We start from the raw sequence: 54,021 nt of genomic DNA, 5'->3' as shown, positions 1-54,021 counted from the left end.
CCGCGAGCGCCGCCTCGGTGGCGGCGGCGGCCAGCGGCCCGTGCCCCAGCCCGTCGCTGACCAGCACCTGGTGCCGGCCGTCGGCGATCCGGACGGCGTACCCGTCGCCGCTGACCGTCTCGCCGGTAAGGGGCCGGGTGAGGGCACCGGCCCAGGACGGGTGGGCCGGTTCGGCCGGCCAGACCTGCACGGCGAGGACGGTGCCCCGGCCGGGCAGGGAGTACCCGTCGAACCAGCTCGCCTGCCGGACGATGGCGCCCAGGCCGATGCCGAGCGTGCCGGTGGTGGAGTGCCCGTCGCGGGACGAGACGGCGAGGTCGGCCATGCCGGGCCCGGAGTCGATGGCCACCAGCTCCACGCCGGCCTGCCCGGCGCGGCGGACCGGCCGGAGCAGCAGGACACCGTTGTCGGCGTGCTTGACGAGGTTGCTGGTCAACTCGGCGGCGACGATGGCCAGGTCGGCGATGCGCGCCGCACCCATCTCGATCTGCTCGCCGAGGCGTTCCGCGGCCCGTCGTACGGCGCTGGCGGTGCTGCCGGCCTCCACCCGGAACCAGATGCCGCTGTCGGTGACCGGGTCCCCGTTCACCGCGACCACTTGGTCACCGTGATGCGCGTGCCGGCCTCCGCCGACGTCTCGATCTCGAACTCGTCGACCAGTCGCCGGGACCCACTGAGCCCGAGGCCGAGGCCGCCGCCGGTGGTGTAGCCGTCGGTCAGGGCCAGGTTGAGGTCGGCGATGCCGGGGCCGGAGTCGGCGAAGATGATCCGGACGCCCTTGCGACGACCGTTGTCCACGATCGTCACCTCCACGGTGCCGCCGCCGCCGTACACCAGGGTGTTGCGGGCCAGCTCGCTCGCCGCGGTGACCACCTTGGTCTGGTCGACGAGCGACAGCTTGACGGCGACCGCCACCGTGCGGACCAGTTGCCGGACGCGGACCACGTCCTCATCGCTGCGGACCGACTGCGCCTGCGGCTGGCCCAGGTCGACGCCCGCGGTCACGGCGTGGCCGTCTCGGCGTCCGGATCGTCGTCGAGCTGCAGGTCGAGCTCGTCGGCGCGGGCCGCCGCGATCAGCTCCATGCCGCGCTCGACGTTCAGCGCGGTACGGATGCCGTTCAGCGACAGCCCCAGTTCGACAAGGGTGATGGCGACGGCGGGTCGCATACCGACCACCACCGTCTCGGCGTCGAGCACCTTGGAGATCGACGCGATGGTGGAGAGCATCCGCCCGACGAACGAGTCGACGATGTCCAGCGCCGTGATGTCGATGATGACGCCGTGGCAGCCGGTGGCCACGATCCGCTCGGCGAGGTCGTCCTGGAGCTGGACCGCCGTCTGGTCGGACATGTCCAGCTGGATCGAGACGAGCAGGATGTCACCGATCTTGAGGATCGGCACGCGCTCCATCAGACGCCCCGGCGTGGCTGGCGACGGGCGGTCTCCACCCCGTTGAGCCGCAGCACGTGCCGCAGCGCGTCGGCCAGGCTCGCCTTGGTGGCGATGTCGCCGAACTCGATGCCGAGCGCCACGATGGTCTGCGCGATCTGCGGACGGATGCCGGAGATGATGCAGTCGGCGCCCATCAGCCGGGCGGCCACCACGGTCTTCAGGATGTGCTGGGCGACCTGGGTGTCCACGGCCGGGACGCCGGTGATGTCGATGATCGCGTACGGGGAGCCGGTGTCGACCAGGGTCTGCAGCAGGCGCTCCATGACCACCTGGGCGCGGGCCGAGTCCAGGGTGCCGACCAGCGGGACGGCGACCACGCCCTCCCAGAGCTTGACCACCGGGGTGGAGAGTTCGAGCAGCTGCTCGGCCTGGTCGGCGATCAGGCTCTCGCGGGTGCGCACGAAGCTCTCGAAGGTGAACAGGCCCAGCTCGTCGACCAGCTTGGAGAAGGCGACGTAGTCGTGCAGCGCGTTGGCGCCGCCGGACTCCTGCACCAGGTCGGCCAGCACGTCCTTGAGCGCGAAGACGCTGATCGTCGTCTCGGTGGCGGAGAAGCCCTGCCGGGCCCTGCCCCGGGACAGCTCGGACAGCGTGGCGCGCAGTTCCGCGGCGTGCTCGGCGGACAGGTCGATCGTGCCCTGCTCACCGGTGCCGACGATGGCACGGTGCAGGTCCTCGACCTGCCGGCGCAGCTCGGCGTGACTCAGCCGACCCCGCAGCGAGCTGGCAACGATGTCGGTCCACCGCTGCGTGACCTGCTCGGCATGCCCGCCCAGCAGCGCGGCGAGCCGACCACTTTCCTCGGCGTTCAACGCCATCGTGAAAACCCCCCTCGACCTGGACCGGCCGGACTCTATCACCGGGGTCCGCGCAACTACTTGCTCCGTAGCAATGGAATGATGATGGCCACCGGATGCCGGCTCCCGTCCTGCGTCGGATCACGGTCGTGGGATACCGTTCCCCCGATAACAGGAGGTCTGGCGAATGTCCCTGACGGTGCACACGGAACAACGCGGCGACGTGGTCGTCGTGTCAGTCGCGGGCGAGCTGGACATGGCAACCGCACCGCAGTTGCAGGATCAGATCACCGACCTGCTCGACAAGGGCCGTAACCGGCTGGTGTTCGACCTGGCGGACGTCTCGTTCTGCGACTCGACCGGTCTGTCGGTGTTCGTTCGCGCCAAGAACAGCTGTGACGAGGCCGGCGGTGTGGTGCGGTTGGCCGCTCCGCAGCGCGGGGTGCTGCGCATCCTCGAGGTGAGCGGGCTCGTCGAGGTGCTGCACACCTACCCGACGGTGGATGAGGCCGTCGCCGGCGAACCCACCCCGGCGTCCTCCTGATCGCTGTCGCGACCTACTCGTCCTCGACGTACCGGGGACGAGCGATCGCCATGCCCGCAGTCGTCTGCACGGCGAGTGCGACCAGCAGGAACCCGATCGGCGCGGTCCAGCCGCCGGTGGCCTCGTAGAGGATGCCGACCAGCAGCGGGCCGAGGGCGGCGATCACGTACCCGGTGCTCTGCGCGAACCCGGAGAGCGCGACGGTCCCCTCGGCGGTGCGGGCGCGTAGACCGATGGCGGTCAGGATCATCGGGAACGCGCCCTGGCCGATCGCCAGGAGGGCGACCCAGAGCAGCGCGGCGCCGTGCGGTGCGAGCGCCAACCCCAGGTAGGCCAGCGCGGAAGCGGTGGTCAACCCGAGCACCAGCGGACGCAGGCTGCCCAGCCGACCGGCCAGGGTGGGCATCAGCAACGCGATCGGTACGCCGAGCGCGGTCACCCCGGCGAGCAGCAGCCCGGCCGACTCCGGATGGTAACCGGCGTCGCGGAAGAGTTGGGCCAGCCAGCCCATGATCGCGTACCCGCTGAGCGACTGCGCCCCGAAGTAGACGGCCATCGCCCAACCGAGCCGGGTCCGCGCCGGCCGGACCCGCGCCGGCGTGGCGACGGCCGCCGTCAGGGTCGCCCGCCGCGCGCCCGCCCGGGTCCGCAGCGCCAGCGGCACCCACGGGAGTACGGCCACCGCGGCCATCGCGGCCCAGACGCCGAGCCCGGCCCGCCAGGACCCGAAGGCGTGCGCGATCGGCACCGCGGAGGCGGCGGCCACCGTGGTGCCCACCGTCAACGTCATGGTGTACGCCCCGGTGACCAGGCCGGTGCGGTGCGGGAAGTGCTGCTTGACCAGCATCGGCAGCAGGATGTTGGCGACCGCGATGCCGGACAGCGCCAGCGCGCTGGTGAGCACGAAGATCAAGGCCGAGTCGGTGGCGACCCGCAGCACCTGGCCAACGGCGAGGGCGAGCATGGCGACCACCAGCACCCGGGCCGGTGCCACCCGGCGGACCAGCCACGGGGTGAGCGCGCCCAGGCCGGCGAACGCGATGGTCGGCAGGGTGGTGACCAGACCGGCCATGGTGCCGGAGAGACCCAGCCCGTCGCGGACCTCGTCGAGCAGGGCGCCGAGGCTGGTGACCACGGCACGCAGGTTCAGCGCGACCAGCAGCATCCCGACCAGCACGAGCGCGCCACCGGTCGCCGGGTGCGTCCGCCGGCCCCCGGGGTCGCGCGTCGGGCGGATGTCGACGGCGGCGGGAGCGGGCGGGGCCGGAGCGGCGGTGGGTGGCGGGGTCATGACCTCTAACCTACAATCATGGGATGAATTTAGGGCCGGTGATGTAACCAGTGCCACCGTCGGTCGATTCCCCCACCGCGCCGCCAGCGCCGCCCCGCGGCCAGCCCGCCGTGCCGCCCCGCGGGCACCGCGTCCGGCAGACCATCGAGCAGCTCCGGGCCCGGATCCTGGGCGGCGAGTGGCCGATCGGCGGGCGCATCCCCACCGAGCCACAGCTGGTCGCCGCGCTGGGTGTCGGGCGCAACACGGTCCGCGAGGCCGTCCGCGCCCTGGTGCACGCCGGGGTGCTGGAGTGCCGGCAGGGCTCCGGCACGTACGTGGTGTCCACCGACGAGCTGGCGCCGGTGGTGGCCCGCCGACTCGGCGACGACCGGATGACCGAGGTCATCGAGGTCCGGCGCGCGTTCGAGGTGGAGGCCGCCCGGCTCGCCGCGCTGAGGCGTACACCGGAGGACCTGGCGGCCCTCGACGGCGCGCTCGCCGAGCGCGAGGCGGCCTGGCGCGGCGGCCGGGTCGACGCGTTCGTCGAGGCCGACGCGGCCCTGCACGTCGCGGTGGTCGCCGCCGCGCACAACACCATGCTCGCCGAGCTGTACGCCTCGGTCGGCGCGGCCCTGCGCAGCACCGTCGCCCAGGCGATGGGAGGCGCGCTCACGCCCGAGCGCTACGTCGACCACACCCGGCTGGTCGAGGCGATCCGGGCCGGCGACGCGGGCCGGGCGGCGATCGAAGCCGGCGCTTTTCTGGAGCCCGCCCCCGGGGCATAGGTTGTGCCGGACGGAAAACCGGACACCTCGGGAGTACGGATGCTCAAGGGCTTCAAAGATTTCATCATGCGCGGCAACGTCGTCGACCTGGCGGTCGGTGTCGTCATCGGCGCCGCGTTCACGGGCGTGGTCACCCAACTCACCAAATCGTTCCTCGAACCGCTGATCAAGGCGATCGGCGGGGGCACTGGCCTGTCGGCCGGGACGTGGAAGCTCAACGGCCAGGTCTTCGACTGGGCCGCGTTCATCAACGCCCTGATCACGTTCCTGCTCACCGCGGCGGTGCTCTACTTCTTCGTGGTCTACCCGATGAACAAGCTGGCTGAGCGGCGCAAGCGGGGCGAGGAGCCGCCGCCCTCCGCGCCCAGCGAGGAGGTCAAGCTGCTCACCGAGATCCGGGACGCGCTGGTCTCCGCCGGCCACACGACCCCCGGCCAGCAGCGCGGGGCGCTGGACGACGTGCTGGGCCGCCGCACCGAGCCGCCGACGCAGCGCTGATCCGAGCGGATGCACATCGGCCCCTGTGGGATTCCCGCAGGGGCCGCACCTTCTCGTACGTGTGTTCGATAGAGTCCCGCCATGGAGCAGCGAAAGCACTGGTGGAACGGGAAGTGGGGGCGACTGGCCCGGCGGGACGTCTTCCTGCGGGTGGACGCCGACCGGTGGCACGTCGAGCAGCGGGCCGGCGGCGCGGAGGGCATCTCCCGTTTCTACGAGTACGGCAGCGCGGACGAGGCCGAGGAGACCGTCCGGGCGCTGCTCGACGGCCCGGACACCTGGCGGGAACTGTCCCCGCGCCCACCGGGCAGCTGGACGCTCCCGAACAGCTGAATGGGCGGGCTGTGCGCGGTGCGCGGGTGGCGCAGGTGCGCGGTGGAGCGCTCGTATCCCGGTCTGTCGCCCGCCATCGTCGCAGAGCCTTGGAGGCGGTATTGCCTTCGACGGTTATGACTCTGAGGTATGAATATTCCTCTGAGGTATACCGCTCTCCGGACCTCTCGCCTCCGCGCCGGCCACCAGCAGGCCGACGGCGTTTAGCCGCGCACGACCCCGGGAACCGCTGAGGGATGGACCAGCAGGACGAGCAGCAGGCGACCATCTCGCGGATCACCACCGGGATGTCGGTGATCGACTCCGCCGGCACCGAGGTCGGGACCGTGGACCTCGTCCAGCGGGGCGACCCCAACGCGGTGACCGTGCAGACACCGACCGCCGACCCGGGCAGCAGCCTGGACGAGCTGATCGAGGCGACGGCTGTCGACGAGCCGGACGTTCCGGCCGACCTGGCGGCGCGGCTGCTGCACACCGGCTACCTGAAGGTCTCCACCGACTCGGCCGTCGGTGCCGTCTACGTGCCGGCCGACCGGATCGCCGCCGTCGCGCAGGGCCGGGTACGCCTCACGGTCGGCGTGGCCGACCTGCCGCCCGAGGAGTGACCCCGTCGCCCTGATCGACTCGGGTTCAAGCAAACCGCGGCATCACCGCAGCCCGGACACCCCGCCTTTCATGAACCCGAGTGGATCAAGGCGGGTGGACGTGGTCAGACGAGAGACGCGTACCGTCGCGGGATGTCACTGGTGTCACGGCAGCCGGATCTGACCGACGGCGTCGTCCGGCTCCGGTCGTGGGCGCTGGACGACCTCGACTGCGTCCGGCAGGCAGCGGCGGACCGGCGGATCACCGAGGCCACGACCGTGCCGGTCCGGTTCACCGAGGAGGCCGGCCACGCGTTCGTGCGGCGGCAGTGGAGTCGGGCCACCGACAGGGCTGGCATCTCGCTGGTGGTCACCGAAGCGGACACGGACCTCGCGGTCGGTTCAGTCACGCTGCTGTTCCGACCGCAGCGGGGTGTGGCCGATCTCGGCTACTGGCTGATACCCGCCGCGCGCGGTCGCGGAATGGCCAGCCCGGCGGCGCGACTGCTCACGGAGTGGGCGCTGGGGACCGCCGGCCTCGCCCGGGTGGAGGCGTGGGTCGAGCCTGACAACCTGGCGTCCCGACGGGTGCTCGCCGCCGCCGGCTTCGTCGAGGAGGGCGTCCTGCGGAGCTTTCTCGCCTTCCCGCGGCGACGCGCGGACGCCGTGGTACTGGCCCGGGTCGCCGAGAGCGAGCAGCGGAGTTCTATGCGGGATCAGTGATGTTGCGGTGTCCGGTCGGCGGGGATGGCCTCACTTCGCTGATCCGGTGTTGACCTCTGCGGGGAGGGCGAGACGGGTGCCGGTTGGCGGCGGTGGAAGAGCAGCAGCATCAGGCAGCCGGCGACCAGCCCCCAGAACGCGCCGCCCACGCCGATCAGCGTCACACCGGAGGCGGTCACCACGAAGGTGACCACGGCGGCCTCCCTGGTCGCCGGGTCGGTCACCGCCGCGGCGAGCGCGGTGGCGAGCGCACCCAGCAGGGCCAGACCGGCGACCGCCTCGATGAGGATCGGCGGCGCGACCGCGACCAGGGCCGTGGCCACGCCGGCGCCCAGCCCGAGCAGGGCCAGCCCGAGCCCGGCGGTGACCGAGGCGACCCACCGGCGCTCCGGGTCCGGGTGGGCGTCGGGGCCGGCGGCCAGCGCGGCGGTGATCGCCGCGAGGTTCACCGCGTGCCCGCCGGCCGGGGCGGCCAGCAGGCTGGCCAGACCCGTGGCCCGCAGCGCCGCCCCGAACGGCGGCCGGTAGCCGTAGCCGACCAGCACCGCCATGCCTGGCACGTTCTGCGCCGCCATCGTGACCAGAAACAGCGGGAGGGCGAGCCCGACCAGCGCGGACGCGTTCCAGGCGGGCACGGTCAGGGCGAGCGACGGGGTCAGCGTGGCACCGCTCAGCCCGGCCGGCGGCGCGGTCAGCGCGATCGCCACCACCGCCACCAGCAGCGCGCCGGGCACGGCCCAGCGGCGGGCGAACCGGTGCAGCAGCAGCCAGCCGAGCACCACCGGGCCGGCCACCCGGGGCAGCTCGACGAGCGCGCGGACCGGGGCGGTGCACAGGGGCAGCAGCACACCGGCGAGCATCGCGCCGGCCACCGGCTTGGGGATCGCGGCGACCGCCCGGCCCAGCGGCGGGAAGAGCCCGGCCGCGACGATCAGCGCCCCGGAGACGAGGAAGGCGCCCACCGCCACCGGCCAACCGCCGGTCGGCGGCCCGGTCGCCACCAGCAGCGCCGCGCCCGGCGTCGACCAGGCCACACTCATCGGGATCCGGTGCCGCCAGCCCAGCCAGGCGGCGGCGAGCCCGCACGCCACGCAGAGAGCCAGCAGGCCGGAGGCCGCCTGCGCGTCCGACGCGCCCGCCGCGCGGAGCCCGGCCAGCACGACGGTGAACGAGCTGGCGAAGCCCACCAGCGCGGTCACGACGCCGGCCAGCACCGGTTGCGCCCGTCCCGCCATCCCGACCTCCCCAAGCGTTCCGTTTACGGAACGACAGCGTGTAGCACGATAGCCGGGTGTCGCACCCACCACCAGCGCGCCGTCCGGGCCTCGACGTGGATCCCGCCGTCGTCGGCCGGCGGGTCCGTGCCCTGCGGGAGGAGCGGGGGATCTCGCTGTCCACACTGGCGCGGCTCGCCGGTGTCGGAAAGGCCACCCTCTCCGGCCTGGAGAACGGCACCCGCAACCCGACACTGGAGACGCTCTGGGGGGTCACCGCACAGCTCGGCGTGCCGCTCACCGCGCTGCTTGCCGAGCCGGCCGCCGAGCCCACCGTGCACGGCGCCGCGGTCACCGCCACCCTGCTGGAGGTGTTCGACGACACCGACGCGACCTACGAGCTGTACCGGATGCGCGTCGCACCCGGCGTCGTGCAGATCTCCCCCGCCCATCAACCGGGCGTCACCGAACACGTCACCGTCTTCGCCGGCGTACTGCGGGCCGGCCCGGCCGACGCGCCGCTGACCGCCCCGGCCGGCGGTCACCTGCGCTGGGTCTCCGACGTGCCGCACAGCTACGCGGCGGTGGGCGACGACGAGGTCGCCGCGAGCCTGCTGTTGCGCTACCCGCGCCGCTGAACCCGACTCAGTCCACCGGGGCGGGCACCGGCAGCCGGTGCCGGACCGCCCAGAGCGCCACCTCGGTACGCGACACCGAGCCGGTCTTGCGCAGCAGGTTCGACACGTGCACGGTGACCGTCCGCACCGAGATGCCGAGCGCCTTCGCCACCTGCTTGTTGGACATCCCGGCGACCAGGCAGCCCAGCACCTCGACCTCGCGGGCGGTCAACTCCGGGTCGAGCGGCACGTCGACGACCGCATCGGCCGCCGACGCCGGAGCGCGCGGCGCGGTCGGCTGACGTGGCGGACGCGGGCCGGGCAGCCGCCGCAGCAACGCCTCCGGTCCCTCCGACGCGTGTGCGGCCAGCAGTTCGGTAAGCGCGTATGGGTTGCCGCCGGTGCAGCGCCAGAGGGAGGTGACCAGCCGGCCGGACGGGGTGCTGCCCGCGTACACCTGGGTCAGCACCTCGGCGACCTCGGCCGGGCGCAGCGGGCCAAGATGTTGGCGGACGGCGCCGCGCACGCCGCTGAGCCGGGCCAGCGCGCGGCGGGTGAGGTCCGGCGCCACCGCGTCGGCCGGCGGTCGGCTGGCCACCACGAGCAGGGCGGGCAGGTCGGCGACGGTGGCCAACTCCCCGACCAGGTTGACGCTGGCCGGGTCGAGCGCGTGCAGGTCGTCCACGACCAGCACGGCCGGGCCGGCGCCGACCAGCAGCTGGACGGTCCGCACGGCGAGGCGGAGCAGAGTGCCCGGCGCGTACCGCTCGCGAGGTGCGGTGGGCTGCTGGGCCAACCAGGCCAGCGCGTCCGACGGCAGGCCGAGCCGGCTGGTGTCCCGACCGGTGAGCACCGCCGCCAGCCAGTCGTACGGGGCCGGGCCGTGCACCCGGGCGGCACCGGAGAGAACCAGCGCGGGACGCGGCGCGAAGGCGTCCACAGCGGCCGCGACCAGCAGACTCTTGCCCACCCCCGCCGCTCCGGTGAGCACCGCGACGGCAGGCGCCGAGCGGCGTACGGCCGCCACGGCGGACCATGCCCGGTCGAGCTCGGCGAGCTCGCCGGCGCGTCCGACCATGGACACCGGCATCATTTCTCAACCCTACGCAGTAGTGCGTAGAGACGAAGGCAGGGTGTTCTTGGCAAGCTGACACCATGACGCTGATCCTCCGCTCGGTCATCCTCAACGACATCGGCCTGGTCCGCACCAACAACGAGGACTCCGCCCTCGCCGGTGACCGCCTGATCGCCGTCGCCGACGGCATGGGCGGGCTGCCCGCGGGCGAGGTGGCGAGCGAGATCGTGATCCGGATCCTGGACGAGCTGGCCCCGCCCACCGACCCGGACGGGGCCGCCGACGCCCTCCGTGCCGTGGTCAGCACCGCCAACCAGCGCATCCACGCCGCGATCACCGTCGACCCGGCCCGCGAGGGGATGGGCACCACGCTCACCGCCGCGCTGCTGGCCGGGGAGACGCTGGTGCTGGCCCAGGTCGGGGACTCCCGCTGCTACCTGCTGCGCGACGGGGAGCTGACCCAGCTCACCCGGGACGACACGTTCGTGCAGGCGCTTGTCGACCAGGGCACGCTCTCCCCCGAGCAGGCCCGGCACCACCCGCAGCGGTCCCTGGTGACCCGGGCCGTGCAGGGCGCCGACACCCCGCCGGCCGTCGGCGTGCTCACTGTGGTCCCCGGCGACCGGTTGCTGCTGTGCAGCGACGGGCTCTCCGACTACGTCGAGGACGAGGCCATCGCGACGACGCTGGGCATGTACGCCGACCGGCAGCAGTGCGGTGAGCAGTTGGTGAAGCTCGCCCACCACGCCGGCGCCCCGGACAACGTCACAGTCGTCGTCTCCGACGTCACGACCCGCTGACCCGCGCGTGGCCTGCCGGTGGCCCGCGAGGATCGGGCCAATCCAGTTGCTGCGACCTGCGCGGCGGGTTGAGATGGGCGGATGACCATCCGACGGGTGACCGCCGACGAACGTCTCACGACGAGTTTCCCGCTGGCCGCGTACGCCTTCGAGGCATCGCCGCTCAGTGCCGCCCGGGTGGAGGAGTTCCGCGACTACCTGCCCTACAACGAGGGCAACCGGACGCTGATCGTCGAGGAGGACGGCGCCACCCTGGCCGCCGTCTCGGCCATCGGCATGCGGCAGAACCTGCGCGGCGTGGTACTGCCGATGGCCGGTGTCGCCGGGGTGGCCACCCATCCGCTGGCCCGCCGGCAGGGGCACGTCCGCAGGCTGCTGCACCAGCTCCTCGACGAGATGCGCGACGAGGGGCACGTGCTCAGCGCGCTCTACCCGTTCCGGCCCAGCTTCTACGCCCGGTTCGGCTACGTCGGGCTGCCCAAGCCGCGTACGGTCGCCTTCTCCCCGGCCGACCTGGGCCCACTCGTCCGCGCCGAGCTGCCCGGCGAGGTGGGCTGGGAGCGGATCGCCGCCGGTTATCCCGCCTGGCGGGCGTTCACCGAGCGCTGCCTGCAGACCCGGCACGGGTTCTCGGTGTTCCCGGACCACCGGGCGGCCGGCCTGCGTGACCGGGACGAGTACTGGCTGGTCACCGCCCGGGTGGCCGGTGAGGTCACCGGCGCTGTCACGTACCGGATCGACGACCACGGCGGCACGCTGATCGGCAACGAGCTGCTGGTCGCCGACCCCCTCGCCCGTACGCTGCTGCTGCAGTTCTTCGCCCGGCACGTCGACCAGGTCGAGCGCGTCACCGTCCAGGTCCCGCCCGACGAGTTGCCGGAGCTGTGGCTGACCGACCTGGACGTGCACGTCGAGGCGCGGGTGGGCCGGCCGGGCTCGTCCGCCCCGATGGCCCGGCTGCTGTCGCTGGACGCGCTGCACGGGCTGCCCTCCGGCCCGGGCCGGGTCCGGATCGAACTGACCGGGGACCGGTGGCTGGCCGGCACCCATCTGCTCGACGGTACGACCGGCGCGCTGGAACTGGTCTCCGGCGACAGCGGCCGCACGCCGACGGCCACGCTGACCGCGGCCGGGCTGTCCGCCCTGGCGTACGGGGTGCTGGACCCGGCCGAGCTGCCGTTGCGAGGGCTGGGCGACGTGCCGGCAGACGCCGCCACCGAGCTGCGCGACATCTTCGGGCGCCGGGTGCCGTACCTCTTCGCCGACTTCTGAGCGCGGTTTGCCGACCTCGGTCCAGCGGGTACGGTCCCCGGAATGCCGGAGTGGTTGCAGGCGGGTGGATGGGGATTGCTGGCCGGGTCGGCCCTGCTGATCGGGGCGGCGGTCGGCTTCTTCGTCCGGGTGCCGCAGCGGATCACCGCGTCGATCATGGCGTTCGGCGCGGGGGTGCTGCTCTCCGCCGTCTCGTACGAGCTGATCCAGGTGGCCCACGAGCAGGGCGGGATGCTGCCCACCGTGCTCGGCGCGGCCGGTGGCGCGATCGTCTACACCCTGGCGAATGTGGGCCTCGCCCGACACGGCGCGCGGAACCGGAAGCGCTCGGGCGACCAGCAGCCCTCCGAGGGTGAGCAGCCCGGTTCGGGGTCGGCGATCGCGGTCGGGGCGCTGCTGGACGGCGTACCGGAATCGGTCGTGATCGGCGCCAGCCTGCTCGCCGGCGGCGCGGTCAGCCTGGTCACCGTGGCGGCGGTGTTCCTCAGCAACGTCCCGGAGGGGCTGTCCAGCGCGGCCGGCATGCGCCAGGCGGGCCGCACCCGGCGGTACGTCTTCCTGCTGTGGACCGGGATCGCGCTGATCAGCGGTGTGGCGGCGCTGCTCGGCAACACCCTGCTGGGCGGCGCACCGCCGGAGGTGCTGGCCGCCATCACCGCGCTGGCCGGCGGGGCGATCCTCGCCATGATCACCGACACGATGGTCCCGGAGGCGTTCGAGAACGCCCACCTGCTGGTCGGCCTCATCACGGTCGCCGGCTTCCTGACGGCCTTCGCGCTCTCCCACGCGTGAGCGCGAAGGGCTGCGTGAGTCGACCGCCGGCGAGCGGCATTGCTTAGCGGCGCATTAAACCGGCACGGCGGATTCGTCGTGACGCCGTCGGGGCTCCTAGCATCAGCGGGGTGCGCATGACGTCGCTTGCCGCTCTGCTCGTCCTCGGTGTCGCCACCGCGACCCTGCCCGCCTGCGGGTCCACCGATCCGGCTCCGGCCGGCGCGTCGGCCACCCCGCAGGCCACGCCGGAAGCCCTCTCGACGGGCGACCAGGGTGTCGCACCGGCGGGCCGGGACGGTCTCGGTGGCCCCGGGGCCAGCGCGAGCCCGAAGCCGACCACCCCGGCCGCCAAGGCGCTCGCGGCCGGCAACCCGAACGGCCACGCCACAGTGCCGACCGAGGCGCGCGCGGTGGACACGTCGAAGCCGACCCGCACCATCGGCACCGGCACCCCGGCGAGCTGCACCTCGGCGGCGGTGGTGAAGGCCGTGGCGGCCGGCGGCGTCATCACGTTCAACTGTGGACCGGCCCCGGTGACGATCAAGATGGCCGCCACCGCGAAGATCCGCAACGCCAACGGGCCGAAGATCGTGCTCGACGGTGGCGGCAGGGTGACGCTGAGCGGCCAGGGGCAGCGCCGCATCCTCTACATGAACACCTGCGACGAGGCCCAGGGCTTCACCACCTCGCACTGCCAGAACCAGGACCACCCGCAGCTCACCGTGCAGAACCTGACCTTCGCCGACGGCAACTCCACCGGCGACAAGACGGAGGGCGGCGGCGGGGGCGCGATCTTCGTCCGCGGCGGGCGGCTCAAGGTGGTCAACTCGCGCTTCGTCCACAACCGCTGCGACCGTACCGGCCCGGACCTGGGGGGTGCGGCCGTCCGGGTGCTGAGCCAGTACGAGAACAAGCCGGTGTACGTCGTGAGCAGCACCTTCGACGGCGGCTCCTGCTCCAACGGAGGGGCGCTGAGCAGCATCGGCGTGTCGTGGGTGGTGCTCAACAGCCTGCTCAGGAACAACGAGGCGATCGGCAGCGGCGCCAACCCGGCCAAGTCCGGCACGCCCGGCGGCGGCAGCGGCGGCGCGATCTACTGCGACGGCAACGAGTTCACCGTACGGATCGCCGGCACCGTCATCGAGAACAACAAGGCCAACGAGGGCGGCGGCGCGATCTTCTTCGTCAGCAACAACCGCACCGGCACGATGAAGATCGAAAACTCCCCGCTGCGCCGCAACCCGAGCGGCAAGTTCGAGACCCCCGGCTACCGCGGCATCTTCTTCCTGGGCGCCCGCAACCCCGAGGTCATCGGCCCCAAGCCCGCCTGACCGCCCGCCCTCTGACCGCCCGCCCCTGGCCGCCTGGCGGCCTGCCGCAGGTGATCAAGAGGTTCGGGTCACCGAGGCCGGGTTTTCTGACGCAAAGCTCTTGATCACCGCGTCAGTAGGGGTTCTTCTCGCCTGGCGGGTGGGCGTGCAGGAGGCCGGCGGGGCGGCCGGGCAGGGTGCGCGCCGCGGAGAGCGGCGGGCTGGCCGTGTGGTCGCCGCCGGCCATGCCGACGAACAGCTCCTTGAGCGCGGTCAAAGCGTCGATCTTGGGTACCCAACCCAGCTCGGTCTCGGCCCGCTCGCTGGACATCAGTGGCGCGTTCAGGCCCAACTCGACCCAGCCCGCGTCGACCGGCTGCAACCGCGCCCGCCAGGTCAGCGCCGCCGCCACCCGCAGCACCGGAGCGGCGACCGGCACCGTCCAGCCGTGGAAGTGCCGAGCCACCAGCTCCGGGGTCAGCACCGGGTCCGCGGCGACGTTGAACGCGCCGCGCGCATCACCCAGAACCGCCCTGGCGTACGCGTCAGCCACATCGTCGGCGTGGACCGCCTGCATCCGCAGCCGCCGGTTGGTCGGCACCAGCGGTATCCGGCCGAAGCGCAGCAGTCGTACCGGCGCCAACGGGCCGAGAAAATAGCGGGTGATCTCCGTACCGGCGTCCCGCTGGAAGATCAGACCGGGCCGCAGGCGAACCACCCGCAGCGTCGGGTGCTCCCGCTCCAGTCCGTCCAGCAGCGCCTCGACCTCGGCCTTGTGCTCGCTGTACGACGAGCCGGACACTCCGGTGGCCGGCCACCGCTCGCTGATCGGGTGGTCCTTCGGGCCGGGCGCGTACGTGCCGACCGACGAGGCGTACACCAGAGCGGGCACCCCGGCCCGCGCCACCGCCTCGAACACCGCCCGACTGCCGTCGACGTTCGTCCGGCGCAGCACCCGCCGGTCGTGACTGGGTTGGATCTGCCAGGCCAGGTGCACCACCGCGTCCGCTCCCGCGAACACCTCGGCGAGCTGGCCCACCGCGCCCGGCGCACCGATGTCGCAGGAGTGCCACTCCACCTGCTCGTACGGCGTACCGGCATCCGGGCCGGGCAACCGCCGGACCACCCCGGCCAGCTCCACGCCGCGCTCCCGGCGCAGCCGCCGCAGCACCGCCGTACCGACGTTGCCACTCGCCCCCACCACCACGATCCGCATGCCCGACCCCGTACCCGTCCAGCAGCCGGTCAACCGCCGCCGCGCGCCGCGCCCGTGGACTCGGCTTCCTGCATCTCGGGGTAACGGCGGGGGCGGGACAGCCCGACTTCCCTGAATCCGAGTCGATCAAGGGCGCGGCGAGTCGCGGACCCAGCCGTGCTTCTCCTTGCCCCGGCGACCGAGGGTGGCCGCCAGGCAACGCGGGCAGATCCAGCCCACCGCGTCCGCCTCGGTGAGCACGTCGGTACCCAGGTAGTCGAAGCGCACGTGCGGAAAGCGGCGCAGCCGAGTGCGGCTGAGCGCCAGACCGCAGACGGTCTGGTTCTGGCCGGGCAGCCACGCGTGCACCTCCCCGCCCGGCTGACGTACGCCGTCCGACCCGATCTCCTCCCCGGAAGCCGCCACCGCCGGGCTGCCGCTCGCGCTCATGCCCGTCCCCATTCCCCAGCCGTCCCCCGCCACACACGGTGGCGAGAGGTCGGCTTGATCCACTCCACCTCCCCGACGTGGCGGTATCCACCGCCCCGGACACCGCCACCTCGCCGACCTGGTGTTGATCACCTGAGCTCGCCAGGCATCGACGGCCGGCTGGAAGCCGAGAGTCAACGACGCTGACTGTCAGGTAACCTGAGCGCGCGGGCCGCTAGCTCAATGGCAGAGCTGTGGACTTTTAATCCATAGGTTCAGGGTTCGAGTCCCTGGCGGCCCACTCTTCCGCAGCTCAGCCAGCCCTTGACAGGTCTCTCGTCTTGGTGCGCGTGGCCTGTAGCAGCTAAGTACACCAGCAGCCGGCCACGCACGTGCATGGCGCGACCATTCCACCCGAGGTACAGTTTTCTGTACTTGCCCTGGAGGTGGTCATGCGGACCGTGAACTTCACCCAGCTTCGACAGAACCTGGCCGCCGAACTCGACAGCGTCATCAACGACGCGGAGGAGGTGGTGGTGACCCGGTCGGGTCACGAGCCGGTGGTCATCGTGCCGCTCGCCGAGTACGAGGCGATGAAGGAAACCGAGTACCTCCTTCGCAACCCGGCCAACGCCGCAGCCCTGCGCCGCTCGATGGCAGAGCTTGAGAAGGGCGACGCGGTCGAGCGGGACCTGATCGACCCGGCCACCGTCCGGGACATCGCGTGAGGCTGGTCTTCACCGCGACGGCCTGGAACCAGTACCTCAGCCACACCGACCGCAAGTTGGTCAAACGCATCAACGATCTCATCGCGGACGTGATGCGCAACGGATACGAGGGCATCGGCAAGCCGGAACCCCTTCGAGGAGAGCTGTCCGGCTTCTGGTCCCGCCGGATCGATCGCGAACACCGGCTGGTGTATCGGGTCACCAAGGACGACGTCGAGATCATCGCCTGCCGGTACCACTACGTCGACCGGTAGCGGACGGCCAGTCACTCGCGTCGGGCGGCTCCGCGCATCGCGTACGTCACCAGGCCGGTGACCGCCAGGACGGTTGCGACCGCCGCCGCCGGTCGGCTGGTGTGGGGTTGTCCCTGCCAGGTGGCGAGCGCGCCCCACGTGCTCGGCTGGGGGAACATCGCGGCGACGACCGCCCACCCCATCGGAAGGAACCAGGCGCGGGCCGCGCCCACGACCGCCGCGCAGAGGGCGGTCAGGCCGAGCAGGCCGGCGGAGTCGCGGACCACCAGCGCGGCGGGGCCGAAACGGGCACCGGTGGGCTGAGTGGCGAGCAGCACGACGAGTACGACCGCCAGAGCGGCCAGCAGGTGCACGGCTCGGCGCCACGGCCAGTGCAGTGCGGCAGTGCGTTCCAGGTCTTCGTCCGGGGCGGCCAGCGTGGTCGACAGGACCGCCACCATCAGCATGACCGTCAGTACGACGAGCAGGAGGATGGCGTCGCGCTCCTTCGCGAGGGTCAGCCACAGCGCCCAGATCAGGGCTGCGGCGCCGACGGACGCGGCCAGTGCCAGGGGTACGCGTCGTGCGCGCAGGTGGAGGGTCATCGCGACAGCAGTCCGGTGGTGTCCCGGCAGGCCAGGATCGCGTCGCGGACCGCCGTCACGCGGGCGATCGCCTCCGGTGCCGGTAGCTTCTGCAGGCCCTGCCACAGGGTGACCGCCTCGGCGTTGAGCTGCGGATCTTCCTCGATCATCTCGGGGATCACGCCGACGTCGGAGACCGGCTCGCGGCCGAGCAGGTGGTAGGCGGCTGCCCGTTCGATCGCGCCGTTGCGCTCGCATTCCCCGTTGCCGTACCCGGTGCCCAGGCCGAAGACCATCTCGGGGACCACGGCGTCGGGGTGGGCCAGGCCGCCGTGGTCGTCGATCCGGACGTCGATCGTGACGATGTCGGCGTCGCGGGCGGGCGGGTCCTCGAGGAATAGGGCCCGCCTGTCCTCGTGCGCCTGCGTGGGGGCGTTCGGCATTTTCGCGAGGACGGACAGGCCCTGGCGGGCGAGTGGGGTCAGCGCGTCCAGCACGTTCGCGTGGACGCGGGTGACGCAGACCTTCGGCGCGTCGTCGGTGCAGACGAGTTCGCGGGCGACGGGGTCGACAGGTGCGACGAGGGCTGCGTCGTCGCGGGGGACGATCGCCGCCGCGGCGCCGAAGCCGAGCAGCACCGGCAGCACGGCGGCCACCGAGGCCCGTCGGCCCCCGGCGACCAGCAGGAGTACGCCGGTCAGCGCGAGCCCGCCCATGAAGAGGGCGAGCACGGCGGTGACCCGCGGGTCGATGGTCTGGAACGGGTAGAACGGGGTGCTGCCGTAGGCGGGCGACAGGATCGCGCCCATCCAGTCGGGCCGCATGATCACGGTGAAGAAGACCAGCAGCACACCCGCCACGGCGAGCACGGGAGCGGTCACCAGAGTGGGCAGCAGCCGCCCGATACCCAGGCCGAGCCAGGCCGCCGCGACGAGGCAGAGCGCGCCGACCAGCGTGATGGCGACGACGTCCGGCGGGAAGTAGGCGGCGGTCGACGCGATCCGCAGGCCGCCCGCGGCGACCACGAGCAGGAAGGCGAGCCCGACCGAGGATCCCATCGCGACGAGGACCGGCAGCATCCGGCGGATGCGGGACCGGGGTGTGGTGGCGAACAGTTCGCCGACCTTGGCCCGGTGCTCGCGGCGGCCCTGCCACGCTCCGGCGGCCAGGGCGATCGGCCACAGCAGGATCATGTACTCCTTCACGGTCAGCGTGAGGGACATCCAGCCCTCCGACCAGCGCCCCGGGGCGATGTAGAGGGCGGCGACGCCGACCGCCAACGCGAGCAGGGCGGCGCCGGCCGCGGCGGAGCGCCGCAGTTCGATCCTCAGGACACTCATCGGGCGGCCTCCGCATGGTGGCGGCGGAGCAGGGCCGAGTAGCCGCGTTCGGCGGGGCTGTCGCCCGGGTGGTGTTCGTCGCCCTGGGTGGCCAGGGCGGCGGGTGTGCCCTGCCACACCAGCCGGCCCTCGTTGATCAGCACGACCTCGGTGCAGGCGGCGACCACGTCCTCGACGAGGTGGGTGGAGACCAGTACGCAGGCGTCCGTACCCAGGTCGCGCAGCAGCTCGCGCAGGTCGAGGCGCTGTTCGGGGTCGAGGCCGACGGTCGGCTCGTCCAGCAGCAGCACCTGCGGGTCGTTGACGATGGCCTGGGCGACGCCGGCCCGGCGCAGCATCCCGCCGGAGAGTGTCCGGAGGCGGGCGTCGGCCTTGGCGCTGAGTCCCACGCGGTCGATCGCGCGCTGCGTGGCCGCCGGGATGTCGGGCTTCGGCATCTCCTTCAACCAGGCCAGGTACGACACGAACTCGCGCACCGTGAACCGCGGGTAGTAGCCGAAGTGCTGCGGCAGGTAGCCCAGCGCGCGCCGGGCCTGGCGCAGGTCGGCGCGGCCGTCGACCGAGCTGCCGAGCAGGGTGAGCCGACCTCCGGCCGGCTTGAGCACGGTGGCGAGGGCACGCATCAACGTCGTCTTGCCCGCGCCGTTGCGCCCCAGCAGGCCGTGCACGCCGGTGCCCAGGCTCAGGTCGAGCCCGTCGACGGCCAGGTGGCGGCCGGCCCGCACCTTCAGCGCCTCGGCGTGAATGGCCCAGGGGTGGATGGTGGTGGCCGTTTCGGCCGTACTCACCGCTCGCATGGTGGTTCCTTTCAGAACGAGGTGAGGCGCCGGAAGCTGTTGGCGCGCAGGAGGGTCAGGGCGGCCAGCACGACAGTGACGACGGCCCACCCGCCGGTGGCCGCCGGTTCCAGGAGCACCGGCAGTTCGGCGGTGGCGAGGCTGGGCGCGACCACGGCGGCGGCCCAGGCCACCATCAGGCCGATCGCGGCGCGGTGAACGCCGACGAGGGAGCCGAGCAGCAGCGTGGCGGCGGTGAAGGCCAGGCACGGCAGGAGCATCAGCGCGGGGTTCGCCCGGCTGGCGCCGAGGGCGGCGAACGCGGCGAGCACCGGGATGACGAGGACGAGCACCACTGCGGTACGGCGCAACAGCATCGTCAGACCGGCCGACGGGGTGCCGACGATCAGCTCCCAGGCCGGGTCGGCGCGTCTGCTCCAGGCAGCCGCGACCCCGGGCAGCGGCGCCAGGGGCGCGAGCAGCAACACGATCGACGGCAACTCGGACAGGAAGTACGTGAGCAGGGCCGCGGTGCCGAGCACGCCGGCGGTCATGGCGACCCACGGCAGCAGCGCCGCCACGAACCAGCGCTGCCGCACCGGCGTACGGAAGAAGGCCCTGGACCGTGGGGCGGGGCCGGCGGCGATCCCACGGTCGACGGCTGCCGCGACCTCGGCGACCAGGGCGCGCGACTTGGCGGTGGTGCTGCCGGCCAGGCGGGCGCGGCAGTCGGCGCAGTCCTCCAGGTGCACCTCGATCGACCAGACGGTCGCCTCGTCGAGGCCGGGATCGAAGTCGGCGTAGCGGTCGATGTCATTCAGGGTGGGATGCGTGGTCATGACAGGGCCTCCCGCAGGACGATCCGGGCGCGGCGGATCCGGGACTTGACGGTGTTCTCGGGTACGCCCAGCAGCACGGACGTCTCGCGGACGGTGAAGCCGTCGAGGACTGTGGCGCGCAGCACCGCGCGGACCTCGGGCGGCAGCACGGCGAGGGCCTGTTCGAGTTCCTGCCCGACCCGGCCGGCCAGCACCTCGTCCTCGGCGGCGGGCACGACCGTCTCGACCGGGTGCACCTGCGGCATCCGCGCCTGCCGGGAGCGACGCCGGAACGCGTCGACCAGGCGGTGCGCGGCGATGGTCCACAACCAGCCGACGGCGCTGCCGCTGACCTGGTCGCCGGCGAAGCTGCCGGCCGCCCGCCAGAGGGTCAGGTAGGTCTCCTGGAGGACGTCGGCGACCACATCGGGGTCGGCGCACCGACGCCGCAGCCGCACCTCCAGCCAGGGTGCGGTGCGCCGGTAGAGCTCGTCGAAGGCCCGCCGGTCACCGTGGGCCACGCGGCGTACGAGTTCCTGCTCGTCGGCCGCGTCCAGACTTCGTCTCACATCAGGTAAGACGACGACCCCCTCGTGATCGGGTCCCGCATCGGTGTGACCGCCGTCACCGACGTCGGCCCGGTCGACGTCAATGGCGTTGCACGGCCACGGGTCCGCTGGTTAGGTTGACGCCATGTCCAGCTCGTACGCGTCCCCGACGGCGTCCCCCGACGTCCTGTTCGGCGCGCTGCGACGCCGGCGGTCCTGCGACCGCCCGCGCTGAGCATCCCTCACCTGCGACCGGCGGATCGAGCCGCCGGTCGTCACCGATCGTCCTCGGTCCGCCCGCATCCCCTTCCGGTGATCCGCGAGCGGCGGATCCGAGCGAGATCGGCGTACCCATGGATCTGGAAAAGCTGCTGACCGACCGGCTGGCGCCGGCGTTCGCGACGGTGGCCGGCGTACCTGTCGACCCGGTCGTGCGGCGGTCTCCGCGCGCGGACTTCCAGTCCGACGCGGCGCTGGCGTTGGCCCGGCGGCTCGGCCGGCCGCCGCGCGACGTCGCCGCCGAGGTGCTGGAGTACGCCGACCTGGCCGACGTGTGCAGTGTCGCCGAGGTGTCCGGGCCGGGCTTTCTCAACCTGACCGTCGCCGACGCGGTCCTGGCCGGGCTGGTGTCCGCGCTCGCCACCGACCCGCGGCTGGGTGTGCCGGTGGCCGCCGAGCCGGAGACCGTGGTCATCGACTACTCGGCGCCGAACGTGGCGAAGGAAATGCACGTCGGGCACCTGCGCTCGACGGTGATCGGCGACGCGGCGGCCCGGCTGCTGGAGTGGCTGGGGCACCGGGTGCTGCGGGCCAATCACCTGGGCGACTGGGGCACGCCCTTCGGCATGCTGATCGAGCATCTGGCCGATCTGGGCGAGGCCGAGGCCGCACACGAGCTGTCCATGGGGGACCTGGACTCGTTCTACAAGGCGGCTCGGGCGAAGTTCGACGCCGACGAGGCGTTCGCCGAGCGGTCCCGGCTGCGGGTGGTGGCCCTGCAGGGCGGCGATCCGGTGACGCTGCGGCTGTGGCGGCTGCTGGTGGAGCAGTCCGAGCGGTACTTCCTGACCGTGTACGACAGGCTCGACGTGACCCTCACCGAGCGGGACTTCCACGGCGAGAGCAGCTACAACGACCTGCTCGCCCCGGTGGTCGAGGACCTGGGTCGGCTCGGCCTGCTGCGCGAGAGCGACGGGGCGGCCTGCGTGTTCCCGCCCGGCTCGGTGGGCCGGGGCGGCGAGCCGCTACCGCTGATCGTCCGCAAGTCCGACGGCGGGTACGGGTACGCGGCGACCGACCTGGCGGCGATCCGGCAGCGGACCGACGCGCTGGGCGCGACCCGACTGCTCTACGTGGTCGGGCTGCCGCAACGGCGGCACTTCGAGATGGTGTACGCCGTCGCCGCACAGGCCGGTTGGCTGTCCCCGCCGGCCCGGGCCGAGCATGTCGGGTTCGGCTCGATCCTCGGGTCGGACGGGCGGATGCTGCGCAGCCGGGCCGGCGGGTCGGTGAAGCTGGTCGGGCTGCTGGAGGAGGCGATCGCGAGGGCCACCGCGCTGGCCCGGGACCGGAACCCGGAACTGGGCGAGGCTGAGGCGGCCGAGGTGGGCCGGGCGGTCGGCATCGGCGCGATCAAGTACGCCGACCTGTCCAACGACCGGCACCGGGATTACGTGCTCGACTGGGAGCGGATGCTGTCCCTGGACGGCAACACCGCGCCCTACCTCCAGTACGCGTACTCCCGGATCCAGTCGATCTTTCGGCGGGCCGGGGTGGCGGCCCGGCCGAACGCGACCGTCACGCTGGCCGAGCCGGCGGAGCGGGCGCTGGCCTTCGAACTGGTCGGCTTCGGCCGGGTGGTCGGCGAGGTGGCGGAGGACCTGGAGTTCCATCACCTCGCCGGCTACCTGTACCGGCTGGCCGCGGCGTTCAGCGCGTTCTACGAACGGTGTCCGGTGCTGCGGGCCGAGGGGCCCGTCCGGGACAGCCGGCTGGTGCTCTGTGACCTGACCGCCCGGGTGCTTCGGCAGGGCCTGCACCTGCTCGGCATCCGGACCCCCGAACGCATGTGAACGCCCCCTTACTGCTCCGCCATGGCCATGGCGCTCGGGGCTGACGTGGCTATCCTCTTCAGGTGCTGGTCCGTGTGGAGATCGTTGGCACGAGTCCGGCACTGCGAAGGGACCTTCGACATGCCCCGTGTGGTACCGGCAGTCATCCGCGCGCTTGACGTCCTCGAACTGTTCCTGGATTGCCCCCAACTGTCGGCCCGCCAGGTGATGGAGCGTCTCGACCTGCCCCGCACCACAGTCCACGAGCTGCTCGTCACGCTTGAGGCTCGCTCGTACCTGATCTCCGTACCGGGCCAGCCGGTGCAGTACCGGCTCGGCATGCCGCTGTTCCAGCTGGGCGCGGCGTTCGCGGGCCGGCTTGATCTGGTACGCGAGGCGCAGGGCGTCGTACGGGACGTGGCCGCCAGGTGTGACGAGGCGGTTCATGTGGCGGTGCTCGACGGCGCCGATGTCATCTACCTCGTCAAGTTCGACAGCACGCACCCCGTTCGGATGGTTTCCGGAGTCGGGCTGCGGCTGCCGGCCCACTGCACGGCGGTCGGCAAGGTACTGCTGTCGGCCCTCGATCAGGCGGACCTGGACGCCGTCCTGTCGAAGGATCCGCTGCCGGGGATGACGCCGGACAGCATCACCGACCCGGACCTTCTCCGTGAGCATCTCGAAGGTGTCCGGGCGGAGGGTGTCGCGGTCGACGTCGGCGAGTCGGACAGCGCGATGCGCTGCGTCGCGGCGGCGATCCGGGACCATTCTGGTGCCGTCATCGCCGCGATGAGCCTGTCCGCGCCGATCATCCGCTGGACGCCTGAGGTGCAGGTGGAGTGGACCGGGCTGGTTCGGGAGGGCGCGGCCGCGCTGTCGGCTCGGATGGGCTACCGGGCCCAGTCTCGATAGCCGACCTCCCGCTTTCGGGTCGAAACAGCATCGAAACATTGACATTACTCAGTGCCCTGCTCTAGCGTCGCGACCACTCGATCCGGTATATCGAACCTAGTTCGAAATCTCGAACGGCGGTGGTCCCGTGACCCGACCGAACTGGAACGTCAGCGCCACCATCTCGGCCCGGTCGCCGATCGCCTCAACCTCGTCGCGCTGCCCGACGTGCGGCACCCGAAATGTCGCGAGTGGCCCGGGCGAAGCGTGGAACCCAACCATCGCGGTGTCCGCCAGGTGAGCCTTCGGCGTGCAGCCGTACGCGGGGAAATGAAGGAGGCGAATGTCCATGGAAGAAAAGCCGGCGTGGTCTCGGCGCGGCTTTCTGGGGGTGGGGGTGGGTGTGCTCGGCGCGACCGGCCTGGCCGCGTGCGGGGGCAGCTCCGAATCGCCCAGCAAGGTGCAGCCGGACGTTCCACAGGAGCTGATCGACGCCGCGTCGTCGATGAAGGGCTCCTCGATGGGGATGCTGTCGCAGAAGCTGTACTCGACGGCGGCGAACGAGGCACTCGACAGCTCGGTCAAGAAGTTCGCCGACACCACCGGAACGAAGATCGAGAACAGTCTGGTCCAGGCCGACGCCGGTGACGTGGTGGCCAAGATCGATGCCGAGGTCAAGGGCGGGGTGGCGCGCGACCTGGCGTTCATGACCGACTCACGGTTCGTCGCGCAGTTCCAGGCGCTGGGCGACCTGGAGGACGTGACGGACGTCGTCACAGCGCTGACCGCCACGTACGGCGAACCGTGCGCCGAGGCCAAGAACTTCTGCGTCTTCGACGGCAGGTGGTTCGCGATCCCGTACCACTTCATCGGGATCGGATCGTTCCTGCGCAAGGACTGGATGCAGGACAAGGGCATCACGCCCAAGGACATCTACAGCTGGGAGGAGCTGCGGGACCTCTGCCTGGAGATCTCCGATCCGGGCAAGCGCCGGTTCGGCTGGGGCATGACGGTGAACCGGTCCGGTGACGGCAACGGCATGATCGAGGCGCTGATCAACGCGTACGGCGGGTCGATCGCCTCCAACGACGGCCGGAAGGTCACGTTCGACTCCCCCGAGACGGTGCAGGCGGTGACCTTCCTGGGCGACATCTACACCAATCCCAAGTACAAGCCGATGCTGCCGCCGGGGGTCGCGAGCTGGACCGACACCAGCAACAACGAGAACTGGCTCGCGGGGATCCTCGGCTACACCCGCAACCAGTTCAGCGTCTACGCGGACTCCCGGACCAAGAAGAACCCGGTGTACGCGAACACCCACGTGTTCTCCGACTGCATCGGGCCGGCGACCAACAATCCCCTGCTGCTCGGCCAGTCGCAGGGCTTCGTCGTCTTCAAGGGCGCCAAGAACCCCGGGCTCGCCAAGCTCCTGGCGCAGTACCTGGTCAGCGCGCCCGCGCTGCTCGGGGTGGCGAAGGAGGCGCCCGGCCTGGTGATGCCCGCCTGGGAGAAGGTCTGGGACGCCGACCCGTTCTTCACCAGCGGCGACCCGGCGTTCCCCATGCTGCGCAAGATCACCGAACTGAAGCTGCCGCTGAACACGAAGAACGGCCTGGCCTTCCCGCAGAAGGCCAGCGCGGGTCAGCAGGCCGTCGGCGCGGCGTACGTCCTCACCGACATGATGCAGCAGGTCGTCCAGGGCACGGCGCCGGCGCAGGCCGTGACGGCCGCCCACGCGAAGATGGTCCAGATCTTCAACCAGCAGGGGCTGCCACAGTGAGGTCGGTCCGTCCCGCGCGGGCCCCGGCGGCGAGGAGGTCCCCGCCGCCGGGACCCGGCTCCCTCACGGCGGTCCAGCGGCGGCTGGGTCGTGACTGGCGACTGGCCGCACTGTTCCTCGCGCCCATGGCCGTACTGGTCGGCGGGCTCGTCCTCGTGCCGATCGCCAGGTCGATCGTCACCAGCACCACGGAACGGCACGGGCAGGACACCGTGTTCGTCGGCCTGGACAACTACCTCCACCTCGTCGGCGACGACCAGTTCCACACGGGCGTGGTGAACTCGTTCGTCTTCACCGCGTACGCCGAGATCTTCAAGGTGGTGCTCGGGCTGGCTGCGGCCCTGCTGCTGCATCACCGGCGCCGCGGCCGCGCGGTGCTGGCGGGGCTGCTGCTGGTGCCGTGGGTGGTGCCGACGGTGGTGACGGCGTTCAGCTGGCGCGCGCTGCTCGACCCCATCTTCGGCAGCGTCAACACGCTGCTCACCGCCACCGGGATCGGGCCGCTGCTGGCCAGCGCGCACCTGGTGGACAGCTGGCCGGCGGGCTGGCTGTCCGACCCGTCGCTGGCCATGCCGTCGGTGATCCTCGTCAACGTCTGGAAGGGGGTGCCGTTCTTCACCGTGTGTTTCCTGGCCGGGTTGAAGGCCATCCCGGCGGACCTCTACGAGGCGGCGACCATCGACGGGGCCTCGTCGTTGCAGCGGTTCGTCAACGTGACGCTGCCCGGACTCCGTCACGTGATCACCGTGACGGTGACCCTGTCGTCGATCTGGACGTTCAACAACTTCGACCTGGTCTGGTTGCTGACCCAGGGCGGCCCGGGTGACGTGACCGCGCCGTACGTGCTCGTCGCGTACTCGAAGGCGATCTTGCAGTTGCAGTACGGCGCGGGCGCGGCGGTCACGCTCGTCATGTTGCCGGTCATCGGCGGGCTGGTGTTCGTCCTGGTCCGGCTGTTGCGCCAGGATTCCGGGGCGAAACTGCCCCGACCACGCCGCGCAGCGTGGTGGGTCGGTACGCGATGGACCGCGACGTCGCGCAAGGCCCTGCCGTGGGTCGTCGCGGCGGTGGTCACCGGCCTGCTGGCCTGGGCATCGCCGCAGATCTTCTGGAAGGCGGCGGTGGTCCTCGGGGTGATCCTGCTGATCGCCGCGGCGGTCGGCCGGGTGGTCTCGACCCTCCAGTCGCGCGGCGGTCGCCGGGCGTCGTCTGTGGTGTCGGGCCTGGGATCCGGTGTCGCGCTGGCCGGGCTGCTCTTCTTCGTGCTGGGCCCGCTGTACTGGATCGCCGTCACGGCCTTCAAGTCCGAGGGCCAGGTCGTGATGCGGACCGACGACCTGTGGCCGACGCCGTGGACCACCGAGCAGTTCAGCGGGCTGTTCGACAACCAGCCGTTCGGCCGCTGGTACCTCAACACCCTGCTGGTGTCCGCGGCGTCCACGGCGGTGGCGCTGGTCTGCGCCGCCCTGGCGGGCTACGCGCTGGCCCGGCTGCGGTTCCGCGGGGCGCAGGGCTTCACCGTCACGGTCCTGCTCACCTACGTGATGCCGGGCGCGCTGCTGTTCATCCCGCTGTACCAGATGCTCATCGGCGCGCGGCTCACCGACTCGTTGTGGTCGCTGGTGGTGACGTACCCGACCTTCACGCTGCCGTTCGCCACCTGGCTGCTGGTGGGCTACTTCTCGTCGATCCCCGTCGAGCTGGAGGAGGCCGCGCTGGTCGACGGTTGCAGCCGCGTCCAGGCGTTCGGCCGGGTGGTGCTGCCCCTGGCCAAGCCGGGGCTGCTGGCGGTCGCGCTCTTCACCCTGACCAACGCCTGGAACGAATTCCTCTTCGCCTTCGTGTTCATCACGAAGGACGAGTACAAGACGCTGCCGGTGGGGATGCAGTCGATGATCGCCGGAGACGTCGTACCGCAGGGACAACTCGCCGCGGCGTCGCTGCTCGTCAGCATCCCCGTGGTGATCATGTACGCCCTCGGGCAGCGCTTCCTCACCGAAGGGCTCACCGCCGGCGCGGTGAAGGGCTGACCGGGTACGTCGAGTCGCGAGCGCAAGCGCGGACGTGCATCAGGTGTAGGCGAGCAGGAAGTCCACGGTGCCCGTACCGCCCGGCTGGCCGGGTGGGGTCTGGAGAGCGGTCGGTAGCACCACGCTGTCGCGCAGAATCCGGACGCCGGAACGGATGTGACCGCTACTCGGCACCGGCGATGGTGGCGCCACTGACGGTGTCCACGTACCACCTCTGGTACCGCTCCAGCGACCATCCGCGTTGCCGGACGAGCCAGTCGAAGTTACGGACGTCCTGAGCCAGCCAGAGGATGTCGGCCACCTGATCGACGTCCAGGTCGGGGCGGAGGCCCCCCGTGCCGACGAGTTCGGCGGCGAACATGGCCATGCCCCGGCGGCGCTCGTCGATGTTCTTGCGCCAGATCTCGGCGGCGTCCGGATCGGCCGTGGCTGCTCCGGCCAGCGCGAGCATCACCTGGACCTGTCGGGCGTTGACCTCGGCCAGATGGCGGGCATAGCGGACGAGTTTGGCGCGAGGGTCGGCGAGCGCGCGGATCTCGGCCACGAAGGGCCGGTCCGGCAGGGCCACCGGTTCGTCGTCGCCGGCCAGGGTGACGTCGACCAACTGGGAGAGCAGGTGCCGCTTGCTGCCGAACACCGCGTACAGGGTCTGGACCGCGACGCCGGCTTCCGCGGCGACCGCGGTCAGCGGGGTGGCCGCATACCCGGGGTCGACGAACAGGCGGCCGGCCGCTTCGAGGATTGCTCGCCGGGTCTGTCGGGCCTGCTCCTGTCGGCGGGAAGAGTCGTAGATTCGCTTGACAACCACCGGTCGAGTGTAGTGCTCTATTGGATAGAGGCTCACTCTATCGAGAGGCGGCGGCCGATGCCGTTCGGTGTGTTGCAGGAGATGCCCGGCGTCAGTGAGGCGGAATACCGGCAGGTGGAGCGGCACCTCGGGCCGGACCGGCCACCGGGGCTCCTCGCCCATGTCTCCGGACCGACCGAGGACGGCTGGCGGATCATCAACATCTGGCAGGACGAAGCGGCGTTCCGCCAGTTCCAGTCGGAGCGACTGGTCCGCGCCGCGGGCTTGGCGGCGCAGGAGGACGGCTTCGACCCGACGAAGGCAGCCAACTTCCGGTCGGTGAGCGTCGACGGCGCCGAGATGCCGTTCTGATGGCCGACACCGCCGCCCTACGCTCCCGCAATGCCGCCTTCTGGGCGGGAGCGGCGGCCGGCTGGATCCGCCACGCCGAGCGGCAGGACGAGACCGGCCGACCGCTGGGCGCGGCGGCAATGGATCGACTGGCCGCACGGCCCGCCGAACGGATCCTTGACGTGGGCTGCGGCTGCGGCGGCACCACGGCCGAGCTCGCCAGGGCGGTCGGCGAGACCGGCGCGGCGGTCGGCGTCGACATCGCCGAGGCGATGGTGACCGCAGCCCGCCAGCGGTTCCCGGACATTCGGTTCCACGTGGCCGACATCGAGACTCTCGATGTCGTGCCGGGGGCGCCGTTCGACGCGGCGTTCTCGCGCATGACCCTGATGTTGCTGGCGGATCCGGTCGCCGGCTGCGCCACGATCCGACGATCCCTGCGCCCGGGCGGACGCCTCGCCGCGACCGTCTTCCGCGACGGCGGCGTCAACCCGTGGCTGTCCGCCGCGATGCTCGGCGCAGCACCGCACCTCGGGCCGCTACCACCGCTACCGGTAGGTGACGAGCCCGGTCCGTTCTCCTTCGCCGACCCGGCGAGGCTCGTCCGAGTCCTCACCAGGGCCGGCTGGACCGCCATCACGATCACGCCGTACGACGTCGAACTGGACGCCCCGGACGACGCCGACGCGGTTGCCGAATGGCTCATCGAGGTCGGCCCCGCCGGTGCCGCGTACCGGGCTGCCCCGCTGGCTGGGCAGGCTCCGGCCCGAGCAGGAGCTGCCCGGCTGCTCGGCCGGTTTCGCGAGCCCGGCGTCGGCTATCGACTGCCCACCGGCCTCTGGCTCGTCACCGCGACCACCGGGGCTGACCACCAACAACCAGGTCAGGACGAGAATTGATGATGAGAAGCAATCGCTTGATCGCGCCAGCCCTCTGTCTTGTGTTCGCCCTGACGGCATGCACCGACGCCGACGCGCCCGAGCCCTCCACGCCCGCAGCGCCGGGCACCCCGGCAGCACCCGATGCCGCGCCCAGCGCGGCCGGATCCGCTCCGGCCCGCGGCTCGAATCCGGTGTCGGCGAAGGAGGTGTGTGCCTACCTGGACGGCCAGTTGCCGACGCTGAAGGGGATCGGGTCCGAGACGGGCGCGATGGCCAACCTGACCGTGAACCTCTATTCCTGGTACGAGAAACAGGGCCCCGTGCCGAACGGCCGTCAGATCGACGACCAGACCCGTCAGGAATGCCCGGCGATCCGGACCGAGGTGCTGGAGCTCGCCGGGATGGAGAGCTTCGAACGGCTGTAGCCACTACTTACTGCCCGAGCTGCTTCTCGAACCAGTGGTGGGCGTAGCGCTCGGTGTTGTACGGCTCGATCTCCCGGTAACCGGCCGCGTGGTACATGGCGATCGCCTCGGTGAGGTTGCGGTTGGTGTCCAGCCGGACCGTGCTCACGCCTCGGTCGGCGGCGTACCGTTCCAGCTCGCTCAGCAGCCGTCGCCCGATGCCCAGCCCGCGGACGCTGTCCGCCACCCAGACACGCTTGATCTCGGCGGGTGCGTCGCGGTGGAGTTTGACGGCGCCGCAGCCGACGGGCTCGGTGTTGAGGGTGGCGAGCAGGAGCACGCCGGCGGGCGGGGCGATCTCCTCGTCGTGGATCGGCTTGCTCAGTGCCGGGTCGAACCCGTCGTCGAACCGCCGCCCGATGTCCCGGGCGTAGGCCCGCAGGCACGCTCGGGCTCGCCTGTCGCTCGGCGGGCACGGTGCGATGACCACCATCGACCCGATGAGCAGGCGTTCGACCTCGGCCATGGCGGCGACGAGTCGTTCGCGGCGTCGCTCGGTGAGCGGTTGGAGGATCGAGGCGGCGAGTTCGTCGGACCGCTCGTCGAGTTCGGCCCATTCCGTACGGCCGGCGTCGGTGAGCTGGGCGACGCGTACCCGGCCGTCGCCGCCGGCCTGGCCGGCCGGGCCCACGGTGACCAGCCCGTCGTTCTCCAGGGTGCGCAGGAGTCGGCTGAGGTATCCGGAGTCCAGGCCGAGCCGTGCGCGTAACGCCGCGACCTCGGCGCCGGCGGGGCCGATCTCCCAGAGCAGGCGGGCCTGCCCGAGGGGTCGGCCCTGCGCCATGTACTCGTCGTCGAGCGCACCCACCCGCTGGGTGACAGTCCGGTTGAACCGCCGCACTGCGGCGATGAGCGCGGAGTCCATCTGCCTGACTTTAGTCAGCAGATCTGCGCCGGCGATAGGTGAAGGGGGCGGCGTGGTCCAGGACCGCCACCACGAGCACCACGCCGGTGGCGACCGCACTGATCGCCAGCAGCGGCAGCCGCAGGGCGGCCGCCGCGCCGGCCAGCACGAGCAGCGCGCCAACCCGAGGCCAGGACAACCGCCGGTGGATGGCCAGCGAGAACAGGATCCGGCCGACGAGGAACAGCGTGGGTCCGCCCAGGATGACCGCGACAGCCCTCATGTCGCCGACCTCGGAGGGATGAGCGATGCTCAGCTCGGCCCCGACGGCCGTGACCACTATGCCGGCGATCATCACGAGGTGCAGGTATCCGGTGACGACACCGAGCCGGGACGGGTCGGCGCGCTCGATGGCCGAGCCCAGCTGCCGGCCGGCGGGGGTCACGTAGAGCAGGCCGATCAGCACAGCCGTGGCGAAGACCAGCAGGAAGGCGGCGGTCTCGGCGAGGTCGAGGCGGGTGCCGGCGTACGAGAGCCCGGCAGCCAGGACGAGTTCGCCGAGCGCGATGATCATGATCTGCTGGTAGCGCTCGGCGAAGTGCGCGCCAGCGAGGCGCAACTCCTGCTGACGGGCGCGACCCAGCCTCGGCGTGGGCCAGCCGAGCCGTGGGCCGGTCACGTCGATCGCGAGGGCGAGCACCCAGAGCGGCACCCGCCATTGCGGCAGGAACGCGCCCGCCAGCCACGGCACGGCGGTGACCGTGTACCAGCAGAGGATCCGCAGCGCCCGGCGCTGCCGTGGATGACCGCGCAGCATCGAGGCGGTGACCACGCCCCGGACGAGATGGACCGCGACGTACGCGCCGGCGAAGAGCACCCCCCGCTCCTCGAGCGCCTGCGGGATCGCCACCCCGGCCAGCAGGCTGCCCAGCGTGGCGGCGACCAGCACCACGCGGATGGCCGGGGACTCCGGGTCGTACCAGTCGGCGCTCCAGGTGGTGGTCACCCAGATCCACCAGACGCCGGCCAGCAGCAGAGCGGTGCGCAGCGCGCCGGCCAGCGTGAGGTCGTGCAGCAGGTGCGCGGCCGACTGGCTGAGGGCGAGCACGAACGCCAGGTCGAAGAAGAGCTCCAGGAACGAGGCGCTCAGCGGCGCGTCGCTTGTCCGCAACAGCCGCTCGGGCCTGCTCGCCATCGGCGCTCCTCCCGGTGGCAGGCGCTGTTTCCGTCGTACCACCCGAGGCCCGCCACCGGAGGCGAAAGCGCGTCAGCGGCGGACGCCGACCCCGGCGTAGCCGTGTGAGTCCCCGGCCTCTGGCTCGCCGTCCGGCCGCCACCGGGTGGTCTCGACCAGGCCGGGCTCCACCAGCTCGTACCCGCCGAAGAAGCGCAGCGTCTCGGCGTGGGTGCGGGGCACCAGCGGGGCGCTGCTGGTGCGGTACACGGCCTGCCCGCGCTCGGCCACCTCCGGCGGGACGCCGTCCAGCGTCAGGTGCGACAGCACCAGGTGGCTGCCGGGCACGGTGGCGTCGCGCAGCCGGGCGACGGCAGCCCACGGGTCGTCGTCGTCCGGCACGAAGTGCAGCACCGCGAGCAGCAGCACGGCCACCGGGCGGTCCAGGTCGAGCGTGGCCCGCACCTCCGGGTGGGCCAGCAGGTCGTCCGGCCGCCGCAGGTCGCCCTGCACGACGGCCGCGCCGGGCACGTCCGTCAACAACCGTCGGGCGTACGCGACGGCCACCTCGTCGTAGTCGACGTAGACCACCCGGGCGTCCGGCGCCACGGCTCGTACCACCTCGTGCACGGTCCCCTGGGTGGGCAACCCCGCCCCGATGTCCAGGAACTGGTGGACGCCCTGCCCGACGGCGTACCGGACGGCTCGGCGCAGGAAGTGCCGGTTGGTCTGGGCCGCGAGCCCGGTGCCCGGGAAGATCTCCAACACCCGCTCGGCTGCGGCGCGGTCGGCGGCGAAGTTGTTGCTGCCACCCAGGAAGTAGTCGTACATCCGGGCGACGTTGGGTCGGGCGGTGACGTCGGTCGTGTCAGGTGTCGGCTGGTCGGTCACGAGGGGTCCCTTCGCCGCGCGGTCAGATCTCGATGTCTAGCAGCCGGGGCGACGACCCGCTGACCCCTCGTGTCGTTGATCCGGCTGCGCCCCTGGTCGACGCCGACCACGGTGGGGGCACCGAATCACCGAGGGGGACGCGATGACCGGTCAGCGGGAAACCGTGCGGGTCGACCACGACCTGTTCCGCGCCGTGTACGACTCGCCCGCGTCGCTGCCCGGCCGGCACCGGTGGACCACACCGGAGTCGGACGTCCGCCGTCTGGAGAAGCTGCTGGGAATGCCGGCACGCAGCATCGGCGCCCCGCTGTGGGTCAGCGGCGACGAACCGGACTGCCCGAAGTGCGGCCGGCGGATCACCTGGTACGACATCATCTCGTCGGCACTCACCGGCCTGCACGACAAGAACATGATCGCCACGGTCATCCTCGGCGAACACAGGTACGTCAACACCGAGGTGCCGGAGGCCATCCCCGGGGTGCGCTGCGCCGACTGCCACACCGCCATCGACGGCCTGCGCAGCTTCAAGTGCCACAACTGGGCGTACGCCTTCGAGGCGCTGGAGGCCGTCCGCGAGCGCATGGCCGGCGGGCCCGCGCCGACCTGAGCGCCTGCCGGCGGGCCTCCGTGCGGCCGGCTCGACCTTCGACTCCTGTGCTGCCCCCTGCCGCGTTCCCAGGGTGTCTTCCAGGTGAACGAGGTATGAACGTCTGGTGAGGTGTTTCATGGCCGACAACGGCAGCACGGACGTTCCAGAGATCAGCGCCGAGTGGTACCGCGACATCGTCGACGCGGCCGCCGGCACCCCGCACCCGGTGCAGTGGTTCGTCGGGCACGCCACCGAGGGGGTGATCCTGCTGCTCGGCGCGCTGCTGGTGGCGGCCGCGCTGCGCCGCCTGGTCGGCGGCCCGCACGACCGGGCACTCGCCCTGGTCGCGCCGCTGCCGACCCTCCTCGCGTACGCGAGCAGCGAATGGCTCAAGACCGTGGTGGACGAGGACCGACCGTGCCGGACGGTGGGCCGGGCGATCGTCGCCGGCACCTGCCCACCACCGGGTGACTGGTCGTTCCCCAGCAACCACGCCACCCTGGCCGGCGCGCTGGCGATCACCACACTGCTGCTCTCCCGACGGCTCGGACTGGTCGCGCTGCCGCTGGCCGTGCTGGCCGCGTTCTCCCGGGTCTTCGTGGGCGTGCACTACCCGCACGACGTGGCCGCCGGCCTGCTGCTCGGCGCCCTGGTCGCCATGGTGGCGACCCCGCTTCTGGCCCGCCTGACCGCCGAGGCGCTGCGCCGCCGCGCCGATGCCCGCCGCCCGGTACCCGACCTGGCCAGCCGACCCCGCCCCTGACCCCGCCGCCCGAACGCCGCGCGCCTCGCACTGGGTGCCGCCGCGCGCCTCGCCACAAGATCGTGCTCGATCTTGCGGGCCGCTGGCGGCGAGGGCCGGCGGACGGTCGGTGGGGTGGGCGGTCAGGAGGTCAGGAGGAGGGCACCCACCGTGCCGAGCAGCAGGAACGGGCCGAACGGCAGGTGCGTGCTCCACCGGGCCCGTCGGGCGACCAGCAGTCCCAGACTCACCAGCGCGGACAGCCCGAACGCGAGCAGCAGCCCGAGGAGCAGGACGGGCAGGCCATACCAGCCGAGCAGTGCCCCCACGCTGAGCGCCAGCTTCGCGTCGCCCAACCCGAAGCCGCGGCGGCCGAGCAGCAGCGTGCTGGTGGCGAAGAACAGCGCCAGCCCCGCGCCCGCGGCGATCGCCCGCAGCCAGGGGCCCGCGTCGGCGTCGGCGAGCGCGGCCGCGCCGAGCAGCAGCCAGGTCCCGGCCGCCGCGGGCAGGGTGAGCCGGTCGGGCAGTCGGTGCACGGCCAGGTCGACGAGGACCGCCGGCACGGTCCAGGCGAGCCACCACGCCAGCGCCGGCATCGCCCCGCCCGACGGGCCGACCAGCGCCAGCAGCGCCACGGCGGCGAGCGCGGCCACCTCGACCGTGCCGGGCGGCGGCCCGACCCGGGCCCGGCACCGGCCGCACTGGCCGGCCGGGCCGAGCGCCGGCCAGGGCCGGGTCAGGCCGACCGCCGCGCCGCAGGCGTCGCAGCCGGTCCGGCTGGGGGCTCCCGTGGGTACGGCGTAGCGCACGACTGCCAACCGCAGCAGCGGACTGACCGTCAGGATCGCCAGCCCGGTCGCGGGCCGAAAACGGCCAGGGGCAGGCCCCGCCGCCGCCCGATCGGTCGGGTTTCGCCGACCGGGTGCCGCCGCAGGAGGGCCGGTCAGCGCCACGTGGACCACGCCGGACGCCGGCCGCCCCCCGCAAAGGTGAACACGGATCGTGACTGAACGTTCGCTCGGGTGTAGCGGATGGCGCGGAAACCGACGTCCGCCACCGGCGGCACGATGATCTCCCCGTCCGAGGGCGGGCCGGTCGGCACCGCAGACGGGGTGGCCGGTCCGTCGCCCCGGGACGCAGTCCGGATGCCGGGATGGCGGCGCGATGTCCCACTCTCGGGACCGACGCAGGGGTTGCGGCGGATCGGCCCCGGCCGGCGAGGCCGGACGGTCGGCGACCCCTCGACCGGCCATCGTCCGGAGTGCAGCACGAACACCCGCCACCACCACCCATCATCACGCAGAGTGTTCACTTGAATTGCCTCTGTTGCATCGGCGAGCGTCAGCCTATGCTCGCCCCTTGGGTGTGACGCAAGCCTCACCTCTACGACCGGACGACACGGGACCTTGCATTTGTAGAAGATCCGTAACGGTGAATGCAGAAGCGCAGTAAAAGCTCCGGAAGGCACTGATCCGGGCGCGCTTCCGCATGCCCGGCGGCGGTGCTTCATGGCCACGTCGGGCGACCACGAGGAGGGCTCAGCGGTGCGCGGACGGCAGCTCAGGCGAGCGGCAATCTGCCTGCTGGCGGTCGTGGCGGCGGTGCCGGTCACCGCCTGCGGCAGCGGGCAGGAGGCGGTCGATCGGCCGGCGACGGCGCGGGGCGACGGAGCGCGGGCCGATTCGGGCGCGGAACGGGAAGCTGCCGAAAAGGCGGCGCTCGAGGCGTACTCCGGTTATCTCGCAGCATCGCGGACGGCGAGTCGGCGCAATGATCCACACGCGCCGGAACTGTCCCGGTTTCTCGCTGATCCGCTGCTGACCCGGGTGCAATTGTCCATTCGCGACGCAAAGGAGCACGGCGCGATGCGTACCGGGACGCTGGCGTCCGATCCCAGCGTGACCGCCGTCAGCCTGGACTCTGACCCGGCCACCGTGGAGATCCAGGACTGCCTGGACGCGAGCGGCTACCGGCTGGTCTACACCAAGGACCAGCGCGTGGTCCCGGGCAGCGGTGGCGGCAAACATCTGGCCACCGCCACCGCCACCCGCTATCCCGACGGTCGCTGGCTGATCAGCTCCGGCTCGGCGCACCCGGACCAGCCGTGCTGACCCGGGGGCGGAGAGCCCGCACCGGCGCGGCCCGGCGGATGCTCGCGGGGGCCGGTCTGGCGTTGCTACTGGTGGTCGGCGCGACCCTGCCGGCCGCCGCCGCCCGACGCGCCGACCCGGGGGCCGGATGTCCGCCCGGCCAACCGGACTGCAACGTCTGGGACGACGAGCCCGGTACGCCGGGCGGCCCCGGCGGCGGGGGCGACAACGGCGGCGGCGACTCCGGCGGCGGCGGGGGCGGCGGTGTCTGTCAGTGGGGCGGGCGGACGATCCCCTGCTACGACGACCTGCTGGGCTGGTTCAACAACGGCGACGGCTGCTACTACAAGCTCGCCTCGCCGCAGAAGCCGGCACCCGAGGGTCAGCAGTGGTACGTGCAGACCTGCAACGGGGGCGATCTCGGCGCACAGGACACGGTGCTGCGGGACGGGCCGCCGCCCGGCTTCGGCGCTCCGCCGGACCCGGAGGAGCTGGCCCGCCGGGCCCTGGCGTCGATCAAGCTGCTGCCGGCGCGGCTCAAGGTGGCGCCCCGCAAGGACATCGGCCCGGGCCTGGTCGGCCTGCCCGTGTGGATGTGGGCCACCCCGAGCGCCAGCTACTTCGGGCCGCTGCGCGCCTCCGCGTCCGACCGTGGGCTGACCGTCTCGATCGAGGCGAAGGTCGACCGGATCGTCTGGAACATGGGCAACGGCGACACGGTCACCTGCACCAAGGCCGGCACCCCGTACGACCCGAAGGGCAAGCGCGCCGGCCGCACCTCCCCGGACTGCGGCTACGACCGCGGCTACCCGAAGGCCGGCACCTACCGGGTGGGCGCCACCACGTACTGGACGGTGCGCTGGTGGACCGACGACGGCGACGAGGGTGACCCGATCCCGCAGACCCGGACCAGCGGCACCGTGCCGGTCCAGATCAAGGAACTCCAGGTGGTGACCAGGTGAGTGAGCCGGTTCTGCGAGCCCCACAGTCGGGAATGGAGATCGAACGGTGAGTGTGGCTACGCGTAACGCGACCGGGCCGGTGGACGCGCCGGTCAGCCCGCCCAAGGTGGTCCGGCAGCGCCGCGTCCGCCCAGGGCTGCTGGGTCTCGCCGTACTCCTGATCGCCCTCGGTGGGCTGGGGGCGGCGTTCGCGGTCACCTCGGTCCGGGCCACCGGCAGCTACCTCGCGGTGGCCCGGCCGGTGGAGGTGGGTCGGGAGGTCAGCGCCGCCGATCTGATCACCGTGCAGGTCGCCGGCGGTCAGGGGTTGCACCCGGTGCCCGCGGGCCGGCTGGACGAGGTGGTCGGCAAGCGGGCCGCCGTGGCGCTGGTGCCGGGCACCCTGCTCACCCTCGGGCAGGTCACCGACGACCCGCTGCTCGGCCCGGGTCAGCAGCAGATCGCGATCGGCCTGAAGACCGCCCAGGTGCCGGCCCGAGCGCTGCACCCCGGAGACAAGGTGCTGCTGGTCAGCACCCCGGACGAGAACGCCACCGGGGCGGCGGCCGGGGCGGGCACCCGGTTCGCGGCCACCGTCATCGACATGGTCAGCCCGACGGACGACGAGAAGGTGCTGTACCTGGCGCTGCTCATCCGGGACGTACCCGCCGTGGTGGCGTTGGCCGCCCAGGAGCGGATCGCGGTCGTGCTGACCGAGGCGGCCTGAGCATGGCGATCATCGCGTTGGTGTCCGCGAAGGGTTCGCCCGGCGTGACCACCTCGGCGTTGGCCTGTGCCCTGACCTGGCACCGCCGGCTGGTCCTGGCCGAGTGCGACCCGGCCGGCGGGTCGATCCTCGCCGGCTACCTCGGTGGTCAGCTGGACGGGCCGCGCGGCATCGGCGAGCTGGCCGTCGGGGAGCTGCGCGACGGCAACCTGGAGACCGGGTTCTGGTCGCAGCTGGTCGACCTGGACGCGCCGCGCCGGGAACGGCTGCTGCTGCCCGGGTTGGTCGACCCGGCGCAGGCCGGCAGCGTCACCCCGCTCTGGCAGCGCTTCGCCGACTACTTCAACGCCCTGGACCGGGGTACTCCCGGCTACGACGTGCTCGTCGACTGCGGCCGGCTGCACGTCACCGGCCCACCGTGGCCACTGCTGCGGGCCGCCTCGGTGGTGCTGCTGGTGACCCGGGCCCACCTGCCCGACCTGTCCGGCACCCGGGCGGTGGTCACCGCGATCGAGCGGGACTTCGCCGAACACCGGGTGCCGCCGGGCACCCTGCGGCTGCTGCTGGTCGGCGACGGGCACGGGCGCGCGGAGATCAGCCGTGGACTGAAACTGCCGGTGATCGCCCGGCTGCCGCACGACCCGCGTACCGCAGGGGTGCTCGCCCTCGGTGGGACCGTACGGTCCGGACGGCCGCTGCTGCGCGCGGCCGCCGCGCTGGAGGTGCCGGTCGGTGCGCTGCTGGAACGCCGGCGGGCACGGCTGGCCTGGCCGGTGCAGCAGGGGGTGCCGGATGCGGTTTGAGCCCGTCTCCACCGACCCACGTCAGCAGCCGCCGGCCGCGACGTCCACCGCGCCGCCGCTGGCCCCGCCGAACGGCCGGCACCACCAGTCGGCGGCGATACCGCAGCCGATGCCCACGGCCACGCCGCCGCCGGAGGTGGCACCCCGACCTCGGATGGATTTCCAGGTGGTCCGGGAGCTGCGCCGGGAACTCACCGAACGGCTCACCCTGTGGCAGCGCGGCCGGGAGTTCACCGTCGACGAGGAGGACACCGAGCGGGCCCGGCTGGCCGTCACGGTGGTCGCCGAGTACGCGGACGCGGTCCGTCGCGCCGGCACACCGATGGCCGCCGGCGAGGAACGCCTGCTGCTCGACCAGGTGACCGCCGAGCTGGTCGGGCTGGGCCGGCTACAGACCCTGCTGGTCGACGACACCATCGAGGAGGTGCACATCCTCGGCTGCGACGTGGTGCGCATCACCCGGCACGGCGGTGGGGTGGACTGGGCCGAGCCGATCGCCGACAGCGACGCCGAGCTGGTGGAGATCCTCCAGGCGGCGGCGCGGCGGGCCGGCGCGACCGAACGGTCACTGTCCACCGTGAAGCCCACCCTGGACCTGCAACTGCCCGACGGCAGCCGACTGGCCGCGGTGTTCCTGGTCAGCCACCGGCCGTACGCGGTGATCCGCAAGCACAACACCCTGGACGTGAGCCTCGACGACGTGGCCGGCGCCCGGGGTGACCTGGACGAGATGATCGACCCGCTGCTGCGCGACTTCCTGCGTGCGGCGATGCGCGCCGGGTTGAACATCATGGTCGCCGGGCTGGCCGGCGCCGGGAAGACCACGATCATCCGGGCGCTCATGAACGAGATCCCACCCGACGAGCCGTACGTGCTGCTGGAGGAGAGTCGGGAGTTGTTGCCGGCCCGTCGCCGGGAGCGGCACCGGGCGGTGATGAGCTTCGAGGCGCGGGAGGGGCACGGCGAGCGCGGCTTCGACGGCCGGCCGGCGGGTGAGGTGACCATCGCCGACCTGATCCCGCTCTCGCTGCGGATGGGCGTGCTGCGGATCATCGTGGGCGAGGTCCGGTCCCGGGAGATCGTGCCGATGCTCCAGGCGATGACCACCAGCCGGGGCTCGATGTGCACCATTCACGCCCGTACGGCTGCCGGGGTGGGTGAACGGATCGTCGAGCTGGCGCTGGCGCACGGCCGGGAGATGACCGTCGACCAGGCTCGCCGGATGGCCGGCAACGCCCTCGATCTGATCGTCTACGTCACAGTCGAGGACGAGAGCGCGATCGGCGGCCGTAAGCACCGGTTCGTCTCGCACGTGGAGGAGGTGATCGGGGCCGGTGAGGCCGGACGGATCACCACCACCACCGTCTTCGGTCCCGGTCCGGACGGCCGCGCCGTCCCCCGGCACCTCCCGGAACGGGTTCGCGACCAGTTGCTGCGGGTGGGGTACGACGCCCGGCTGCTGACCCGGTGGATCGAGGCCGGTACGGGTGCCTGGCGGCGTCCCCGACAGACCCGACTGGCCCGGCGGTGACCTGATGGGAAACAGCCTGGAGTTGATCGCTGTGGTCTCCGGGGCCGCCTGTGTGGCCGGGCTGCTGCTGGCGGTCGTCGCGCTGGTGGGCAGCCGCCGGCCCGCCGGGGCCGGCCCGGGAGCGGGGCCCGGCCTGAGCCGCCTCTGGCGCGGCTCCGGCGCCACTCCAGCCGAGCGGCGGGCCTACCAGGCGCTGCTGCTCACCGCGGTGGTCGCCGGGGCGTTGGCGTTCCTGCTGACCGGGCTGCCGGTGGTGGGCCTGCTGGTGGCGGTGGCGGTGCCCGGCACGCCTTGGCTGTTCGCCGTCGGCAAGGCCGAGCAGCGGGCGATCGCCCGGATCGAGGCCGTCGGCGAGTGGACCCGCCGGCTCAAGGACGTCTCCGGTACGGGGCAGGGCCTCCAACAGGCGATCATCAGCACGATCGGCAGCGTGCCACCCGGCATCGAGGACGAGGTACGGCTGCTCGCCGCCCGGTTGCAGGCCGGCTGGCTGGCCCGTTCCGCGCTGCTGGCGTTCGCCGACGAGATCGGCGATCCGGTCTGCGACCAGGTCGTGGCGGCGCTGATCCTGCACCTCACCGACCGGGGTGAGCGGCTGGGCGACGTGCTGGGCTCGATCGCCGGCGCGGCGGCCGCGGAGGTGGCGACCCGCCGGGAGATCGAGGCCAAGCGCACCCAGCCCCGGTTCGCGGTCCGCTTCCTGACCGGGATGACGCTGGCGACGCTGGCGTACGGGCTGGTCAACACCGAATACATCAAGCCGTACGGCACACCGACGGGTCAGGTGGTGATGGCCGCTCTCGGTGCCGCATTCATCGGCCTGCTGGCCTGGGTGCGGTCGATGAGCCAGCCGCAGCGGCCGGCCCGGTTCCTGCCGGCCCCCGACCCGCAGGAGGTGATCGCGTGAGCGCGAGCGGCGAAGCGCGGCGCAGCCCCGGAAGGCGGTCGCGGTGATCCTCAACTGGCACCTGGCCGTCGCGGTCTGTGGCGGGGCGACGATCGGGTTGGGCTTGTTCCTGGTGATCCGGGAGCTGGTTCCGGCGACCCCCGCGCTCGGGCCGGCGCTGCGCCGCCTGCACCAGCCGCCGGGCACCGGGCGGGTGGCCGCTCCCGCCTCCCGCCGGCTGGACTGGCTGACCGGGCTGTCCCGCTGGTTGCGACCACCGCACCGGCAGCTCGCCCTGATCGGTCAGACCCCCGAGCAGTACGCGCTGTCGGTGCTGCTGTCCGCGCTCATCGGACTGGCCACGCCGACCCTGCTCGGGGTGGCGCTGTTCGTGCTCGGTGTCTCGCTGCCGCTTGTCGTACCGGTGCTGGGTGGCCTCGGCATGGCGCTGATCGCCGGCCTGCTGGCGCACCGCTCGGTGCTGGCAAAGGCGGACGCCGCCCGCGACGAGTTCCGCCAGGCCGTCTGCACGTACCTGGATCTGGTGGCTCTGCAGCTCTCCGCCGCGCACGGGCCGGTGCAGTCGCTGGAGCGGGCCGCCGCGGTCTGTGACGGCTGGGTGTTCGACCGGCTTCAGGAGTCGCTGCGGATCGCCCAGATGCAGATGCACGCGCCCTGGGACGAGCTGCGTGACCTCGCCGACAAGATCGGCATCCCGGAGCTGGGCGACGTCGGCGCGATCATGCGCTCCTCCGGCAGCGAGGGCGCGCAGGTGCACGAGACCCTGCGCAGCCGGGCCGACTCGCTGCGCGACCAGATCCGCACCGACAACCTGGCCCGCGCCGAGGGCGTGACCAGCCGACTCGACATCCCGGGCGCACTTCTCGTCTTCGTGCTGCTCGGCTTCGTCGTCTATCCGTTCATCGCCCGTGTCTGATCCGACCCCCGAGAAGGAGTACGCCATGTCCATCCTCACCTACCTGCACGTCGTGGTGACGACGCGCTTCGCCGAGCTGCGGCGGGACGGCGAGCGCGGCGACAGCCCGGTACCGACCGCCGTGATCATCTTCGGTCTGGTCTTCGTGGCGACCATCGTCACCGGCCTGGCCCTCGGCAAGGCCAACGACTGGATGAAGGCCATCCCGAACCACACGAACCCGAAGTAGCCGGCATGCGCCGAGCCGCGTCCGGAAGGTGGCGCCGGGCGGTTCTCGCCGCCCGGTGTCGCCTCGTGGCCGGCGACCGGGAGCGGGGTGCCAACCCGGTGGAGCTGGCCGTGGTGATGCCGCTGATCCTGGTGCTCCTGTTCGCCTCGCTCCAGGTCTCGGCGGTCTTCCTGGCCCGCTCCACGGCGTTGAACGCCGCCCAGAGCGGGGTCAACGCCCAGCGGCTCTACAACGCGTCCGACAGCGCCGGGAAGGCCAGCGCCACCCGGTTCCTGTCCGCCACCGGCGGCTGGTTGCTGGGCTGGGACAGGACCGGCCCGACCTGCGTGACCACCGCGGTCGAGGTGACCTGCACGGTGACCGGCCGATCCCTGTCGGTGGTGCCCGGTGTGGACTTCGCGGTAGAGCAGACCGCGCACGGGACGGTGGAGCGGGTGACCCCGCCGTGAACCGGCCCGCCGAGCGGGGCTCGGTCTCCATCGAGGTGGCGGTGCTCGCACCCGCGTTCATCGCGCTGATGGTGCTGGCCGGCGTGGCCGGACGCAGCGCGGTGGCGGCGGAGGCCATCGACGCCGCCGCCCACGACGCGGCCCGCGCCGCCTCGATCTCCCGCAGTGCGGCCGACGCCCGCAGGGAAGCCCGCGAGGCGGCTCAGCAGCAGCTGGACTGGCGAGGGCTGAATTGCAGCGGCACTCCGACCGTGACGTTCAGCGGCTCGGTCGGAGGCGCCACCACCAGCTTCGACAGGGCCTACCGCAGCGCGCTCGGCCAGGATGCGACAGTCACCGTCACGGTCGCCTGCCGGGTGTCCTTCCGGGATCTGCGCCTCTCGGCCGTGCCCGGCATGCCCAGCGAAAACCGCGTCGAGGCGAGCTTCACCTCACCACTTGACCGCTACCGGAGCCGGCGATGACCGTCCGTCCGCTCTCCGGCGACCACGGCCGCGTGAGCATCTTCCTGGCGGTGGCGATGATCGGCGTACTGGCCATCGTGGGTCTCTCGTTCGACGGCGCCGGTCAGCTGCGCACGCTGCAACGCGCGGACAACCTCGCCGCGGAGGCGGCCCGCGCGGGCGGGCAGGCCATCGACCGGGCCACCGCGATCGAGGGTGGGCCGACGCGGATCGACCAGCCGCAGGCCCGCGTCGCGGTCGCCAACTATCTCTCCGCCGCCGGCACCACCGGCCACACCGTGAGCTTCCCGCAGATCGCCGGGGAGACCGTCGTCCGGGTACGCGTCACGATCACCTACCGCCGCTCGATGCTCGGGCTGTTCGGCTTCGCCGACCGGGTCACCGTCACCGGCGAGGCGACCGCGCGGGCCATCACCGCAGGACCGTAGGAAGGAAGGCCGCCATGTCCGCATCGGGTCGGTCCGTCGTACGGCGGACCGGACGCGTCCTCACCGGCGTCGGTGCGCTCGTCGTGCTCTGCGCTCTGGTTGCGGGCGCGCCGGTCGCGCTGCTCGCCTTCGCGGGCAATCCCCTGCCCGACCATCTGCCCACCCTCGCCGAGGTGGGCACCGCCCTGACCAGCCGCGACGACGGGCAGCTCTTCCTGCGGGCCCTGGCGCTGGCCGGCTGGTTCGGCTGGGCCACGTTCGCCTTCTCCGTCATCGTCGAATTGGGCGCGCAGACCCTGCGCCGGCCGGCGCCGAAGTTGCCGGGGATGAGCCGCCAGCAGAAGGCCGCCGCCGCGCTGGTCGGTTCGGTCGCGCTGATCCTCGCGGCCAGCCCGGCCGCCGCCAGCGCCGCGGCGGTCTACACCGCTCCGGCGTACGCCCAGTCGAGCGCTTCGACCGGAGCCGCCCGACTGCCCGAAGGTGGGCCGCTCGGGATGACCGGGAGCGGGCCGCTCGGCATGGCCGGGAGCGAGCCGCTCGGGCTGGTCGCGCCTGACGGGCCGAGCGCCGGTGACCAGGCGGCCCCGGTGTATCGCGTGGCGCGGGGCGACTACCTCGGCGAGGTGGCCGAGCGGTACCTCGACGAGTTCGGCGACTATCGACAGCTCGCCAAGCTGAACCGGCTGGACGACCCGGATCGGATTCGCCCCGGCCAACTGCTCCGGCTGCCAGCGGAGGCCGCCGACCAGGGCGCCCGCCCGCACGCCACCGGAAAACTCGTCGGCCGGCCCGCCGCGCCCAGGCCGCCGGCCCCGCGACCGGCGCCCGAGCGGACCGCGCCGGAGCGGGCGGAGCAGGCGCCCCCCGGCGGTACGGAGTCGACGGGTCAGGTACCCCCGATGACCGTCGGCGCGGCGCGGGCCGGAACCACCGACCGGGTGAACCGACCGCTGGCGGTCTCCGCCGTGCTGGCCGTCGCGAGCATCGTGGGCGCCCAGATCGGCGCGGTGCTCGGCCTGCGCCGCCGCCCGGCCACCGCCGGCGCGGCTCCCCGGCTGGCCGCGGCTGCCCGCGCGCCCCGGCGCGGCGCGGATCGGAGCGGCGCGGATCGGAGCGGCGGCAGCTCCCGCAGCGGCGGTCGGAGCAGCGGCGCCGCATGGGCCGCCAGCCGCGCGGCAGCGGCCACCGAGAGCACGGCGGCGCCCACCGGAGACCCGGCCCTGAGTGCGGCACCGGGCTGGACCGGCGAGGAGGCCTGGACCGGCGACGAAGGCTGGACCGGTCGTGACCAGCGCGGACCGGCCGCCGGCGGGCCCGACTGGGATGCCGTGCCGGACGAGCCATCGACCGGTCGGCACCGGCGAAGCTGACCGGTCGCGCGACAGCATGCGGCGGCAGATGGTCTGGAAAGCGATATACCTCAGAGGTATATCTATGACTCCGCGGTATGTCGACGGGGAGCGACACCAGCCCGACGGCGTCCGGTCGCGCTCAGCCGAGCATGTCAGGGGACGCGGGTCTGGAGCACGCCGTCGCGGATCCGCGTGGGCAGGATCTGCTGGTCGTTGCCGGAGGGCCCCAGTACGACCTCGCCGCCGTTGAGCCGGAACGCGCTGCCGTGCCACGGGCAGACCACGCACGCGTGGCCGTCGATCTCCTGGACCTCGCCCTCGCCGAGCGGCCCGCTCTGGTGGGGGCAGCGCTCCAGCATGACGGTGACCTCGTCGCCGTGGCGGTAGAGGATCACCGAGACGTCGTCCACCTCGCGGGTCACCAGCGTGCGCTGCGGCAGGGCCGACATGTCGACAAGCGAGTGCCAACCGTCGCTCATCCGGCGCAGCTCGGAGATGCTCTGGTTGACCTGCGCCCCCTGCTTGTACGCCAGGTGCCCGCCGATGTAGGCCCCGAGGCTCGCGGCGGACAGCCCGAGGAAGCCGAGAGCGCGGCCCATACCGTGCCGGCCGGAGAGCCGTGCCGCCAGCGAGCCGGCGTAGAAGGTCAGGCCGATGCCGTTCGCGGCGGCGTGCACCAGGCCGACGCGCCGCTGGTCGGGGGCGAGGGCCACCCAGTCGTTCAGGCCGGCGATCGCCGCCGGCACGGCGCTGACGGTGCCCAGCCCGACCAGCGCGGTGGCAGCCCGGCGCTGCCCGGGCATGAGGTCCAGCACCGCCGCGCTGATCCAGGAGCCCACCGGCACCTGCACCATCGCCGGGTGCAGGGGATGGCCCAGCGGCACCCCGTGCAGGAGGTCGCGTAACCGCCGTGGACGCAGCGTGCCCAGCACCACCCGTTGCAGCCGGTCACCCACCCGGTCCAGCCGGGACGCCTGCTCGATCTTTGTCAGGATCTCTCGCACGAGGACCGACTTCCCGGCGAACGCCGTCGCAAACCGGTCGGCGGTGACGGACCTGTAGCAACGTGTGCGGATGATCCGGTGGGTGCGCTCCGGCGCTCCGCCAGGCACCATGGGCCGATGGGTGTACGGGTGGAGCGCGCCGGGCCGGTGACGACGGTGATCCTGGACCGCCCGGCGGCCCGCAACGCGGTCGACGGGCCGACCGCGCGGGCACTCGCGGACGCGTTCCGCTCGTTCGATGCCGACCCGGACGCGGCGGTGGCCGTGCTCTGGGGTGCCGGCGGCACGTTCTGCGCGGGCGCCGACCTCAAGGCGATCGGCACGCCCAGCGGCAATCGGGTCGAGCCGGAGGGGGACGGCCCGATGGGTCCGACCCGCATGGCGCTGAGCAAGCCGGTGATCGCGGCGATCTCCGGGTACGCGGTGGCCGGCGGCCTGGAGCTGGCACTCTGGTGCGACCTGCGGGTCGCCGAGTCCGACGCCACGCTCGGGGTGTTCTGCCGACGCTGGGGAGTACCGCTGATCGACGGCGGGACGGTCCGGCTGCCCCGGCTGATCGGTGAGAGCCGTGCCCTGGACCTGATCCTCACCGGGCGGGCGGTGCCCGCCGACGAGGCGTACACCATGGGGTTGGTCAACCGGGTGGTGCCGCCGGGCCGGGCGCGGGCGGCGGCCGAGGAGCTGGCCGCGGCGATCGCCCGGCATCCGCAGACCTGCCTGCGCAACGACCGGGCGGCCGTGCTGGCCGGCGCCGGACGGCCCGAGGCGGAGGCGCTGGCGACCGAGTTGGCGTACGGGATGGATTCGCTGGCCACCGACGCGGCGGCCGGGGCGGCCCGGTTCGCCGCCGGCGAGGGCCGGCACGGCGCGATGCCGCCGGGAGGGTGAACCTCCCGGCGGCATCCGGTACGGCCTGACTCAGTTGCGGTTGATGGTGAAGGTCGAGGTGGTGTTGCGGATGTCCACCGCGTTGTTGCTCAACCGCAGGTTGTTGAAGGTCACCGACCCGACGGCCGGCCCCTGCCCGGACTCGGGCATCTCGTTGACCCAGATGCCGAAGCCGGACTTCGCGTCGTAGGCGTCACCGCTCTTGCGGGCGCCGCTGATCGAGATGTTGGTGAAGACCGTGTCGGTGACCGGGAACTGCGGCTGCCCACCGACGTAGTTGGTCTGGAACATGATGCCGCTGTAGGTCGGATCGACGATGTCCACGTCGCTGACCCGGATGCCCTGGAACACCTTCGAGGCGGAGAAGACCCAGATCGCCGGGAAGGTCTGCGCGCCCCAGAAATGCCCACCGGCCCGCACGATCGAGATGTTCTCGAAACGGGTCGGCGGGCTCGCGCCGAAGCCGTTCATCGGGTAGCCGAAGTCGAGCGAGCTGATGGTGATGCCGGAGTAGACGAGCGTGTCCGCGATGTAGATGTTGCGGAACGTGTTGCCGTAGCCGCCGTAGACGGCCACACCGGCGGCCCGCCAGGTCAGGGTCGAGGTCAGGTTCTCGTAGATGTTGTCCCGCATGTCCGCGCCGCCCGCGTCGATCGCCGAGAACAGCGCGAAGCTGTCATCGCCGGTGGCCCGGGCGTCGTTGTTGCTGACCAGGTTGTTGGTGCTGCCGTTGGTCATGTTGATGCCGTCGGCGAACAGGTTGCGGATCCGCGAGTTCTTGATCGTCATGTAGTCGGTGTTGGCGCCCCAGTAGAGGCAGACCTGGTGCTCGGCCCAGATGTTGTCGATCACGATGTTCGACACGTTGGCGAAGTCGAACACCTTGCCCGGCCCGTCGATGCGCGAGGTGTAGTTGCCGAAGTAGGCGAAGTTCGCGAACGACGATCCGGCCGCCGAGTTCTCGGCCCGGAAGCCGATGTCGGTGTTCTCCTGGCCGGAGGGGGCGTTGAACCGGGTGTACCAGGGCCCGGCGCCGGTCACCTTGACCGCCTTGCCGTACACCTGGAACTTCGACGAGGTGGAGTAGTTGCCGGCGGGCAGGTACACCCCGATCAGGTTGCCGGTGGTGTCCATCCGCACCCGGTCCAGGGCGTTCTGCACGTCCTGGTGGGTGAAGCCGGCCGGCGTCGCGTAGCGGGCCGAGTCCGGGTTCGCGATCGGCGAGACCTGCTCGGTGTTGATGAAGTCGATCGCGTACGTGGTGGTGTTGGCCGCGTCCTTCTGGAGGCGGATCTTGCTGCCGGCCGGCACGGTCGAGTTGAGCATGACGTTGGCTTCGTCGTAGATGTGCCGCGGTCCGCCCGCGCTCGGCGAGTTGCCCGGGCTGGTCTCGTTGCCGTACAGCCAGGCGTAGCGGGACGTCAGGTCGATGGCCTTGTGGAACGTGCCGTTGACGTAGACGTTCAGCGTGGAGTTGATGCCCCCGCCGCCCGACGCGTCGGGGATGGAGAAGCGGGTGACCAGCGTGTTGGTGCTGGCCCGGGTGGTGAACTCGACGTAACTGCCGGTCGAGTTGAGCGTCACCGCACGCCGGCCGGACGCCTCACCGGCCACGTCGCCGACGGTCCGGTTCGGGCCCACCACTGCCGCGCCGCCGCCGACCACGCCGTCCTCGGCCTCGTACATGTCGTACGGCATGTTGGCGCCGCGCCCGACGAAGAGCGGACGGTCGGTGGTGTTGTTGCCCTGCTTGACCGGCAGTTCGTTGCTGTCGGCGGCGAGCACGACCCGCACGGTGTACTTGCCGTTCGCGGCCGTCCAGGTGCCCAGGTCGACCGGGCCGACGGTGGCCCCGGCGTTGATCACACCGGAGTACGAGCCGGTGAGGGTACGCACCACCGTGCCCGATTCGTTGAGCACGGTGAGCGTGATGCCGTGCGACCCGGACGCGGAGGCCACGCTGCCGGCGTTGCGGATCGACACGGAGAAGGTGACCGTGCTGCCGGCCGACGGGTTGCCCGGCGACCAGGCCACCGCCGAGGCGACCAGGTCACTCGTGGCGACCGGGCTCACCACCAGCGGGCTCGGGTTGGAGTAGCTGTTGTTGGTGTCGTCCTGCTCGACGACGGTGTTGGACTCGTCGACCTTCGCGCTGAGCGGGTAGCTGCCCGCGTCGCGGGTGCCGATGCTGGCGCTGACCGTGGTCGAGGCGCCGGCCGCGAGGCCGCCGACCGACGCGGTGCCGACCCGGGTGGAGCCCAGGTAGAAGTTGACGTCGGTGGCGCCGGAGGCCGCCGAGCCGGCGTTGCGCACGGTGGCCGAGAGCGTGATGGTGCTGGTCTCCACGGGGGCGGACGGGCTGACCGACATGCCGGTCACGGTGAGGTCCGGGTTCGGCGCGGGGGTGCCGATGACCTGGAACTCGGCCACCTGCCCGGCCGGGGCGCCGGTGTTCGAGGCGATCGAGAGCCGTACGTCGGCGGCGGCGCCGGAGACCGGGATGGTCACCGTGTTGCCGCTGCCCGGGTTGAAGGTGTAGTTCGCCGCGCCGACCAGGGTGGTGAAGGTCGACGAGCCCTGGTCGCGGCCGAGCACTGTGATGTTCTGGGTACGCGTACCCCAGGCGGAGTCCGGGTTGAGCTTCAGCACGACCTGGCTGAGGCTGGCGTTCGCGCCGAGCTGCACGGTCAGCGTGCTCGGGTTGCCGTTGCCCTCCCAGTAGGTGGTCACGTTGTTGTCGTTGGCGTTGGTCGCCACGAACGTGTGCACGTACCCGGAGGCGGTGATCGGCTTGCCGACCGCCAGGTTGGTGCCGGTGGGAGGGGTGCCGGTGCCGGTGCGGGTCACCGTGTTGCTGTTCGACGACTGGTTGCCGGCCGCGTCCCTGGCCCGCACGTAGTACGAGACCGTGGCGGTGTCCGGCTGGCTGTCGGTGTACGTCAGCGTCGAGCCGCTGACGCTGCCGCGCAGCGCGCCACCCGCGTAGACGTCGTACCCGGTCACGCCGACGTTGTCCGTGGACGCGGACCAGGCGAGCCGGATCTGACCACTGGCGGGCTGGGTGTAGGCCAGATTGCCGGGGGCGCTGGGGGCCTGGGTGTCGGTGCTGCCGCTGGCGCCGTACACCTCGACCTCGGAGAACTGGGCAGCCGGCCAGCCGGTGTTGCCGGTGACCTGCACCCGTACGTAGCGGGTGCTGGCCGCGGTGAAGCTGACGGTCGCGGTGTTGCCGGTGCCCGGGTCGAACGTGTAGCCGCCGGACGCCTTCAGGGTGGTGAAGGTCGAGCCGTTGGTGGAGCCGAGGATCGACAGCGTCTGGGTGCGGGTCTGCCAGTCCGATGAGGGCGGCAGCTTGAGCACCACCCGGTCCACGTTGACGGTGGCGCCGAGGTCGGCCTGGATCCACTGCGGGAACGCGTTGTTGGCGCTCTCCCAGTAGGTCGACGCGTTGCCGTCGTTGGCGTTGCCCGCGACGTAGTTCTGGTTGTAGCTGCTGGCGCTCATGCTGGCGGAGAGCCCGGCGAGCAGGGCCGCGCGGGCGGACCCGGCCGGGGCCGGAGCCGGCTTCGCCGCCGGTGCCGCGGTCGCGGGGGTGAGGGCGGGGACGGCGGCGAGGAGCAGTCCGGCCAGCGCGCCGGCGAGCAGCCGCCGGCGGGCCGGCAGTCGGCCGGCTCGGTGGGCTCGGTCGGCTCGGTCGGCTCGGTCGGCTCGGGGGACGGGACCGGGCGAGCCGGCACGCGGGGTGCCTCGGGTGGGGCCGTTTCTGGACATGGGTGGCTACACCTCTTTCGGGGGTGGTGTGGGTGCGTTGCCCGGTGACGGGTGCAGGGGTACGCCCGTCGTGCCGCGACAGGTGGGGGACGGTGCGGTGCGGGACGGGTGCGGGCGGGCCGGCGCCGCGCTGCGCCGGGCTCCCGACCGGTGGCCCCCGCCCTGCTCGGACGGGGGCCGTCGGCCTAGCTGGAGTAGACCTCGAACTCGCTGAGCTGGCCGGCGGGCCAGCCGGTGTTGCCGGTGACGGTCAGCCGCAGGTACCGCTGGCTGGTCGCCGTGAAGGTCACGGTGACCGTGTTGCCGCTGGCCGGGTTGAACGTGTAGCCGGCGGACGCCTTCAGGGTGGTGAACGACGAGCCGGTGGTGGAGCCGAGCACCGACAGCGTCTGCGTACGGGTCTGCCATGCCGACGACGGCGGCAGCTTCAGCACGACCCGGGACACCGAACGGGTGGCGCCCAGGTCCACCGTCAGCGACTGCGGGAAGGCGTTGTTGGCGCTCTCCCAGTAGGTGTTGGCGTTGCCGTCCACCGCGTTGGGAGCGGCGTACACGTCGGAGTGGCTGGTTTCGGTGATCGACCGTCCGGCCGCGAGGTTGCCACTGGGCGGGGGCGTCGTCGGCGGGGCGGTGGTCGGTGGGGCCGTCGTCGGTGCTGCGGTGGTGGGCGGCGGCGTGGTGGCGGTGCCGCCGTACACCTCGACCTCGCTGAGCTGGGCGGCCGGCCAGCCCGTGTTGCCGGTGACGGTGACCCGGATGTAGCGGCGGTCACCGGAGGGCAGCCCGATCGACACGGTGTTGCCCGTGCCGGGGTCGAAGACCCGACCGGCGGACGACGCCAGGGTGCTGTACGACGAGCCGTCGGTGGAGCCGAGCACCGACAGCGTCTCGGTGCGCTGCTCCCAGCCGGCGGGCAGCTTGAGCACCACCCGGTCGACCGAGCGGGCCGCGCCCAGGTCCACCGTCAGCGACTGCGGGAAGGCGTTGTTGGCGCTCTCCCAGTAGGTGGCCGCGTTGCCGTCCACGGCGTTGCCCGCCGTGTAGCTCTGGTTGGTGCTGGTCGCGGTCGTCGACCGGTTCAGCGCCAGGTTCCCGCCGGTGGGCGGCGGCGTGGTCGGGGGCGGCGTGGTCGGCGGTGCGGTGGTGGGTGGCGCGGTGGTGGGTGGCGCGGTGGTGGGGCCGGTGGTCGGCGGGGTGCTGGGGCCGCCACCCCACTGCGGCTCCGGCCACGGGCCGCAGTACGGGGTCGACGTGTACCAGCCCGAGTTGCCGGAACCCTGGGTGATCTGGAAGCCGCCGCCCACGCAGTTGTGCATCGGGTTGCTCTGCGCGATGTTGGTGGCGCGCACGTTGGTGAACGACACCTGGCTGGGCGCCTGCACCTGGAGCGCGTACGTGCCGGCGCCGTCGATCCGTACGTTGGTGAGGTTGATCCCGCTGGTCTGGCCCTCGATCCAGTGCAGCGCGGCGTACGAGCTGTCCAGGATGTCGGTGTCGGTGATGTTGATGGTGGCCTGCTGGAACGCCTCGTTGAGGGCGGAGAACCAGATCGCCCCGACGCCGAAGTTCCAGTTGTAGTCCGAGTTGCCGTTGCGGATCAAGGTGTTCCGGGCGATCGTCCAGGTGCCCCGGACCGCGGTGTCACCCTGCACGCCCGGGTAGCGGTTGGCGACGTGGATGCCACCGCCGTTGGTCAGCGAGTCGGCCGTCACGTTGTCGGTGATCTTGATGTCCCGACCGCCGTAGCTGACCAGGTGGTTCGCCAGCAGCGTCACGCCGATGGTGTTGTGCGTGAACGAGTTGTTGACGTTCGGCACGCTCTGCGCCCACATCGCCAGGGCGTCGTCGCCGGTGTTGCGGACGAACGTGTTGGTCACCGTCGAGTTGGTGACGCCGGTGTGGAAGTTCACCCCGTCGGCCGTCTGGTCCAGGATGCGGCTGTTGCGGATGGTGAAGTTGTCCATCGGGCCGTCCATCCACGCCCCGACCTTGGTGTTCTCCAACCAGAGGTTGTCCACCACCGAGTTGGTCATCGCCCCGCCCAGGGCGTTGACCTGGTCCTCGTCCACCCGCTCGCGGATGTCGCCGATGATGGCGAAGTCCCGCAGGGTGACGTTGCGGCTCGGTCCGCCCGCCTCGTGCGCCCGGATCTCCCCGGTGTAGCCGCCGCCGGGGACGTACTTGCCGTAGATGCCGGCGGCCCGCTTGCGGTCGGTGGGGTGCCGCCCGCCGAGCACCGAATACCACGGGCCGGCGCCACGCAGGGTCACCCCATCGACCACCACGTGATCCCAGAGGGTGAACGTGCCGGTCGGGATCCAGACGGCCCGGCCCTGGGCCTTTCCGGCGTCGACAGCGGCCTGGAACTTCGCGGTCGAGTCCGTCGCGCCGCTCGGGTCGGCGCCGAAGTCGGTGACCACGTCGAGCACACCGGAGGGCTTGCTGATCGCCGGGGCGACCAGCTCGAAGTCCGCCAGGTCGATCGTGAAGGAGGGCGACTGGGCGGTCGAGGAGACCTGCAACCGGATCTTCGTACCGGCCGGGTAGGTGGTGCCGAACATCGCCCGGGTCTCGTCGTAGAAGTGGTGCGGGTTCGTGTCGCCCGGGTTGTTGTTGAACGGGTAGCCGCCGTAGTACCAGCCGTACCGCGATGTCACCGGCACCGACTTCAGCAGGGTGCCGTTGGCCCGCAGGTCGAGGGCGGCGTCCCGGCCGGTGCCGGCCGGGCTGTCCGGCAGGCTGTGCCGGAAGGTGACCGCGTTGGCCGGGGCGGTGAGCGTGAACTCGACGTACTCGCCGACGGAGTCGAGGGTGACCGCCTCGCGGCCGGACGCCTCCGACGGCAGCGTGCCGTACCGCCGGTCCGGGCCGATCCTCGTGCCGTTGGAGGCTGCCTTCTCCGCCTCCTGCTCGATGAACGGGACGGTCGCGCCACGGCCCGAGATGTCGAAGGGGGACAACCCGGCCGCCGAAGCCGGGGTGGCGGTGCCGGTGACCGCGAGGGCGGTCACCGTGGTGGCGGCGAGCAGGGTGGCGGCGATCGCGGCCAGCCCGACGCGCGCCGGGTGTCGGAGGTGGTGCGGGGTGGCGGTGGTGTGGTTGGCCATGAGCTGTGCTCTCCCTCTCGTCAGGCAGGCCAGGTCCCCCGTTTCGGTGCGGCGTGGCGGTTTCTCCCCCTCTCGTTCCTCCTTCCTCGGTCGTGGTGTGCGGGTGGGTGGTGCCGGCGGCCGGGGCGGGACCGCCCGCACCACCGCGGGGGGGTGAGGTCACGGGGGCGGCCGGCCCCCGCGGGCCGGCCCACCCCCCCGGGGGAACCACCCACAACGCCGGGTCCCCACGCCC

At 72.3% G+C, this 54,021-nt stretch carries 57 protein-coding genes, 1 tRNA gene and 1 pseudogene (1 of these 59 running past the window's edge); 36 read left to right on the top strand and 23 right to left on the bottom strand.

Features of this window, described 5'->3' with window-relative positions; translation table 11 throughout:
- The 4 genes in view from ACFYPH_RS11810 to ACFYPH_RS11795 are tightly spaced (each overlapping or abutting the next) and all read right to left on the bottom strand, a layout consistent with a single transcriptional unit that may run on beyond the window.
- Positions 1-589, bottom strand: partial view of a SpoIIE family protein phosphatase gene (locus ACFYPH_RS11810; RefSeq protein WP_387181483.1) — the 5' portion only. It extends 419 nt beyond the left edge of the window; the window shows 589 of its 1,008 coding nt (coding positions 1-589); the start codon lies at positions 587-589; its stop codon lies beyond the left edge, outside the window.
- Positions 586-1,005: an anti-sigma regulatory factor gene (locus tag ACFYPH_RS11805; RefSeq protein ID WP_354853717.1), complete on the bottom strand. Its 420-nt coding sequence runs from the start codon at positions 1,003-1,005 to the stop codon at positions 586-588. The genes ACFYPH_RS11810 and ACFYPH_RS11805 overlap by 4 nt, the downstream gene beginning before the upstream one ends.
- Positions 1,002-1,412 (bottom strand): STAS domain-containing protein, encoded by a 411-nt coding sequence (locus ACFYPH_RS11800; protein WP_354853715.1) that lies wholly within the window; start codon positions 1,410-1,412, stop codon positions 1,002-1,004. Before ACFYPH_RS11800 ends, ACFYPH_RS11805 begins: the two co-directional genes overlap by 4 nt.
- A complete protein-coding gene (locus ACFYPH_RS11795; protein WP_354853713.1) occupies positions 1,412-2,272 on the bottom strand; it encodes an STAS domain-containing protein in 861 nt (286 codons plus the stop codon). The genes ACFYPH_RS11800 and ACFYPH_RS11795 overlap by 1 nt, the downstream gene beginning before the upstream one ends.
- A 166-nt stretch (positions 2,273-2,438) precedes the next feature.
- Between ACFYPH_RS11795 and ACFYPH_RS11790 the strand changes: the two genes are divergently transcribed.
- The gene (locus ACFYPH_RS11790; RefSeq protein WP_007454464.1) at positions 2,439-2,795 is read left to right on the top strand and encodes an STAS domain-containing protein; all 357 of its coding nucleotides are present in this window, start codon (positions 2,439-2,441) and stop codon (positions 2,793-2,795) included.
- A 13-nt stretch (positions 2,796-2,808) separates the two neighbouring features.
- Here ACFYPH_RS11790 and ACFYPH_RS11785 read toward each other — a convergent pair whose 3' ends face one another.
- Positions 2,809-3,960, bottom strand: a complete 1,152-nt coding sequence (locus ACFYPH_RS11785; protein ID WP_355064795.1) for an MFS transporter — start codon at positions 3,958-3,960, stop codon at positions 2,809-2,811.
- Positions 3,961-4,136: 176 nt separating this feature from the next.
- On the opposite strand from ACFYPH_RS11785, the gene ACFYPH_RS11780 reads away from it, so the two are divergent.
- From ACFYPH_RS11780 to ACFYPH_RS11760, 5 genes are all read left to right on the top strand, one after another.
- Positions 4,137-4,853 carry an FCD domain-containing protein gene (locus ACFYPH_RS11780; RefSeq protein WP_354853710.1) on the top strand — a complete coding sequence of 239 codons (717 nt, stop codon included), beginning with the start codon at positions 4,137-4,139 and terminating at the stop codon, positions 4,851-4,853.
- 39 nt (positions 4,854-4,892) lie between these two features.
- On the top strand, positions 4,893-5,351 hold the full coding sequence (gene mscL, locus ACFYPH_RS11775; RefSeq protein WP_354853708.1) for a large conductance mechanosensitive channel protein MscL: 459 nt from the start codon (positions 4,893-4,895) through the stop codon (positions 5,349-5,351).
- A gap of 81 nt (positions 5,352-5,432) precedes the next feature.
- Complete coding sequence (locus tag ACFYPH_RS11770) at positions 5,433-5,684, top strand: hypothetical protein (protein ID WP_354853705.1); 252 nt, start codon at positions 5,433-5,435, stop codon at positions 5,682-5,684.
- Between the two features lie 236 nt (positions 5,685-5,920).
- A complete protein-coding gene (locus ACFYPH_RS11765; protein ID WP_354853702.1) occupies positions 5,921-6,289 on the top strand; it encodes a hypothetical protein in 369 nt (122 codons plus the stop codon).
- 132 nt (positions 6,290-6,421) lie between these two features.
- The gene (locus ACFYPH_RS11760) at positions 6,422-6,991 is read left to right on the top strand and encodes a GNAT family N-acetyltransferase (protein ID WP_387181115.1); all 570 of its coding nucleotides are present in this window, start codon (positions 6,422-6,424) and stop codon (positions 6,989-6,991) included.
- On the opposite strand, the gene ACFYPH_RS11755 is transcribed toward ACFYPH_RS11760, so the two are convergent.
- Positions 6,985-8,226 (bottom strand): benzoate/H(+) symporter BenE family transporter, encoded by a 1,242-nt coding sequence (locus ACFYPH_RS11755; RefSeq protein WP_387181112.1) that lies wholly within the window; start codon positions 8,224-8,226, stop codon positions 6,985-6,987. The two genes, ACFYPH_RS11760 and ACFYPH_RS11755, sit on opposite strands and share 7 nt — an antisense overlap.
- A gap of 56 nt (positions 8,227-8,282) precedes the next feature.
- Between ACFYPH_RS11755 and ACFYPH_RS11750 the strand changes: the two genes are divergently transcribed.
- The gene (locus ACFYPH_RS11750; protein WP_387181109.1) at positions 8,283-8,843 is read left to right on the top strand and encodes a helix-turn-helix domain-containing protein; all 561 of its coding nucleotides are present in this window, start codon (positions 8,283-8,285) and stop codon (positions 8,841-8,843) included.
- Positions 8,844-8,850: 7 nt separating this feature from the next.
- Here the strand turns inward: ACFYPH_RS11750 and ACFYPH_RS11745 are convergent, their stop codons facing one another.
- The gene (locus tag ACFYPH_RS11745) at positions 8,851-9,915 is read right to left on the bottom strand and encodes a LuxR C-terminal-related transcriptional regulator (protein ID WP_355064717.1); all 1,065 of its coding nucleotides are present in this window, start codon (positions 9,913-9,915) and stop codon (positions 8,851-8,853) included.
- A 62-nt stretch (positions 9,916-9,977) separates the two neighbouring features.
- Here ACFYPH_RS11745 and ACFYPH_RS11740 point away from each other — a divergent pair, with 62 nt between their 5' ends.
- From ACFYPH_RS11740 to ACFYPH_RS11725, 4 genes are all read left to right on the top strand, one after another.
- Complete coding sequence (locus ACFYPH_RS11740) at positions 9,978-10,697, top strand: protein phosphatase 2C domain-containing protein (RefSeq protein WP_354853691.1); 720 nt, start codon at positions 9,978-9,980, stop codon at positions 10,695-10,697.
- 81 nt (positions 10,698-10,778) lie between these two features.
- Entirely contained in the window at positions 10,779-11,969 is a 1,191-nt protein-coding gene (gene eis, locus ACFYPH_RS11735) for an enhanced intracellular survival protein Eis (RefSeq protein WP_387181105.1), read from the top strand.
- Positions 11,970-12,011: 42 nt separating this feature from the next.
- Positions 12,012-12,761 carry a ZIP family zinc transporter gene (locus ACFYPH_RS11730; protein ID WP_354853685.1) on the top strand — a complete coding sequence of 250 codons (750 nt, stop codon included), beginning with the start codon at positions 12,012-12,014 and terminating at the stop codon, positions 12,759-12,761.
- A gap of 116 nt (positions 12,762-12,877) precedes the next feature.
- On the top strand, positions 12,878-14,074 hold the full coding sequence (locus tag ACFYPH_RS11725) for a hypothetical protein (protein ID WP_363935221.1): 1,197 nt from the start codon (positions 12,878-12,880) through the stop codon (positions 14,072-14,074).
- Between the two features lie 112 nt (positions 14,075-14,186).
- On the opposite strand, the gene ACFYPH_RS11720 is transcribed toward ACFYPH_RS11725, so the two are convergent.
- Together ACFYPH_RS11720 and ACFYPH_RS11715 are read right to left on the bottom strand one after the other, a co-directional pair.
- Complete coding sequence (locus ACFYPH_RS11720; RefSeq protein WP_355064713.1) at positions 14,187-15,269, bottom strand: NAD-dependent epimerase/dehydratase family protein; 1,083 nt, start codon at positions 15,267-15,269, stop codon at positions 14,187-14,189.
- Between the two features lie 126 nt (positions 15,270-15,395).
- A complete protein-coding gene (locus tag ACFYPH_RS11715) occupies positions 15,396-15,698 on the bottom strand; it encodes a hypothetical protein (protein WP_355064712.1) in 303 nt (100 codons plus the stop codon).
- A gap of 208 nt (positions 15,699-15,906) precedes the next feature.
- On the opposite strand from ACFYPH_RS11715, the gene ACFYPH_RS11710 reads away from it, so the two are divergent.
- The 3 genes from ACFYPH_RS11710 (at position 15,907) to ACFYPH_RS11700 (ending at position 16,659) form a co-directional block, all read left to right on the top strand.
- Positions 15,907-15,978: transfer RNA gene (locus tag ACFYPH_RS11710), tRNA-Lys, on the top strand.
- Positions 15,979-16,129: 151 nt separating this feature from the next.
- Complete coding sequence (locus tag ACFYPH_RS11705; protein WP_355064710.1) at positions 16,130-16,405, top strand: type II toxin-antitoxin system prevent-host-death family antitoxin; 276 nt, start codon at positions 16,130-16,132, stop codon at positions 16,403-16,405.
- Positions 16,402-16,659 (top strand): Txe/YoeB family addiction module toxin, encoded by a 258-nt coding sequence (locus tag ACFYPH_RS11700; RefSeq protein WP_354853651.1) that lies wholly within the window; start codon positions 16,402-16,404, stop codon positions 16,657-16,659. Before ACFYPH_RS11705 ends, ACFYPH_RS11700 begins: the two co-directional genes overlap by 4 nt.
- An 11-nt stretch (positions 16,660-16,670) precedes the next feature.
- Here ACFYPH_RS11700 and ACFYPH_RS11695 read toward each other — a convergent pair whose 3' ends face one another.
- Genes ACFYPH_RS11695 through ACFYPH_RS11675 form a run of 5 tightly spaced genes read right to left on the bottom strand, consistent with a single transcriptional unit; the run spans position 16,671 to position 20,725 of the window.
- On the bottom strand, positions 16,671-17,243 hold the full coding sequence (locus ACFYPH_RS11695; protein ID WP_387181098.1) for a hypothetical protein: 573 nt from the start codon (positions 17,241-17,243) through the stop codon (positions 16,671-16,673).
- A complete protein-coding gene (locus tag ACFYPH_RS11690) occupies positions 17,240-18,562 on the bottom strand; it encodes a hypothetical protein (protein WP_387181095.1) in 1,323 nt (440 codons plus the stop codon). Before ACFYPH_RS11690 ends, ACFYPH_RS11695 begins: the two co-directional genes overlap by 4 nt.
- Positions 18,559-19,359: an ATP-binding cassette domain-containing protein gene (locus ACFYPH_RS11685; protein WP_354853642.1), complete on the bottom strand. Its 801-nt coding sequence runs from the start codon at positions 19,357-19,359 to the stop codon at positions 18,559-18,561. The genes ACFYPH_RS11690 and ACFYPH_RS11685 overlap by 4 nt, the downstream gene beginning before the upstream one ends.
- An 11-nt stretch (positions 19,360-19,370) precedes the next feature.
- Entirely contained in the window at positions 19,371-20,177 is an 807-nt protein-coding gene (locus ACFYPH_RS11680; protein ID WP_355064705.1) for a hypothetical protein, read from the bottom strand.
- Positions 20,174-20,725: an RNA polymerase sigma factor gene (locus tag ACFYPH_RS11675; protein WP_387181091.1), complete on the bottom strand. Its 552-nt coding sequence runs from the start codon at positions 20,723-20,725 to the stop codon at positions 20,174-20,176. The genes ACFYPH_RS11680 and ACFYPH_RS11675 overlap by 4 nt, the downstream gene beginning before the upstream one ends.
- Before the next feature lie 332 nt (positions 20,726-21,057).
- On the opposite strand from ACFYPH_RS11675, the gene argS reads away from it, so the two are divergent.
- The 4 genes from argS to ACFYPH_RS11655 all read left to right on the top strand — a co-directional run bounded on the left by argS (position 21,058) and on the right by ACFYPH_RS11655 (position 27,456).
- Positions 21,058-22,776 (top strand): arginine--tRNA ligase, encoded by a 1,719-nt coding sequence (gene argS, locus ACFYPH_RS11670; RefSeq protein WP_387181088.1) that lies wholly within the window; start codon positions 21,058-21,060, stop codon positions 22,774-22,776.
- Positions 22,777-22,896: 120 nt separating this feature from the next.
- Positions 22,897-23,667 (top strand): IclR family transcriptional regulator, encoded by a 771-nt coding sequence (locus ACFYPH_RS11665; protein WP_387181085.1) that lies wholly within the window; start codon positions 22,897-22,899, stop codon positions 23,665-23,667.
- A gap of 322 nt (positions 23,668-23,989) precedes the next feature.
- A complete protein-coding gene (locus ACFYPH_RS11660) occupies positions 23,990-25,426 on the top strand; it encodes an extracellular solute-binding protein (RefSeq protein ID WP_387181083.1) in 1,437 nt (478 codons plus the stop codon).
- 125 nt (positions 25,427-25,551) lie between these two features.
- On the top strand, positions 25,552-27,456 hold the full coding sequence (locus ACFYPH_RS11655; RefSeq protein WP_387181080.1) for an ABC transporter permease subunit: 1,905 nt from the start codon (positions 25,552-25,554) through the stop codon (positions 27,454-27,456).
- A gap of 39 nt (positions 27,457-27,495) precedes the next feature.
- On the opposite strand, the gene ACFYPH_RS11650 is transcribed toward ACFYPH_RS11655, so the two are convergent.
- Complete coding sequence (locus tag ACFYPH_RS11650) at positions 27,496-27,630, bottom strand: hypothetical protein (protein WP_354853621.1); 135 nt, start codon at positions 27,628-27,630, stop codon at positions 27,496-27,498.
- Positions 27,620-28,264, bottom strand: a complete 645-nt coding sequence (locus ACFYPH_RS11645) for a TetR/AcrR family transcriptional regulator (RefSeq protein ID WP_354853618.1) — start codon at positions 28,262-28,264, stop codon at positions 27,620-27,622. The genes ACFYPH_RS11650 and ACFYPH_RS11645 overlap by 11 nt, the downstream gene beginning before the upstream one ends.
- 57 nt (positions 28,265-28,321) lie before the next feature.
- Here ACFYPH_RS11645 and ACFYPH_RS11640 point away from each other — a divergent pair, with 57 nt between their 5' ends.
- From ACFYPH_RS11640 to ACFYPH_RS11630, 3 genes are read left to right on the top strand one after another with little or no spacing between them, the layout of a single operon-like run.
- The gene (locus ACFYPH_RS11640) at positions 28,322-28,615 is read left to right on the top strand and encodes a hypothetical protein (RefSeq protein WP_354853615.1); all 294 of its coding nucleotides are present in this window, start codon (positions 28,322-28,324) and stop codon (positions 28,613-28,615) included.
- Entirely contained in the window at positions 28,615-29,493 is an 879-nt protein-coding gene (locus tag ACFYPH_RS11635; protein ID WP_387181075.1) for a class I SAM-dependent methyltransferase, read from the top strand. The genes ACFYPH_RS11640 and ACFYPH_RS11635 overlap by 1 nt, the downstream gene beginning before the upstream one ends.
- Complete coding sequence (locus ACFYPH_RS11630; protein WP_355064690.1) at positions 29,493-29,900, top strand: hypothetical protein; 408 nt, start codon at positions 29,493-29,495, stop codon at positions 29,898-29,900. The genes ACFYPH_RS11635 and ACFYPH_RS11630 overlap by 1 nt, the downstream gene beginning before the upstream one ends.
- A 7-nt stretch (positions 29,901-29,907) precedes the next feature.
- Here ACFYPH_RS11630 and ACFYPH_RS11625 read toward each other — a convergent pair whose 3' ends face one another.
- The 3 genes from ACFYPH_RS11625 to ACFYPH_RS11615 form a co-directional block, all read right to left on the bottom strand.
- Positions 29,908-30,804 carry a helix-turn-helix domain-containing GNAT family N-acetyltransferase gene (locus ACFYPH_RS11625; protein ID WP_355064688.1) on the bottom strand — a complete coding sequence of 299 codons (897 nt, stop codon included), beginning with the start codon at positions 30,802-30,804 and terminating at the stop codon, positions 29,908-29,910.
- Positions 30,805-30,814: 10 nt separating this feature from the next.
- Entirely contained in the window at positions 30,815-31,978 is a 1,164-nt protein-coding gene (locus tag ACFYPH_RS11620; RefSeq protein ID WP_387181072.1) for a low temperature requirement protein A, read from the bottom strand.
- A 72-nt stretch (positions 31,979-32,050) separates the two neighbouring features.
- Positions 32,051-32,848, bottom strand: a complete 798-nt coding sequence (locus ACFYPH_RS11615) for an SAM-dependent methyltransferase (protein ID WP_387181070.1) — start codon at positions 32,846-32,848, stop codon at positions 32,051-32,053.
- Between the two features lie 142 nt (positions 32,849-32,990).
- Between ACFYPH_RS11615 and ACFYPH_RS11610 the strand changes: the two genes are divergently transcribed.
- On the top strand, positions 32,991-33,455 hold the full coding sequence (locus ACFYPH_RS11610; RefSeq protein ID WP_387181067.1) for a hypothetical protein: 465 nt from the start codon (positions 32,991-32,993) through the stop codon (positions 33,453-33,455).
- Between the two features lie 118 nt (positions 33,456-33,573).
- A complete protein-coding gene (locus tag ACFYPH_RS11605) occupies positions 33,574-34,200 on the top strand; it encodes a phosphatase PAP2 family protein (protein WP_355064682.1) in 627 nt (208 codons plus the stop codon).
- A 122-nt stretch (positions 34,201-34,322) separates the two neighbouring features.
- Here ACFYPH_RS11605 and ACFYPH_RS11600 read toward each other — a convergent pair whose 3' ends face one another.
- Positions 34,323-35,030, bottom strand: a complete 708-nt coding sequence (locus tag ACFYPH_RS11600) for a prepilin peptidase (protein WP_387181480.1) — start codon at positions 35,028-35,030, stop codon at positions 34,323-34,325.
- A gap of 723 nt (positions 35,031-35,753) precedes the next feature.
- Here ACFYPH_RS11600 and ACFYPH_RS11595 point away from each other — a divergent pair.
- The 12 genes and pseudogenes from ACFYPH_RS11595 to ACFYPH_RS11540 form a co-directional block, all read left to right on the top strand.
- Entirely contained in the window at positions 35,754-36,290 is a 537-nt protein-coding gene (locus ACFYPH_RS11595; RefSeq protein ID WP_387181477.1) for a hypothetical protein, read from the top strand.
- A gap of 38 nt (positions 36,291-36,328) precedes the next feature.
- Positions 36,329-37,231, top strand: a complete 903-nt coding sequence (locus ACFYPH_RS11590) for a hypothetical protein (RefSeq protein ID WP_354853914.1) — start codon at positions 36,329-36,331, stop codon at positions 37,229-37,231.
- A 46-nt stretch (positions 37,232-37,277) separates the two neighbouring features.
- Positions 37,278-37,937: an SAF domain-containing protein gene (locus tag ACFYPH_RS11585; protein WP_354853592.1), complete on the top strand. Its 660-nt coding sequence runs from the start codon at positions 37,278-37,280 to the stop codon at positions 37,935-37,937.
- A gap of 2 nt (positions 37,938-37,939) precedes the next feature.
- Positions 37,940-38,740 (top strand): ParA family protein, encoded by an 801-nt coding sequence (locus ACFYPH_RS11580; protein ID WP_354853589.1) that lies wholly within the window; start codon positions 37,940-37,942, stop codon positions 38,738-38,740.
- On the top strand, positions 38,730-40,271 hold the full coding sequence (locus tag ACFYPH_RS11575) for a CpaF/VirB11 family protein (protein ID WP_354853586.1): 1,542 nt from the start codon (positions 38,730-38,732) through the stop codon (positions 40,269-40,271). Before ACFYPH_RS11580 ends, ACFYPH_RS11575 begins: the two co-directional genes overlap by 11 nt.
- A 4-nt stretch (positions 40,272-40,275) precedes the next feature.
- Positions 40,276-41,178, top strand: a complete 903-nt coding sequence (locus ACFYPH_RS11570) for a type II secretion system F family protein (protein WP_355064680.1) — start codon at positions 40,276-40,278, stop codon at positions 41,176-41,178.
- A 46-nt stretch (positions 41,179-41,224) separates the two neighbouring features.
- Positions 41,225-42,094, top strand: a complete 870-nt coding sequence (locus tag ACFYPH_RS11565; RefSeq protein WP_354853911.1) for a type II secretion system F family protein — start codon at positions 41,225-41,227, stop codon at positions 42,092-42,094.
- Between the two features lie 25 nt (positions 42,095-42,119).
- Positions 42,120-42,323: a hypothetical protein gene (locus ACFYPH_RS11560; protein ID WP_354853908.1), complete on the top strand. Its 204-nt coding sequence runs from the start codon at positions 42,120-42,122 to the stop codon at positions 42,321-42,323.
- Between the two features lie 5 nt (positions 42,324-42,328).
- Positions 42,329-42,772: a TadE/TadG family type IV pilus assembly protein gene (locus ACFYPH_RS11555; RefSeq protein ID WP_355064678.1), complete on the top strand. Its 444-nt coding sequence runs from the start codon at positions 42,329-42,331 to the stop codon at positions 42,770-42,772.
- Positions 42,769-43,236 (top strand): TadE/TadG family type IV pilus assembly protein, encoded by a 468-nt coding sequence (locus ACFYPH_RS11550; RefSeq protein ID WP_354853577.1) that lies wholly within the window; start codon positions 42,769-42,771, stop codon positions 43,234-43,236. The genes ACFYPH_RS11555 and ACFYPH_RS11550 overlap by 4 nt, the downstream gene beginning before the upstream one ends.
- Positions 43,233-43,664 carry a pilus assembly protein TadG-related protein gene (locus tag ACFYPH_RS11545; RefSeq protein WP_354853574.1) on the top strand — a complete coding sequence of 144 codons (432 nt, stop codon included), beginning with the start codon at positions 43,233-43,235 and terminating at the stop codon, positions 43,662-43,664. Before ACFYPH_RS11550 ends, ACFYPH_RS11545 begins: the two co-directional genes overlap by 4 nt.
- A 14-nt stretch (positions 43,665-43,678) precedes the next feature.
- Positions 43,679-44,711: pseudogene (locus ACFYPH_RS11540) on the top strand (LysM peptidoglycan-binding domain-containing protein); the annotation flags it as partial.
- Positions 44,712-45,168: 457 nt separating this feature from the next.
- Here the strand turns inward: ACFYPH_RS11540 and ACFYPH_RS11535 are convergent.
- Entirely contained in the window at positions 45,169-46,020 is an 852-nt protein-coding gene (locus ACFYPH_RS11535; protein WP_354853571.1) for a Rieske 2Fe-2S domain-containing protein, read from the bottom strand.
- 117 nt (positions 46,021-46,137) lie between these two features.
- Here ACFYPH_RS11535 and ACFYPH_RS11530 point away from each other — a divergent pair, with 117 nt between their 5' ends.
- Entirely contained in the window at positions 46,138-46,908 is a 771-nt protein-coding gene (locus tag ACFYPH_RS11530; protein WP_387181060.1) for a crotonase/enoyl-CoA hydratase family protein, read from the top strand.
- Positions 46,909-46,938: 30 nt separating this feature from the next.
- On the opposite strand, the gene ACFYPH_RS11525 is transcribed toward ACFYPH_RS11530, so the two are convergent.
- Positions 46,939-50,679 carry a discoidin domain-containing protein gene (locus ACFYPH_RS11525; RefSeq protein WP_387181056.1) on the bottom strand — a complete coding sequence of 1,247 codons (3,741 nt, stop codon included), beginning with the start codon at positions 50,677-50,679 and terminating at the stop codon, positions 46,939-46,941.
- A 185-nt stretch (positions 50,680-50,864) separates the two neighbouring features.
- The gene (locus ACFYPH_RS11520; RefSeq protein ID WP_387181053.1) at positions 50,865-53,786 is read right to left on the bottom strand and encodes a discoidin domain-containing protein; all 2,922 of its coding nucleotides are present in this window, start codon (positions 53,784-53,786) and stop codon (positions 50,865-50,867) included.
- Positions 53,787-54,021: the final 235 nt, after the last annotated feature.

The sequence above is a fragment of the Micromonospora sp. NPDC005252 genome, assembly GCF_042872475.1.
Taxonomy (GTDB): Bacteria; Actinomycetota; Actinomycetes; order Mycobacteriales; family Micromonosporaceae; genus Micromonospora.
The sequence above is the reverse complement of the archived record's forward strand: the minus strand, read 5'-3'. Positions and strand labels throughout refer to the sequence as shown.

Excerpts from the sequence above, each read along its gene's own strand:
- ACFYPH_RS11800 (WP_354853715.1), bottom strand. The coding sequence starts at position 1,412 with ATGGAGCGCGTGCCGATCCTCAAGATCGGTGACATCCTGCTCGTCTCG.
- ACFYPH_RS11795 (WP_354853713.1), bottom strand. The coding sequence starts at position 2,272 with ATGGCGTTGAACGCCGAGGAAAGTGGTCGGCTCGCCGCGCTGCTGGGC.
- ACFYPH_RS11790 (WP_007454464.1), top strand. The coding sequence starts at position 2,439 with ATGTCCCTGACGGTGCACACGGAACAACGCGGCGACGTGGTCGTCGTG.
- ACFYPH_RS11785 (WP_355064795.1), bottom strand. The coding sequence starts at position 3,960 with ATGCTGCTGGTCGCGCTGAACCTGCGTGCCGTGGTCACCAGCCTCGGC.
- mscL (WP_354853708.1), top strand. The coding sequence starts at position 4,893 with ATGCTCAAGGGCTTCAAAGATTTCATCATGCGCGGCAACGTCGTCGAC.
- ACFYPH_RS11770 (WP_354853705.1), top strand. The coding sequence starts at position 5,433 with ATGGAGCAGCGAAAGCACTGGTGGAACGGGAAGTGGGGGCGACTGGCC.
- ACFYPH_RS11765 (WP_354853702.1), top strand. The coding sequence starts at position 5,921 with ATGGACCAGCAGGACGAGCAGCAGGCGACCATCTCGCGGATCACCACC.
- ACFYPH_RS11760 (WP_387181115.1), top strand. The coding sequence starts at position 6,422 with ATGTCACTGGTGTCACGGCAGCCGGATCTGACCGACGGCGTCGTCCGG.
- ACFYPH_RS11755 (WP_387181112.1), bottom strand. The coding sequence starts at position 8,226 with ATGGCGGGACGGGCGCAACCGGTGCTGGCCGGCGTCGTGACCGCGCTG.
- ACFYPH_RS11745 (WP_355064717.1), bottom strand. The coding sequence starts at position 9,915 with ATGATGCCGGTGTCCATGGTCGGACGCGCCGGCGAGCTCGCCGAGCTC.
- ACFYPH_RS11740 (WP_354853691.1), top strand. The coding sequence starts at position 9,978 with ATGACGCTGATCCTCCGCTCGGTCATCCTCAACGACATCGGCCTGGTC.
- eis (WP_387181105.1), top strand. The coding sequence starts at position 10,779 with ATGACCATCCGACGGGTGACCGCCGACGAACGTCTCACGACGAGTTTC.
- ACFYPH_RS11730 (WP_354853685.1), top strand. The coding sequence starts at position 12,012 with ATGCCGGAGTGGTTGCAGGCGGGTGGATGGGGATTGCTGGCCGGGTCG.
- ACFYPH_RS11725 (WP_363935221.1), top strand. The coding sequence starts at position 12,878 with ATGACGTCGCTTGCCGCTCTGCTCGTCCTCGGTGTCGCCACCGCGACC.
- ACFYPH_RS11720 (WP_355064713.1), bottom strand. The coding sequence starts at position 15,269 with ATGCGGATCGTGGTGGTGGGGGCGAGTGGCAACGTCGGTACGGCGGTG.
- ACFYPH_RS11715 (WP_355064712.1), bottom strand. The coding sequence starts at position 15,698 with ATGAGCGCGAGCGGCAGCCCGGCGGTGGCGGCTTCCGGGGAGGAGATC.
- ACFYPH_RS11705 (WP_355064710.1), top strand. The coding sequence starts at position 16,130 with ATGCGGACCGTGAACTTCACCCAGCTTCGACAGAACCTGGCCGCCGAA.
- ACFYPH_RS11695 (WP_387181098.1), bottom strand. The coding sequence starts at position 17,243 with ATGACCCTCCACCTGCGCGCACGACGCGTACCCCTGGCACTGGCCGCG.
- ACFYPH_RS11690 (WP_387181095.1), bottom strand. The coding sequence starts at position 18,562 with ATGAGTGTCCTGAGGATCGAACTGCGGCGCTCCGCCGCGGCCGGCGCC.
- ACFYPH_RS11685 (WP_354853642.1), bottom strand. The coding sequence starts at position 19,359 with ATGCGAGCGGTGAGTACGGCCGAAACGGCCACCACCATCCACCCCTGG.
- ACFYPH_RS11680 (WP_355064705.1), bottom strand. The coding sequence starts at position 20,177 with ATGACCACGCATCCCACCCTGAATGACATCGACCGCTACGCCGACTTC.
- argS (WP_387181088.1), top strand. The coding sequence starts at position 21,058 with ATGGATCTGGAAAAGCTGCTGACCGACCGGCTGGCGCCGGCGTTCGCG.
- ACFYPH_RS11665 (WP_387181085.1), top strand. The coding sequence starts at position 22,897 with ATGCCCCGTGTGGTACCGGCAGTCATCCGCGCGCTTGACGTCCTCGAA.
- ACFYPH_RS11660 (WP_387181083.1), top strand. The coding sequence starts at position 23,990 with ATGTCCATGGAAGAAAAGCCGGCGTGGTCTCGGCGCGGCTTTCTGGGG.
- ACFYPH_RS11655 (WP_387181080.1), top strand. The coding sequence starts at position 25,552 with ATGGCCGTACTGGTCGGCGGGCTCGTCCTCGTGCCGATCGCCAGGTCG.
- ACFYPH_RS11640 (WP_354853615.1), top strand. The coding sequence starts at position 28,322 with ATGCCGTTCGGTGTGTTGCAGGAGATGCCCGGCGTCAGTGAGGCGGAA.
- ACFYPH_RS11635 (WP_387181075.1), top strand. The coding sequence starts at position 28,615 with ATGGCCGACACCGCCGCCCTACGCTCCCGCAATGCCGCCTTCTGGGCG.
- ACFYPH_RS11630 (WP_355064690.1), top strand. The coding sequence starts at position 29,493 with ATGATGAGAAGCAATCGCTTGATCGCGCCAGCCCTCTGTCTTGTGTTC.
- ACFYPH_RS11625 (WP_355064688.1), bottom strand. The coding sequence starts at position 30,804 with ATGGACTCCGCGCTCATCGCCGCAGTGCGGCGGTTCAACCGGACTGTC.
- ACFYPH_RS11620 (WP_387181072.1), bottom strand. The coding sequence starts at position 31,978 with ATGGCGAGCAGGCCCGAGCGGCTGTTGCGGACAAGCGACGCGCCGCTG.
- ACFYPH_RS11610 (WP_387181067.1), top strand. The coding sequence starts at position 32,991 with ATGACCGGTCAGCGGGAAACCGTGCGGGTCGACCACGACCTGTTCCGC.
- ACFYPH_RS11605 (WP_355064682.1), top strand. The coding sequence starts at position 33,574 with ATGGCCGACAACGGCAGCACGGACGTTCCAGAGATCAGCGCCGAGTGG.
- ACFYPH_RS11590 (WP_354853914.1), top strand. The coding sequence starts at position 36,329 with ATGCTCGCGGGGGCCGGTCTGGCGTTGCTACTGGTGGTCGGCGCGACC.
- ACFYPH_RS11580 (WP_354853589.1), top strand. The coding sequence starts at position 37,940 with ATGGCGATCATCGCGTTGGTGTCCGCGAAGGGTTCGCCCGGCGTGACC.
- ACFYPH_RS11575 (WP_354853586.1), top strand. The coding sequence starts at position 38,730 with ATGCGGTTTGAGCCCGTCTCCACCGACCCACGTCAGCAGCCGCCGGCC.
- ACFYPH_RS11570 (WP_355064680.1), top strand. The coding sequence starts at position 40,276 with ATGGGAAACAGCCTGGAGTTGATCGCTGTGGTCTCCGGGGCCGCCTGT.
- ACFYPH_RS11560 (WP_354853908.1), top strand. The coding sequence starts at position 42,120 with ATGTCCATCCTCACCTACCTGCACGTCGTGGTGACGACGCGCTTCGCC.
- ACFYPH_RS11555 (WP_355064678.1), top strand. The coding sequence starts at position 42,329 with ATGCGCCGAGCCGCGTCCGGAAGGTGGCGCCGGGCGGTTCTCGCCGCC.
- ACFYPH_RS11545 (WP_354853574.1), top strand. The coding sequence starts at position 43,233 with ATGACCGTCCGTCCGCTCTCCGGCGACCACGGCCGCGTGAGCATCTTC.
- ACFYPH_RS11530 (WP_387181060.1), top strand. The coding sequence starts at position 46,138 with ATGGGTGTACGGGTGGAGCGCGCCGGGCCGGTGACGACGGTGATCCTG.
- ACFYPH_RS11525 (WP_387181056.1), bottom strand. The coding sequence starts at position 50,679 with ATGTCCAGAAACGGCCCCACCCGAGGCACCCCGCGTGCCGGCTCGCCC.
- ACFYPH_RS11520 (WP_387181053.1), bottom strand. The coding sequence starts at position 53,786 with ATGGCCAACCACACCACCGCCACCCCGCACCACCTCCGACACCCGGCG.